Source organism: Shewanella sp. 5S214, assembly GCF_041439795.1.
Taxonomy (GTDB): domain Bacteria; phylum Pseudomonadota; class Gammaproteobacteria; order Enterobacterales; family Shewanellaceae; genus Shewanella; species Shewanella vesiculosa.
In genome coordinates, this window is record NZ_JBGOOV010000027.1 from 1 (window position 1) to 57,671 (window position 57,671).

Consider the following 57,671-nt stretch of genomic DNA (forward strand, 5'->3'; position numbering starts at 1 on the left):
AGAAATACGAGATGTGAGAAATTCGGCATTAAAAGGCTCTGGAAGACGCAAATACAATGGCGCTATTTAGTATGCCGATATGAAGGGTACTAATATGCATATGGCGCAGGGATGTTACCGCAAAATCAGCATTCAAGCCGTACAGGGCAAAAGAAGAATGCGATAACCAATTCAGGTTGCTGGTGAGGAAAATAAGCATGAAAATCGATATCGTTTCATACTCGAGCATTATGGGGGTTACATTGGGGATGTCACCCCATGATGTTGAACAGGTGTTAGGGAAGTCAACATTTTCAAGCATCAATCCCAGTAATTATTTAGTGAATGAATATTTATTATTATCCAATAGGTTAATTGTTGTTTGTTTCGATAAAATTGAATTTGGCTCAGTCATAGATGTACATGTAAATGTTTTTGATAGTGATACTTTTGTGGTCAATGATAGTGATCCTATTTCGTGTAAATTATTAGTTAATACTTTTAGTCAGTTAGATAAGAAAAAGTATGTGTGGGACGATGAAATTCTTTTCTTAGAACTTGGAATTGTTCTGGGTCAATTTGACTATGAAGATGATCAATACCCTAAGTATATTGATATATTCAACATCGGCTCACAAGATGATGTAATCGATAAGGGCATATTCAAGCCATTTGATTGTTCGTCAATATAGGAATGGAAACCTTGATACCCGATATCAAGTTGTACATTCAAGTTGCAAAGTATAGCTGCCAATATTTTTAATAAGCCGAGACATGTCTCCACTCAAACCTCAGATTATTAGATTAGTGATGGTTCGAGTGATGGCTTAGTTTAACTGGAAAGGAAACCGAAATATTGAAATTTTTGGATGATTTTTCTAATGGTTGCGGGAGATTGAACTAATGTCTGATACACATTATGTATTAATGAATGATTATGTTAGCCCATATCAATCGATTAACCCTATAGGCATTTTAGCGCTGGAGCCGGACACTGAGCTGCCAGTGCGCCCCAATAGGTTTAATTTCCCTTTCAATGTCAAAGATATTGACGGAGATGAAATATTTTGGAATTTCAACAAAATAGAGCCTTTGCTATTTGATTACCGCCAGTACCACGGGCATTTGGTTTCTTCTAAAATGATGGAACTGCTTGATGGGTTAAGACTGGCGCCACACTACAAGAAGCGCTTGAACGTTTATATGAAAGGCAAGCCAGTGCCGCATGATTATTTCTATCTGGCGTTTGACCGTGGCAGTTGGCACAAAGGGGTGCAACTGGATCCCGAACAAATTTTCTACGATGTAGAGCGTTCAACTTATCAGCTTGACAGAGATGGTGTGATACTACCATCTGGTTTTATTGCACTCACACCACTCGCCAGCCAGTACGATGTGTTTCAAATGACTAATGTATTCTATTTGTCGCGTTATATCGTGTTTACGGCCAAGGCCAAGGAGCAGCTAGAGGCGGTCGGCGTCAAGGGGGGGAAGTTTGTTCCCTTGCAGGAGGCTTTTGATGCAGCCCTTAAAGAGGGGCGCCAAAAGTTGAGTGACTTATTGCCCAAGGTGAAAAAACCAATAAAACCTTGGTTTGCCGATGTCAGCAAAAAAGATCATCAAGACTGATGGCCTCATATAAGCTACTGCAACGTTATATGGGGAGGGAGTAATTCATGTTGAGTCTTCTAATAAAAAAATATATTAGCCCAATGCTGAAGTTGTCAGGATTTAAAAAGAAGGGAATGACTTGGAATAGAGAATACTTTGGCACTGTACAGGTTATTGATATCCAATTTACCAGTTATATAAAAAATCATATTAATTTCACCATTAACGTTGGAATACTAAATTTAGATATTAGGCCAATTTTTTTTGATGCAATAAAAGATGGCTTTGTGGGAGAGGTGGAATGTTTTCCGCGTTTTCGGCTCAAGCGTTTATTGGCCGGATTTGATATGAAAAAAGTTGACGAATGGTGGGCACTGTCTTCTGAGAATGATGTGGATATTGTTGGGGCTGAAGTAGTAGTAGCTTTAACAGATAAATGCCTTGCGATGTTGGATAGTCTTTATACACTCCAAGATGTTTTGATTTTAGCAGACCAAGCATTACCGAGAATGCCTGCGGAAAAAATATCGCACGCGACTCTGCTTCTGCTCAATGGTGATATTGAGCGTGCAAAAGGTATATTGGCTGAATTTGAACACTCCGAGGTGTGGGGAGCAAGGGTTGCTAAAGTTTACAAGAGATTTTCCATTGCGGGCTGAAGGATAAGGATAGTGTTGATTCCTATAAATAATGATATTTTCTCATCAATTAAACAACATGATTTAGAAACGTTTTGTTCATCGATTGTTGGATGGGATATAAATGGAAAGAATGATGCAGGCAATGGGATATTGCATGCTGCAATAGCTTATGGTTTTGATGATGTCGCTATTTTTTTTATTGAGAATGGTGGCGACTTAAACATGCAGGATGCTAGTGGTAATACTGCTTTGCATTATTGTGCTGACTCGAAAAACATAAGGGTCGCTGAATTACTGTTAAATAATGGTGCAAAGTTAAATCTAGCAAATGCAATAGGTGATGTACCTTTGATGAATGCTGTGTTCGAATCCACCTCCGAAGATTTCTCAATGGTAGCGTTGTTTTTAAGATATACCTGTGATGTGGATAGAAAGAATAATTACGGAAGTTCCCCATTGGACTTTGCGAGAACCATTGGTATTAATGATGTGGTTAATTGTCTTGAGAAGTACGTTTATTCTGATGGTGTAGTCGTCGATAGGCCAAGTGTTAAGTACTTAGACTTAACTCTAAACGATGAAGATCTTACTGAATGGGTATGGGATAACTTAATCCCTTCATCTGGTCAGGCATCAAGCGTGCAAGGAGAGATTTTACGTGTTATTGAGAAGTTGAGATGGGAAAGCCAACAGAATGGCAATATCAATTGGGATGATTGTTTTGTGATGATGGTAGATTTTCTTGAACAGCAATTAGTCGAAGGCTCATCGTTTACTCAGGAAGTAAAGGCATCAATTCAACAAGACTTAATGAGGTTACGTACATTTGTACCTCTAAATGAAATTGAAGACGACTTTTCAGTTTCTGATTTACCGTATATTGCTGATGACTTGTACGATAGGTTAGTTGAACATTTTGTTCAATTTTGTCGTTCAAATAATGAAGTAATTCTGCATACAATAGATTCTAAACAGTTCAGATAAACCCACTTAATACATAGTGGCTAGACTAACTAAGGAGGATAGTTTTTGAAACAACTATTTTTGATATTACTATTAGGTTTCTGTGTCTATAAAGGCTGGCAGGATTTCGGCCCCAAGCCGGCGTTGGCGCCTTTGTACGACGCACCCTATGTAGCCGTCTATGGCCGCGATTCCTGTGGTCATACCCAGAGGTTGCTGCGGGAATTGCGCCGCGAGGGGCTGGTGGCGCACTATTTTAATGTGGATGACGCCGAAGTCGCGGGCAGGCTGCATGCCCGCATGGAGAGTCAAGTAATATCGACCCAGCGTTACGATTTGCCTGTGGTGGACGTCAATGCCAAGTTCAGCATACGCCCGCCACTTGCTGGGGTGCGGGCGGATTTACAAGCAACAAATTAGCCAAAATTTTGGGTTACATGTTTGATGGATTGTTAAAGGAAAGGCTTGATGGGACAGGGAATTGGGAAATAAGCTTGGCAGTATCAGTGGCAGGTTTTAAAGGCATTTAGTATGGTTTATTTGGATTCCTCAGTACCTGCACAAGGACAGCAGTTTTCAGCCTCTGATGAAAATATCTTCGTAAGAATGTTTTGAGTAACCTACTAGTAAGTGTTGCTTCAATATATTTCTAGGTAAATGCCAGTAAGCAGTCTCAATGCATAGTACGTTCTGTGCAACCTATCTCGTCAGAGATACAGGATACTATGAAAGAACGTGTATAAAATAATAAGGTTTGTCGATTAATAAATGCGTTTTACTTTCTACGGGCAAACTTTATTGTCGCTGCACATTAGATGTAATATTGAACATCCAAAACTGCTTTAGATCAATAAACCTATTATAGAGACAGCGCAGACATCATCCGTATCGATGTATGTAAGCATTATTTGCTCTTATCCTTAAGCACTTAAATTACGCTCGAAGTTAACAATGTTTACATCCGGTTTTATTTTGTAGAGTTGAGCTAAACGACCACCGGATTTAACTTTTTCATCTATTATTGCAAACATTTCTGATGCTTCAATACGGCGAATTAAGCTTTTTCGTTGAATAGTTTTTTCAATAATGGTCTCGATAACCGTTTTAAGTTGGCCGACCGTAAAATATTCTGGTAAGCAGTAAACGGGTACCATTGAATATAGCGCTTTTTGTTGGAGGCGCAGTTTCGCTTGCTCAATAATATATTGATGGTCAAAAGCAATGGATAAGTATTTTAATTGATTAACATCAATCCACTGAACGTCTTCAACCGTGTCTATATGCGATGACACATCCTGTTCAGCAATTAATGCAAAATAAACCAAGGTAACGCTGAAGCCTCTAGGATCTCTATCTTTACTTGAAAATGCTTGTAGTTGTTCAATGTACAGCGGCTCAATACTGGTTTTCTCTTTGAGCTTTCTCAATGCTGTTTGATCGGTTGTTTCATCAATATCAATATTGACAAATCCCCCTGGAAGTCCCCAAGAACCTATAAATGGTTGGTTAGCACGCTTCACCATAAGCACTTTTAATGATGCTTCTTTTACGGTAAATAGCACACTATCTACTGTAAATAATGGATTTTTGAACTGGTTAATATCATATTTTTCAGTCATTTTATTTTAAAAAAGTTCTTTATGTCTTTGCGACACATTAATGATTCACAAGACTTACGTCAATTAAAAATAAATATTGACACGATAGTGTCCCAGAGAAAAAGCCTAAGAGTGTCGAAAGGACATTAATTGGATGTTGTTATGTTTGGTTTTAAATATGTAAAAGCAGATCCATCTACACACTTGATGCTATGTAAAAAGGCAATGTTATTCAGGAAGGTGTCAGAGTCAGTTTTTTTTGCTATTGCGCCAAGCTCATCATTGGTTGCTATTCCAAGTAACAGTAAAGAACTCCCGTTTGTATTCAGGCTACAGACGGCAGATTTTCAAAAATTAAGTCTTCAGGGGCATGGGATCTACGGGCTGGTTTAAAAGCATTCTGGCAGGTGCTAGAGGCATCGCAAAGCAGCCTATACAGAATGAACTTACAGACGGTTTTCCGTGGTCAAGCCCATATCTCTATTACTCCTTTAGGGAGCCATTTCTTTCAGTTAAAACCGGTTGTAAACTCGGTTTTGGTCAAATCTCAAATCAATCTTGTTTTTCTATAGCATCAAAAATGCCTGAAAACGGAGTGATATTTTCAGATGGCATTGAGCAAGATGCAATTGAGTTCAATGCTGGCGTGGTCGCCTATATTTCAATAAGTTCACGTGTTGGTCATTTGATTAAAAAATAGTAATGTTTTTAATATCAGTTATTTGAATTAGCTGTTACTATTTTTTTCTTAAATATTAATGAATGTGTCTTATTGACACAAATTTCTTGTTTAAGATTAAAATCTTTGCTACATTCAATAGTGTCTTAGGGACACTATATTAAAAGGAGTTAACATGAATGTATTTAGTCACGATTTGTCAGGAAATAAAACGGTATTTAACTACGACACTTTTACTTTTTCAGGTGGCGAAGAGCACATCCGCTTTAATATAGAAGAGATATTAACGTCAGTAAAAATCGAAATTTTTGCTCGTTTAACTAGTTCATCTCAAATTGTAAAATTAATGGTGGCAGTCGATGCATTAAGAAGACTGTCAAATGACAGTATCCCAATTGAACTCGTCATCCCTTATTTCCCTTATGCTCGCCAAGATAGAGTATGTGTCGAAGGAGAAGCATTAGGTGCTTCTGTTATGGCAAACTTCATTAATCAGCTTAGTTTTTCTAAAGTAACAATATGGGATGCTCATAGCGATGTGTCCCCAGCGCTCCTACACCGAGTCGTCAATATACCCCAATTGTCATTGCTTATGCGTTGCGAAGAGTTATGTCAACGCTTAGCAAAGGGTGAGCTAACACTTATTTCTCCTGATGCAGGTGCCAGCAAAAAAACGATTAAGATTGCCGAAGCATTTAAGGGTGAACCTGAGGTTATTCAAGCTCAGAAAATTCGAGATCTTAAAAGTGGTGACATTATCAGCACTGAAATTTTAGGTGACGTTCAAGGTAAAAAAGTGCTGATCGCAGATGATATCTGTGATGGTGGTCGTACATTCATTGAGTTGGCAAAGGTTCTTAGAGCTAAAGGCGCCATCGAAATATCATTGTTTATTACCCACGGTATTTTTTCAAAAGGTGTCGATGTGTTTGTAGGGTTAATCGATACGATTTACACCACTGACTCGTTTAAACCAGCTGAAGAGTTTACAAAAAATAAAAATATTAATTTACAAATCATAGAGATGTAAGGAAACCCTCATGACTATTACAGCAGCAAGTATGCAAAAAGATGTTTATAAAGAATTTCATAGCCGTGCTTATCATCCAGATGTCACTGAAGTATATGCAAATTATACTTCAAGAAGCGGTAAATTAAGTAATGTTGAGAATAACGATAAAGTCGCATTTGTTGGTTTGCAGTACTTTATTAAAAGCTATTTACAGGAAGAGTGGGCTGAGTTCTTTAAAGTGGATAAAGCCTCTGCCGTTGCTAATCATAAGCGAATTATGAGTGCTATGTTAGGTTATCCGGTTAATGTTAAATATTTAGAGGACTTACACGATTTAGGTTATTTACCACTAAAAATTAAAGCTTTACCTGAAGGCACGCTAGTTCCTTATCTAGTACCACCGATCACTGTTGTCAATACCAAAGAGGGTTTTCAGTGGCTAACTAACATGATTGAAACTGTGTTGAGCTGTGAAAACTGGCCGATTCAAACGAGTGCAACAACGTCAGTTGCATATTTGAAAGTATTCAAAGAGTTCGCAGATAAAACTGGGTTGTCAATGGATTTTGTACCTTTTCAGGGGCATGACTTCAGCTTTAGAGGCATGTTTGGTAAACACGCTGCAGCAATGAGTGGTTTTGGTCATTTGGCGTCAGGTCTAGTCGGAACCGATACTATTCCCGCCGTACTATTTGCAGAAAAGTACTATGGTGCCAATGTGGATGCTGAACTAGTGGGGTGTTCAGTTGATGCCACTGAACATTCGGTGACATGCTCTTGGATTATGGAAGGTGAGATAGAGTTTTTTAGATACTTAATGAGAGAACAATCTCCTAAAGGTATATTGAGTGTCGTGTCAGACACTTGGGATTTTTGGACGTTAGTTACTGAGTATCTACCACAATTAAAACAAGAGATTATAGCTCGCGAAGGAACGTTAGTTATCCGTCCTGACTCTGGTGATCCTGTAAAAATTCTGACCGGATATAAAGTCTCTCCAGTATCTGATTATGCAGAATTGTTTAACAGTCAGAATGAGGCTGAAAAAGATGTTATTAACAATGGTTATGAAGCTTATCGTTGGAATGGAAACTATTTTGGTTTTGAAGAAGATCAAACCATTAACCTAATGGACTTTGAAGTGAAAGGGCTTATTGAGTGCCTTTGGGATATTTTTGGTGGTACCACCACAGACAAAGGTTTTAAGTTACTTGATGAGCATATTGGTGCCATTTATGGTGATGCAATTACATTACCGCGCCAACGTCAAATATTACAGCGTTTAATGGATAAAGGCTTTGCGTCTAAAGTGGTTTTAGGAATTGGTTCTTATAGTTACCAGTATGTCACCCGTGATACCCATGGTTCAGCAGTTAAAGCTACCAGTGTTGTTAAAAACGGTGAGCGAGTCGCGATATTTAAAGATCCTAAAACAGATGCTAAGAAAAAATCTGCTAAAGGATTACTTAAAATAGAGCGAGTTAATGGTGAGTTAGTATTGTTTGATAATGTTACTGAGCTCGAAGAATCTCAAGGTTTACTTGACGTTGTTTTTGAAAATGGACAGTTAGTTAAAGAAACGACTCTAGCGCAAATACGAGAAAGGATTAATAACCAGATTTCACGTTAAATTATCTATCGCGTCGTTGTTATGATTAACAGACACACTGATAAAAATAAAAAACCTATTTACTAATCAGTAAGTAGGTTTTTTGTAACTCAAGCTTGTATATGTAAATAATCATATATACACTCAGGTGTATATTTTTATTGCGTGTTAGTGAGTCAACAATGAAAAAGAAAACGGTGTTGTTTCTCTGTACTGGCAATTCGGCGCGCTCACAAATGGCTGAAGCCTTACTAAGAAGCAGGGCTGCGGATCTATTTGATGTATTTAGTGCTGGCACGCAGCCTGAAGATATTGACCAAAGGGCCATTGACGCCATAGCTCGCTTTGGCGCTGACACTCGGGGTTTAGTGTCTAAAAAGCTACAAACCTTTGCGGGTAAAGCATTTGATTACGTGATTACCCTTTGTGACAAAGCCAATAACGAATGTCGTAGTTATCCTGGCGCGGGTAAGCAACTGGCGTGGGACTTTCCTGATCCTAAAAATCGCGCAGGTGAACAAGCATTTTTGATCACCTTAAATGACATCAACAACCGCCTGACGATGTTTTTGTCAGTGGAGCAACCAACTACAGAGCCAATGTCGCTAGAGACTCAGTCTGCATTGAATGCCGCTGAATTCTCCAGTATTGATCCCCTCGTATTTTATAAATGCCTTACCGATGACATTCGCTTAAAAAGCTTAATGTTGACCCATTACCACGGTGAATTGTGTGTGTGTGAGCTAATGGCGGCGCTGAATGAAGATAGCCAACCTAAGGTGTCGCGTAATTTAGCCTTGTTAAAAAAGGCAGCGATTATTAGCGACAGAAAAAATGGTCAATGGGTGTTTTATCGCATCAATCCTAACTTACCTCTATGGGCCAAATCAGTAATAGCACAAACCACCGAAAACAACCTTGGGTTGATTATGTCGTCATTACAACGATTAGACATTATGCAAAATAGGCCTAATAAGGTGAGCTTTTGTCGCTAGTCTGATGTTGTCATTTTAAGAATACGTTGTGGTATACCTCGTTGTTTGGAGTTATTTGTATGGGAACGTTCGAACGGTTTTTATCGGTATGGGTTGGCTTAAGCATGTTGGCCGGAGTGTTGTTAGGTTTATGGCAGCCCGGGGTCTTTCAGACTATCGCTAATCTTGAAATTGCCCACGTTAACTTGGTTGTTGCGGTGTTTATTTGGGTGATGATTTATCCAATGATGGTGCAAATTGATTTTTCGGCAATGAAAGATGTAGGTAAAAACCCTAAGGGATTATTACTTACCATTGTCATTAATTGGTTAATTAAACCCTTTACCATGGCAGTATTGGGCTGGTTGTTTTTTAAGGTGCTGTTTGCCGATTTGGTCGACCCTGCATCTGCGCAAGAGTATATCGCTGGGATGATTTTATTAGGCGTTGCACCTTGTACTGCAATGGTGTTCGTGTGGTCGCAATTAACTAAAGGTGATGCGAACTACACATTAGTACAAGTGTCAGTTAATGACGTAATTATGATTTTTGCCTTTGCACCAATTACTGCATTATTACTGGGTGTAAGCGATATTCAGGTGCCATGGGAAACCTTGCTTATATCGGTATTATTGTATGTGTTGTTACCGCTATTGGCCGGTGTAACAACGCGTTACTTGCTTAATCGTCGTCATGGCTTAGCCGCTGTTAACTCATTTTTGGCCAATTTAAAACCATGGTCGATTATCGGTTTACTGGCCACAGTGGTGTTGCTGTTCGGTTTTCAAGCTGAAGTGATTGTGTCAGATCCGCAAACCATTGGCTTAATTGCCATACCACTAGTTATTCAAACGTACGGTATTTTTATTATTGGGTACATAGCAGCTAAATGGCTGAAATTAGCCCATAACATTGCCGCCCCAGCTTGTTTAATTGGTACATCTAACTTTTTCGAGCTAGCTGTCGCTGTGGCGATATCGTTGTTTGGGCTGCACTCAGGAGCCGCGTTGGCTACGGTTGTAGGGGTATTAGTTGAAGTGCCGGTGATGTTATCGCTGGTGGCCATTATCAATCGGACTCAACATTGGTTTAACCATTAATTAAGTCAGTTTGTGAATTCGGCTTTGTGAATCAATTTATGAACATATTTTGAAGTTACTTTTTGGAGTTAACCATGCAAGCTCATCCTTATGATGTTTTAGCGTTAGATAATGGCGCCAAGCTGATTTTTACCCCGTGTCCTGGTACCAAAGATGAAGCATTAGCTGCGTCAGTTGCCACATTAAAGGCGGCGGGTGCAAAAATGCTAATCACTTTGATGTTTGATGACGAAATAGTGCGTAATAAAGCGGATAATTTACCCGAAGAATGTGCCTCACAGGCCATTACTTGGGTGCAATTGCCCATTGCTGACGATGCTGCGCCAGGGCAAGAGTTTGAAACTCAGTGGTTAGCCCATAAACTCCAGATTATTGAATTGCTGAATAACCGAAACGCTATCGCAGTGCATTGTAAAGGCGGTTCGGGCCGCACGGGATTAGTCATTGGTCTGATATTAGTAAGCTTAGGCTGGCCTAAAGATAAAGTGATTAATGCAGTGCAAACTCTGCGACCCAAGGCGCTGACTCATCCGGTTCAGCGTGAATATTTTGATGCATTTAATGGTTAGCATGTAGTGACTAACCTTTAACATTACCCTTAAAAATCAGAGCAAGCTTAGGACACCATCATGACAATAAAAATAGGCATTAACGGTTTTGGCCGTATGGGACGTTTATCAATGCGTGCGGCGTATGATTGGGACGATGTTGAAATTGTGCACATTAATGATCCCGCTGGCGATGCTGCTACCCTGGCGCACTTAATGACCTTTGATTCAGTTCATGGTCGTTGGCATCATGAAGCGACACATGATGGTGGTGCCATAGTGATTAACGGTAAAGCTATTCCTTGCAGTCGTAATGTGGTCACCCAAGACACTGATTGGTCAAAATGCGATGTAGTGATTGAAGCCTCCGGCAAGATAAAAACCAAAGCCTTGCTACAAGCTTACTTAGATCAAGGGGTCAAAAGAGTTGTAGTAACCGCGCCAGTAAAAGAAGACGGTGTGCTCAATATTGTGATGGGCGTAAATGAGCATTTATACGATAAAGCGATTCATCCAATCGTAACGGCAGCTTCTTGTACCACCAATTGTTTAGCGCCTGTGGTAAAAGTGATCCACGAAAAAATAGGCATTAAACATGGCTCGATGACCACTATTCATGACATTACTAACACCCAAACGATTTTAGATGCACCGCATCAAGATTTACGCCGCGCCCGTGCGTGTGGAATCAGTTTAATTCCAACCACCACCGGCTCTGCTACTGCCATTACTCATATTTTTCCTGAATTGAAAGGCAAGTTAAATGGCCATGCGATTCGGGTGCCGCTAGCCAATGCATCGCTTACCGATTGTGTGTTTGAAGTGGCCCGTGGCACAACGGCAGAAGAAGTAAACCAGCTTTTGAAGCAAGCTGCTGATAGCGAACTTAAGGGGATTATGGGTTATGAAGAGCGCCCATTAGTGTCGGTCGATTATAAAACCGATCCACGCTCAAGTATTATCGATGCCTTATCGACCATGGTGGTTAATGATACCCAAGTTAAGCTGTATGTGTGGTACGACAATGAGTGGGGTTACGCTAATCGCACCGCTGAGCTTGCGCGCAAAGTAGGTTTGGCGGACAAGGAATAAGCTAACATGGGGCTGTTAACTTTCAGTACATTGCCATCTCACATTAAGCAATATCTAATAATCACTGGTAATTATTGGGCATTTACCTTAACCGATGGTGCACTGCGTATGCTGGTGGTGCTGTATTTTCATCAGCTAGGTTACAGCCCGTTCAATATCGCGATGTTGTTTTTGTTTTATGAGATTTTTGGCGTAGTCACTAATCTTGTAGGTGGTTGGCTAGGGGCAAGGCTTGGCTTAAATAACACCATGAACATTGGCTTAGGGTTACAAATAGTTGCGCTAGCTATGTTGGCCGTACCAGCGGACATGTTGACCATAATGTATGTCATGGTTGCGCAAGCCTTGTCGGGTATTGCTAAAGACCTCAATAAAATGAGCGCCAAGAGTGCGATTAAAATGTTGGTGCCTAGTGATGCGCAGAGCAAGTTGTATCAATGGGTGGCTATTCTTACTGGCTCTAAAAATGCGTTAAAAGGACTGGGGTTCTTTTTAGGTGGCATTTTGCTCACGCTATTTGAATTTCGCGGTGCAGTGCTGTTGATGGCAGCCTTATTAGCTTGTGTGTGGGTGATGAGTCTATTGAGCTTAAAAGCGGATTTAGGCAAAGCGAAAAATAAACCTAAATTTATCGATATTTTTTCCAAAAGTCCGGCGATTAATTTGTTGTCGGCAGCGCGAATGTTTTTGTTTGGTGCTCGAGATGTATGGTTTGTGGTGGCGTTACCAGTGTTTTTAGCGGTGACATTTGAATGGGATCATTGGTGGGTGGGCGGTTTTATGGCGAGTTGGGTGATTGGCTACGGCATCGTCCAGTCATTTGCGCCTTATGTTACTGGTAAAAAACACGGCAAAGTACCAACAGGACGCGCAGCCTTTGTATGGGCTGGCTACTTATTACTTATTCCTGCTGCTATTGCTCTTGCGTTGCACTTTAACTTTTATATCCACGTGACATTAATTGCCGGATTAATGCTATTTGGCGCTGTGTTTGCCATTAACTCGTCACTGCACAGTTATCTGATTGTTAGTTATGCAGGTCATGATGGCGTGTCACTTGATGTGGGATTTTATTACATGGCCAACGCCATGGGACGTCTTATCGGCACCGTTCTTTCGGGGTTGGTGTATCAAATATACGGTTTAGAAGCTTGTTTGTGGATATCGAGTGGCTTTATAGCGCTAGCAACATTAATATCATTTAAGCTGCCGTATACGTTGTAATGCTTGGTGTTATTCTGGCGGCGCTTATGTTGACTCCTTTTCATTGCTCCTTTCGATACTGGTTCGCTAGTATCTGAAACTCTTACCGGAAACATCGGTAAAAAGTGCCTACAAGTCTGTGGCTCTTCCATCGCTCATTTTTCGATATTAAATTAAATCCTTTATAATCATGGTTTTAATTTTTTATTTACTGTTGGCACGATGTTGGCATTAGTAAAAACATAGTCGTTGTGTAAATGGTTAATTCTCAGATGGTTAGGTATGAGGTCGATATCAAAAGGATTAGCACATCACGCACCATACTGTAAATCGTACACCAAGGAGGTTTTTATGTTGGGCTGGACATTAATGTTTTTAGTTATAGCCGTTATAGCAGGACTATTGGGTTTTACTGGTATTGCTGGAGCCGCAGCAGGGATCGCCAAAATTATTTTCTTTATCTTTATTGTATTACTGGTGATTTCATTATTATCCAGTGCGATTAGAGGTAAAGGTCCCCGAGCATAGTAGGTAACCTGAGCTCTGAAGCCGAGTTAAGGTTAGCGACAAAACGTTATTCGATTACAACCATCATCTAGGAGATGAATATGAAATTATTAAAATTACTGACAATGGCAAGTTTAATGGTGTTTTTAACGGCTGGTTTATCAGCATGTTCAGACAATAAAGCTGAGAATGCTGGTGAGAAAGTGGATGAAATGATCCAAGATGCTGGTAATGCTGTTGAAGATGCATGTGAAGATGTAAAAGAAGGCATGAAGTCAGAAGATCCAGACTGTTAAATACAGTGCAATCTGATTAACTATTTAATCCGTTCAGAGCCGTTAGGTTATTAACGTAAAGTACATTGATGTCAAAGGTCACGACTTGTTTAGACTCATATAAGTCAATGTAAAATCTTAAGAGCGTGGCGCGAAGTGATTAGATAGTTATAGTGATAAGTATTGTCTTAAGCAGCACTCATGTGCTGCTTTTTTTAAAAAAGGAGGACCACAATGCTCACCCGTATCCATATTAAATATTATTATACCCTTGGTACGTTATTGGCTGCGTGCTTATGTGTGGCGCTTCCTTATGTGTTACTTAAGCTTGTTTTTGCGTGGCTTGCATTATCTTTAGGCTTGGTGAGTTCGGCGTATTGGTTTAATAGTGCAGGTATTTTCCGTAAACGCCAAGATGGCAGTATTCCTTGGTATATAGGTTGGAGCTTTATTCCGTTTTTATTGGGTTGCCAGCTATATAACGCCTGGGCGAGAAAAAATGACAAAGTTCCTGCAATACAAAAAATTGATAAGCAGCTGTATTTAGCCTGCCGGTTGTTTTCTGGCGATATTGACCGACTAAAGCATGAGAAAATTGATGCTATTTTAGATGTTACTGCAGAATTTGACGCATTAGAGTGGACTCTGGTTGATGAAAATATTGCCTATTTAAATATTCCGGTATTGGATCACAGCGTACCTAGCGTCGCACAGTTAAATCAAGCGATTAATTGGTTACATAACCAAGTCAGTAATGGCAAAAATGTCGTAGTACATTGTGCATTAGGTCGAGGGCGTTCGGTGTTAGTGCTAGCCGCTTACTTAGTGTGCCGTGAGCAAAATCGTAATGTTAATGATGTGCTGAAATCTATCAGTAGTATTCGTCAAACCGCGCGGTTAAATAAATGGCAGTTAGCGGCCGTCGAAAAAATGCATCGCCTGAATCAAATTCATATCCATAAACGCGCTTGGTTGATTGTGAACCCAGTGTCAGGTGGCGGTAAGTGGCATGATGAAGCCGATCATATAACTCAAACCTTGAGCGATTATTTTCAGCTTGAAGTCTTATATACCACTAAAGACAAGTCTGCGGTGCAACTAACCGAACATGCCAAAAAACAGGGTGCTGATATTATTGTTGCTTGTGGTGGAGATGGCACAGTTAACGAGGTGGCATCGGTGATTGTCGACAGTGATATTTACCTAGGCATTATTCCTATGGGCACCACTAATGCACTTAGTCACACCTTGTTTGGTATCACCAGTAAGTTAGTACCGGTATCGCAAGCGCTTGATATTTTGATTCAAGGTTATTCTCAGCGCATAGATACTGCCATGTGTAATGAGCAATTGATGTTGTTGCTAGCGGGCTTGGGTTTTGAGCGGAAAATGATACAGAAAGCCGATCGCGACCGCAAAAATGAGCTCGGACAGTTGGCTTACCTTAATGGTTTATGGGAGGCGATAGATGAAAATCAGCCTTTGTCGATGAAATTACAGCTTGATAGTGGTGACATTCAAATGATTAACACCACGAGTTTAGTGATTGCTAATGCGGCGCCATTCACCAGTGTATTAGCCCAAGGAAATGGTGAACCCAATATTACCGATGGTTTGTTAGACATTACTTGGATTGAGTCCAGTGAGACATCACCACAACAATTATTGAGTATGACCGAGCTATTATTTGCCGGATTAACAGGCGAGCGTGAAGATGATCAGCAGAGTGGAATTCATCATGAGCAAGCTAAGACGATTCAGTTGAGCACGGACTCGTTGTGCAAATATGTTATTGATGGTGAGTTATTTGAGTCTGAAGATTTATGCATCAAGGTTAAACCTAAGTCATTAAATGTGTTGCTGCCTCAAGCGAGCAAACACATTTAATCACTTAGCACGCTGTTAAGGTTCGTCAGGACTCGTTTGGTCTTGGTATTTACTTAACTTGTTATAAAGGGTTTTAACGCTGATACCTAATTGTTTTGCAGTTTCATTTTTATTGCCCATAGATTCATCAAGGGCCTGATAAATTGCAGCTTTTTCTAGTTCGTCGAGGCGCATGCCCACAGGTATTTGTACGCCGTCAGTTAACGGCTCTGTTGAAGGTTCTAGCGATGACACCATGATATGGCTCGGTAAAATTTCGTTTTCTGCCAGAATATATGCACGTTCAATAGCGTGTTTCAATTCGCGGACATTACCAGGCCATTTTTGTTGTTGGATCAGGTTAAGTGCATCATCTGAAAACATTTTTGTGAGTTTTTCAGCTGTGTTTCGATATGCCAAAAAGTGCTGTGCAAGTCCACTTATGTCGTTGTTACGGTTGCGTAATGGTGGCACTTGGATGGGAAAATGCGCTAAACGAAAATATAAGTCTTCGCGAAAATGACCCGCATCAATAGCGTCGGCTAGATCGCGGTTAGTGGCTGCAATAATACGAACATTGGCTTTTTTAAGATGTTGTGAGCCCACTGAGCGATATTCATTATTTTCGAGTACGCGTAGTAATTTTACTTGGTGTTCTAACGGCATTTCGGTGACTTCATCAAGAAATAAGGTGCCGCCTTCTGCCTGCTCAAATACACCACGGTGATCTCGATGAGCACCAGTAAAAGCGCCTTTTACATGGCCAAACAGTTCGCTGTCGACCAGTTCAGGGCTTAATGCACCACAGTTAATTGCGATAAAGGGTTCGTCGACTCTATGACTAGCCAAATGAATAGTATTGGCAACGAGCTCTTTACCTGCACCGCTTTCACCAACGATGAGCACGTTGCTCTCGGTGACAGCGACTTTACGAATAGTGCGATATAACTTGTGCATCGCACGCGATGAACCAACCAATAAACCATATTGGTCTAGTTCACTCGAAAAAGGCTGTTTTTGCTTAGTCGATTGCGATTTGAAGTCTCGGGCAAAGTCTTCTAGCGTGTCGTTAATCACATCAGCATCGTAAGGCTGGCGAAAATGATAACCAGCCGTTTTTGACATTAAATGATCTAAGTTGGGGTTTGGCTTACCTTCGGTTAAGAAGATGAGCTCAATATCAGACATTATCGAACTGTCAGTTAGCTCAGCGTATTCTTGTTGGCTTAATTGTGACAGTTCAATGATAGCAACGTCTATTGAGTTACTCTTCAGTTGGTCTAACCAGGACTGGTCAACTGAGCTGGCAATCTTATTAAAGTGCTGGCTACTTGGTAAAGCAAGTAGACGAGCTTCACCTTCTTGACGGTGTAAATGGTAAAAAAGTGTTGGACGTGGCATGCCGATTCACTCCCTGTGGTATGTAGTCCAATGTTTGTCTCGGGTGTCGTGTGACAACTAAAGACAATCATTCAGTGTTGTTAGGCCATTAACGTGTAACAAAATATTATAATAACAATAATAATCAGATGGTTAATTAAATTTTGTCCATGTGCAGACGTGCTTATGTTTAGGCTTTGCTTACATAATATGTGCTGGATCTCTATAGGTTATACAACCTATAGAGCAAAGTACTAGTTAAATTATCGAATACAGGAGGATTTGCGTTGAAATCATATACTCGAGACGAACAAGTTGAGTCCGATGTGTGGCTTTTGCATGAGGCGATTGATTTATGCCAAGAGGGCGAGCAATTTTATGCCCAAGCAATACTAGGGGCCGACGATTACAATATTAAGCGGGTTTTTATCCATATGGCTGACATTAGAAAATGCATGCTAACGCGTTTAACACCATTATTTACGTTGATGCGATCCAGTCAAGCAAGGCCTATGGACAGTAAAACCTTTCACCAACAATCTTCATATAAACACTATGCTAAGGCCGAACACCTGATACAGGATAAACCACTACCGCAGGTGATTGCAGTATTGGTTGAAACTGAGCAACAAGTATTAACTCAATTAAAGTACGCCGCTAAAAAAACTAAAAATAAGCGTGTCGCAGGGCAACTTGCCGAAGGCATTGCTTGGCTACAGATGAGTTTTGATACCATGAAACGCCTTTCCGTTGCAGGTAATTAGTCTGCAGGTAATAAAAACGCCTGATAATGTTGATTATCAGGCGTTTTTTGTTGATGTTTGCTTCGTCACCTTTTAAGTCTAGTCGAGGTTAAGCCACTCTTGATTGCCATGAGGAAAAATTTACCTAGTATCGGTAAAAAAGTCCGATAACATTACTATTTAAAGTCATCATATCAATGAAAAACTCTAATTAGTTGTTATTTTACATGTGGTTATAATTGTTGGCATGATTCGAGCACTATAATCCTTGATATTAACAACGGAGGAAATCTTTATGAAAAAGACCACATTATCTGTAGTAATGAGCATCATGTTAGGTTCAATGGCATTCGGTGCAAGTGCAGCACAAGATTGGCAAGATGATGCAAAAGATGCGTGGATCGATGGTAAAGCTGAAACCACACTTTTGTTAAATACTAATTTGAATTCATTCGATATTAATACCGACGTACATGATGGCAATGTGACCCTAACAGGTAAAGTTAACAGTAGTGTTGATAAGGCACTTGCCGGAGAATTAGTGCAAAGCTTAGATGGCGTTAAAGACGTCAATAATGAATTGTCGGTAATGAAGCCTGATAGCGATAAAGACACTAATGATCTCGCTAAAAACATCACCGATTCAAAAGTCGCTACCGTAGTCAAAACGCGACTATTATTCTCAGCCGACGTATCTGGTACCGATATTGACGTTGAGGTAAAAAATAGCGTGGTAACATTAAAAGGTTCGGTATCGAGTGATGCTGAACGTGATTTAGCTTTAATGATTGCCAAAAATACTGATGACGTAAAAGATGTTGTTAATAAGTTACGTGTCACTCAGTAATCTATTGATAATCTTTAAACCAGCCTTTGGGCTGGTTTTTTTATGCCTAAAATAGGCAATAAGTCACTATATTTTGATTATTAGCAACTAAAGTTAGCCGACTGGTCTATTCTTGTTTATCCTGTCATTGAAATGGAGGCTCAATGAACAAAAGTGCAGCAAGTAGACAATCAATATGCGCCGTAGGCGAAAAGCTTTTTGCGTTACACGGTTATAGTGGCGTGGGCATTAAATTAATTCTCGACGAGGTCGGTATTCCTAAAGGGTCTTTTTACCATTACTTTGCCAGTAAAGAGGCGTTTGCGGCAGCCGTTGCCGAACATTATTTTCAATTACGTATTCAACCTATTGCTATCGATTCAAGCGTAAATTTTAAAACTAATTTATCAACAATGCTTAATGGGTATCATCAACTCATTGATGAGCTGTTTAGTGGCAGTGAGCCTCGCGGCTGTTTAATGGGTAACTTAATGGTTGAAGTCAGTAGCAAAGCGCCTTTATTGCATCAAACCTTAAACCACCTTTATGATCAATGGTTGGGCTTATTGAGTGCGCTTATCGAGCAGGGGCAGCAGCAAGGCCATATCCGTACAGACTTGCCAGCATTAACACTAGCGAGTGTTTTTTGGGCGAACTGGCAAGGAACTATGCTACGCTGCCAAATTAAAGTCGATAAAATGGCTGCTAAGCGAGCTTTAGTGCAGTGTATGCAGATGATGACTCGATAGATTCAAGTGCTGCAGCAGTGATTTTGAGCGTGTATTGTGGAAAAAATATTGCTACATAGAGCGGTTTTTTCGGTGTTTGGAGTAGGGTTAATTGGCTAAAAGATTATTACTTAGTTGTTTGGTTTTGCTGCTGTCGGCATGTGCGTCTAGTCCGCAAGTGGTTATCGCACCTAAGCCTGTGGTAGTTCCACCCATGCTTAAGCAAGAAGCGCCCAAGTGGAGCGAGTCAAGCCTGTTAAGTTTTCATAATCAATGGAAAGGTACGCCATATCGTTTAGGTGGCCTGAGCCGAAATGGCGTAGATTGTTCAGGGTTTGTGTATTTGGCCTACCTGAACATTGTCGGCGACAAACTACCTCGCACAGTGAATTCACAGGGGACTTTGGGCAAAGACGTGCCGCGCAGCCAGTTACAAACCGGCGATTTAGTTTTTTTTAAAACCACTCGGACGGTTCATCATGTCGGTATTTACATGGGCAATGATCGTTTTTTACATGCCTCGACTAAAAAAGGGGTAAAAATTTCGAGTTTGAATAATATCTATTGGAAGCCTCGTTTCTGGTTTGCAAAACGCATAGACAATCCAACGTTTGAACAAAACATGTCGATAGCCAGTTTGGTCGAACATGTTCAACAGCAAGACCATTTATAATTTGGCAGCAGTTTAACTGCTGGTGCCGTTTATTTGCTTCAACCCTAGGCCTGCATCTGAAGTATTGCTTGGGTTGTTTTCACCGCTTAGCATCGATATATTCATGTTATAAATAGCTGTTTAGGCTAAAACCACGACGTAAACGGACCCGTTATGCCAGACTCCAAGCATTGGACCTTAAAAAGTATTGCCAAAGAATTAGGTGTGTCGAATGCGACGGTATCTAATGCGTTTAATCGTCCAGATCAGTTGTCGGAAAAACGCCGCACAGACATTCTCGCTGCCTGCAACGAGCTAGGATATTTTGGACCTAATAAAGCCGCGCAATCTTTAAGGCGTGGTAAATTTGATACGGTCGCATTGGTGTTGTCGGACAGTATTGAATACATGGTATCAGATCCTGTGGCCAGTAAATTTATGAAAGGTGTTGCTGCCGTTTTCGAGCAACATAAAATTAATTTACTGTTGTTTTCTGGTAGCTCTGACAATGTGAATGGCGTCAATGATTTTGTCGATGGCTTTATTTGTTATGGTCGCCCCCGTAACCGTTTATTGGCCGAGCAATTAAAAAAAATTCGTAAAAAAGTGGTAACGGTCGACTTTAATATTCACCGTAGTGCTTCGGTGAGTATCGATAATAAAGCCGGTGCCTATGAAGTGGCTAAGTTGGCGATTCAATCTGAGCAAGATCAGGTCGCAATTCTTGGATTACGCTTGCTTGATACCCATTTAACCTGCCGCGTGTATGATATTCATTCTATGGAAATTGACACGTCTGTAGCGCATCAGCGTTTGCAAGGTTATTTGGATGCCATTGGTGATACTGGGGTTAAGCTTGGTGATGACCGCATTTGGAATATCCCTGAAAGTAATGCCGACTTTGCGACCATAGCTGCCAAAGAGGCGCTTAATTGTGTACCGCGTCCGAATGTATTTTTGTGCATGAGTGATTTAATTGCTTTGAGTTTAATGCGCGAGGCAATCCAACAAGGTTTACGCATTCCACAAGATGTTCGAGTGGTGGGTTTTGATGGTATTGACGAAGGTACTCGGGCGATCCCGCCGCTGACGACTGTGTTCCAGTATTCAGAACAAAAAGGCCGTAAAGCCGCTGAAATGTTTATTGCTGATGCCCATCATGCTGAAGTGTTAGGTTATGAATTGTCACGTGGTGGCAGTTGTTGATGTAATATTGATGACCGGACGATTTCGATACAAATATGTTGATACAAATAAGGCGCCTAATAGGCGCCTTATTTACGTTTGAGCTTAAATTACCCGTCAGATTATCTGCTATGTTTAGCCAATAAATCGGCCAGCACAATGTGGGTCGATTGTTGCGCTGCAACTATGTTGATATGGGTTTCTTTAGTGGCAAAATTTACGCTTAACTTGGCTGAACTGTCGCCATGCACCCAAGAAAGTGTTAACTGATTAGCTTGGTTTGTCATGGTGAACTCACCATTAAAGGCATCGACATTATTGCGAAGAGTGATCAGCTCACATAGCGTTTTAACAACCGGTTTTTGCATCGCGGTTTGAATGTCGCTTACCTGTAGATAAGGGCGGTTAATGTCACGACCTACCTGAGTTTGATTCAGCAATTCCATGGCATTAGGCACAGCCAATAAACCGGTGTAATACACCTGCGGAATACCTGGAGCAAAAAATTGTACGCTTCGAGCGATTAAATAATCAATGTCATTTTGGCCAAGAGCATCGTAGTAGGTGCAATTAACTTGATATAGATCGACATTGCTGGCTGCCGCGCCCGTTGCTTGTAAGCTTTCACCTTTGCTATTGCTATGGATGCGGTTAACTAGGTTATCAATTTCTGCAGCGGTTAATAAACCTGCTTTATTGCCGACAGGGCCTGCGTCGATAATACCAATACCGTCATGAGTGTCTAATACTGTGACACAGTTGCGTGGTGCAATGGATAGCCAATGGCTTAATGCACTGACATCTTGGCTAAACAGGCTGTGAAGGATCAATGGCGGTAGCGCAAAGTCGTACACCATGTCTACCCGCTTAGCGATATCGAGTTGGGTCATGTAGTGTGAGTGAATTTCGGCAAGGGTGGTCATGCCTAGGCTGTTGGCTTTTTTGGCCAACTCATCGACAAATTCAAATGACTCTTCAATCATAAAGCAGCTAGTGCCCGGCTTTTTAATCGCATAGCCAGCAGCGTCAAGACGAATAAGATCGACTTTGCTTTCATGAAAACGCGTTAGCACCTTGTTTAAATGCGCCTGACCTGCAGCGGTATGCACATTAATATCAATTTGGTTTGAGGTAAAAGTCGTCCAAAACTCGGCTTCTGTCCCGTCGGCAAGTTTATAGCTAGTGAAGCAACTCCCTGGACGTGGACGATAAATTTTAGCTTGGTTTTCTGCGCTCAACCCGTCAGGAAATACGCTCTCTTTAGTTAGAAATAAATCCCAGTAAACAGAACTTTTACCGTTGGCAAGTACGTCTTGAAACTCGGTAGACTCCGCTGACATGTGGTTAACGATTAAGTCGGCCATGATGTCGTATTGCTGGCCAATCTGCTTTACGTCATTCCAATCACCAAGACGTTCATCTACTTTTGCATGGTCTATAGGGTCAAAGCCAGCATCGCTGCCGTCGATTGGATAGTAAAAAGGTAACAGATGTACGCCACCAAAGAGATTATGAAGTTCTGTGTCGAGAACCTGTTTGAGTCCTTTTAAGTCTGAGTGCGCTATACGATCTACGTAAGTGATCAGCTGAACATTATTTTTCATTTTGGTGACTCTTAAAGTAAGTATTTAAAAAAAACTTAATCGATTAAGTTGTATATTTAACCAATATGAAACATTATTCAAGGGCTTTGTTTAAATATTGAATTCGTTTTCTGTGGGAGAAGACGAATGTGTCGCCATAAATAGACAGTGTGACCACAAAGAAAACATATAACAATAAGGTGAGAAGTATGGTTAACCATATGAAAGAGCTAGATAATTGCGGTAACTCTAGGATAAGAATACTAACGTATTTAATGTTTTTTATGTTTGCCATGACCTCTGATGCAGTGGGAGTGATTATTCCTGAGTTGATTAACACATTTGACTTATCGATGTCACAAGCGAGCGCATTTCATTACATGCCAATGCTTTTTATTGCATTAAGTGGGCTGTTTTTAGGCTTTCTGGCAGATAAGTTAGGCCGGAAAGTAACGATTTTAATTGGCTTACTGTTGTTTGCGCTGGCCAGTTTTATGTTCGCTTTAGGTGAGTCATTTTATTATTTTCTATGTTTGTTGGCACTAGTGGGTATTGCTATTGGGGTATTCAAAACTGGCGCGCTAGGGTTAATTGGTGATATTTCAACTAACTCAAAACAACATTCAAGTACCATGAATACCGTTGAAGGCTTTTTTGGTGTGGGTGCTATGGTTGGTCCGGCGATTGTCAGTTATTTATTGATAACAGGCGTGTCGTGGAAGTATCTGTATTTTGGTGCTGGGGCGTTTTGTTTAATATTATGTTGGTTAGCTTATAAGGCTGAATACCCGCAACTTAAGCGCTCATCTACTCAAAATATTAATCTCGCCAGTACGTTTAGCATGATGAAAAACCCTTATGCATTAGGCTACTCTTTAGCGATTGGGCTTTATGTTGCTACTGAAGTGGCTATTTATGTTTGGATGCCGACGTTATTACTCAACTATGAAGGCGAGTTGGCATTAATCGCAACGTATGCGTTAACTATCTTTTTCACATTGCGGGCATTGGGACGTTTTCTGGGGGGGTGGATCCTCAATCAATTCAGTTGGCAACAGGTGATGTTTTGGTTCAGTCTGGCAATTAGCTTATGTTATTTAGGCGCTATGGTGTATGGCATTTCGGCTGCGGTTATTTTATTGCCTTTATCAGGTTTGTTTATGTCTATGATGTATCCGACATTAAATTCTAAAGGGATCAGCTGTTTCCCGGTTGATCAACATGGTTCGGTTGCTGGGGTCATTTTATTCTTTACTGCACTTTCTGCTGCATTAGGTCCCTTGTTAATGGGACTGGTAGGCGACATATTTGGTCATGTTAAATACGGGTTTTATTTAGCCACCGGCTTTGCATTTATGTTGTGCGTTTTGGCGGCATACAATCTGTTTCGTGACCCCTCAGGGCATTTGTTAACCGCTGACGCTAAATAATCAACAACTACTATTATAAATATTTAATCTATTAAACATCTACTTAGATGTTTTTTTAATCCAGTTAACGATAATTGAACATAAATTGTACTTGCAATTTACTATTTAGTTGCTAACTTGTAACTTAATCGATTAAGTAAAAGGTTTAAGTTTAGCACCTTGATTAGCTATTGAGATAGTTTGGGGCTTAGTTCGATTGATGAATATATTACTGATGTTGTTATGGGGAGATAAGACAACATCAATACACTCTATGTGGGGACATAAAAATGATAAAAAGCACATCTAAGAAATTTGTATTAAGTACGCTAGCTGTGATGGTCAGTTCAAGCTTGTGGGCTGCTGACACTGACACTGTGGAAACTAAAAAAGACGCCATTGGTCTTGAGCGCATTGTGGTAACGGGTGTCGCACGTGGTACACGTGTAATGGACTCGAGCGTGTCAGTGAGCAGTGTGTCACCAGAAGATTTAGCCATTAGCTCACCTCGTTCATCAGCCGAAGCGTTCCGCATTATTCCGGGCATGAAGGTTGAATCGACTGGTGGTGAAGGTAACGCCAACATTGCGGTACGTGGTTTACCGGTTGCCTCTGGTGGAGCTAAATTCTTGCAAATTCAAGAAGATGGCTTACCTATTTTACAGTTTGGTGATATTGCATTTGGTAATGCGGATATTTTCTTACGTATTGATTCTACAACACAAACTATTGAATCAATCCGTGGTGGTTCAGCCTCAACAGCTGCCAGTAACGCACCAGGCGGTATTATTAACGTCATTAGTAAAACGGGCACCAGTGATGCAGGCAGTATTTCGTCTACTGTGGGTCTTGATTACGATACTTTGCGTACTGATTTTGAATATGGCGCAAGCATTAATGACTCAATGCGTTTTCATATTGGTGGCTTTGTGCGTACCGGTGATGGTCCGCGTGATCCTGGTTACACCGCGAACAAGGGTGGCCAAATTAAAGCTAACTTAACCAAAGAATTTGACTCTGGTTATGTGCGTTTGTATGTAAAGCACTTAAATGATAAGAGCATTGGTTATTTGCCGATGCCAATGTATTCAGATGGCAGTTCAATACCTGGATTTGATGCCCAATCTGATACGGTTCATTCGGCTAACATGTTATCAACCCTGCGCTTAGATGCTGACGGCAATATCAGCCGTGGTGATATGCGTGATGGTATGAATCCGATTGTGAATTCAGTTGGACTAGAAGCTTCATTTGATTTAGGCGATGACTGGTTAGTTGAAAACCGTTTCCGCATCTCGGATGTTAGCGGTAATTTTATGTCGTTAATGCCCGCCGAAGTGGCTAACAGCTCGAGTATTGCTGACAGTATTGGTGGCAGCGGATCATCACTGATTTATGCTAATGGTGCCAAAGCGGGTCAAGCATTTGATAGTGATTTAGCTATGCGCGTACACAGTTTTGATGTGACCATGAATGACTTTGGTTCTATCGTCAATGACATGAAATTAACCAAGACGTTTGATGATTCTAATGTCACTTTTGGTTTTTATACTGCCACGCAAAATATCAATATGACTTGGATGTGGAACTCTTATTTGATGGAAGTGCAAGGCGATAATGCGGCACTTTTAGATGTGGTCGGTGCCGATGGCACTGAGTACTCAGATAATGGTTTATACGCTTATGGCGTTCCTTACTGGGGCAATTGCTGTCAACGTAACTATGATTCAGACTACACTATTAAAGCACCGTATATTGCTGCGTCATCTAAGTTCGGCGATTTATCATTAGACGGTAGCGTGCGCTATGACTCTGGCGATGCCAGTGGTTACTATGCGGGTAATGTGCAATCACAAGTGGATATGAACCGTGATGGGGTGATTTCTCAGCCTGAGCTAAGTGTGTCGTCAATTGATAATGCTAACCCACAGTTAGTGAATTATGACTGGGGTTACCTGTCATATTCATTAGGTGCTAACTATCAAGTATCTGAAGATTTAGCCGCATTTGGTCGTATCAGTCATGGTGGTCGTGCCAATGCTGACCGTTTGTTGTTTGGTAAAGTGAATGCTGATGGTTCAGTTTCTGACGAAGACTCTGTGGATGAAGTAGACCAGTACGAAGTGGGTGTGAAGTATCGTTACGATAGCGTGTCGCTATTTGCCACGGCGTTTTACTCTGAAACAGAAGAGCAAAACTTTGAAGCCACTAGCCAAATATTCTTTGACCGTAAATATGAAGCCAAAGGGATTGAGTTAGAAGGTGCTTATTATGTTGGTGATTTCGACTTCCGCGGTAACGTAACCTGGACCGATGCTGAAATTGTTAAAGATGCCCTTAATCCAAGTGTAATTGGCAACACACCTCGTCGCCAAGCTGATTTTATTTACTCGCTAATGGGCCGTTATAACTTTGATAAAGGCTCTGTTGGGGTCAATTTGATTGGTACCACTGAGTCTTATGCTCAAGATAATAATGACCTAAGTTTTGATGGTTATACTCAAGTCAATGCGTTTGCATCTTACCAGTTAACCAATGCGTTATCAGTCGCGCTTAACGTCAATAACTTGTTTGATACTGTGGGTATTACCGAAGCTGAAGAAGGTTCGGTACCCGATAACAATATCATTCGTGCCAGAACCATTAACGGTCGTACAACCAGCGCAACGGTTAAGTACGAGTTTTAATCTTTTATTGTCATAACCTTAGTTGTAATAGTATTAGTTTTATTAGTTTTTAGAAATCCCTGTTAACAAGCCCATGCAAATGGGCTTTTTTTTGGACGTTTTATATGAGTACATTATTGAGTTTTGGTGAAGTATTAATTGATTTACTTCCGGTGGGCCATTCTGGTTTGGTTCACGAGCCTATCCCTGGTGGCGCGCCTGCCAATGTCGCTGTGGGTTACGCTAAATTAGGTGGTAAGAGTCTTTTTGCTGGTGGCATTAGTGCTGACGATCATGGCCAGTTGTTAACAAATACACTGGTAGAACAAGGTGTTGATGTTAGTTGTTTAGCATTAATACCTGATGCTGCTACTGCCACAGTGTTAGTTAGTTTGGATGCGCAGGGGGAGCGGTCGTTTAGCTTTAATCGGCAGAACACTGCTGACATGCTATACCGTGAAGCTGATTTTGATGCTATCGACTGGTCAAAAATTGATATTTTTCATCTTTGTTCTAATACCTTTACTGAAAAGGCTATTTTCAATGCCAGTCTTTATGGTGCTAAAAAAGCGCATAAGGAACAAGCATTAGTCAGTTTTGATGTTAATTTACGCTTGTCATTATGGCAAGACACTCGGTTGTTATCAGCCCGTGTGGAGCAATGCTTTCGTTATACTCACGTGCTTAAAATGAGTAAAGAGGAAGCACTGTATTTGGCTCAAGAGCGTGGAGTATCATTTGACGAATATTTAGCATTCTGTATTGGACAAGGGGTGAGGTTAATTTTGGTCACCAATGGCCCAGAGTCCATTTTATGTCACAGCGCTGAATTTTCCTTTGAGTTGCCGGTGCCTAAAATTGTCGCCACAGATACTACAGCCGCCGGAGATAGTTTTGTTGCGGGGTTCTTATATGAACTTGGCAGTGATGAAGGATATTTAGCGCCAGAGCTTTTAGTGCAAAAATTGCTTAATCGAGTGAAGGTTCAAACGGCTGCTGAGTTTGCGATTAAGTGTGGTGCGATAACGTGTGCGAAAAAAGGCGCATTTCCTGCGTTGCCCGTTTGGTCACAAGTGCAATAATGGATCAAGTGGGTGTAGAGTCGCGTTATTAGTCATAAAAAGAGGTCACCCTAAGGTGACCTCTTTTTGGTTATCATTGAATCAATAACGTGGTTAATCTTGGGTTATGCTTGATTCAGCTAATTCGGTTTTATTTTTGCCACGTTTTGCGAGCGCATAATAAAACAGTGGCGTTAAAATAAGACCAAAAATCGTTACCCCAATCATGCCAGAGAATACCGCAACACCCATTGCTTGACGCATTTCTGAACCTGGTCCGCTAGAAAACACCATAGGTACCACACCCATAATGAAGGCTATCGAGGTCATTAAAATAGGTCGTAAACGTAAGCGGCCGGCTTCAAGTATGGCCTCTAATGGTTCCATGCCATCATCTTGTAACTCTTTGGCAAACTCAACAATGAGAATCGCATTTTTGGTTGCTAGCCCCACCAGGACAATTAACCCAATCTGGGTAAAGATATTGTTATCTCCACCGTAGATAAGTACCCCTGTTAATGCCGACAATAGCGTCATTGGAATAATCAGAATAATGGCTATGGGTAAGCTTAGGCTTTCATATTGTGCCGCTAAAACCATAAACACTAACAAGATAATTAATGGATAAATATACGCGCCCGCATTACCTGCCAGGATCTGTTGGTAGGTGAGTTCAGTCCACTCGTACGTCATGCCATTAGGTAAGGTTTCAGCTAAAATCTTTTCAATGGCAGCTTGTGCTTCACCGCTACTAAAGCCAGGTGCAGCACCACCATTGAGCTCAGCAGTGGTAAAACCGTTGTAATGCATGACTCGGTCTGGACCAGATGAATTGGTGACATTAATAAATGAACCAATAGGCACCATTTCACCTTGGTTGTTACGTACTTTTAGTTGGGCGATTTGTTCAGGCGTTTGTCTAAACTGCTCATCTGCTTGTACGTTAACTTGATAAGTGCGACCAAATTGGTTGAAGTCGTTGGCGTAAACCGAACCCATGTATCCCTGCAGGGTGGAGAACAATTCGTCTAACGATACCGATTGCTGTTTGGCTTTGGTGCGATCAATGTTCACTTCAAGTTGTGGCACATTGACTTGATAACTCGAGAACACTCCAGCTAGCTCAGGCGTTGCCCATGCTTTTTGCATCACTTGCATGGTCACTTTATACAACTCTTCGTAACCGTAATTAGCACGATCTTGAATTTGTAATCTAAAGCCACCAATGGTGCCTAAGCCTTGCACTGGCGGTGGCGGGAAAATCGCAATAAATGCGCCGTTAATCGCGGCGAATTTTTGATTTAACGCCGCAGCAATAGCACCTGCCGATAATGATGGATCTGTGCGATCGGCAAAGTCATCCAGCGGGGTAAACAAAATGGCGCTGTTAGTGCTATTGGTAAAGCCATTAATGCTTAAACCTGGAAAGGCGACAGCATGGGCAACACCTGGTTGATCTAGTGCAATACGCGACATTTCTTTCACGATAGCTTCGGTGCGATCTAATGATGCTGCGTCAGGTAACTGAGCAAAGGCGATAAGATATTGTTTATCTTGCCCAGGTACATAACCTGTTGGAGTGCTTGAGAATTGTAAGCCAGTTAAGCCGACTAAACCGATATACAAAATACCAATGACAGCCCCAAAACGAATGATCTTCTTCACTAACCAGCCGTAACCGTCAGACATACGCGCAAACATGCGGTTAAACGGTTTAAATAACCAGCCGCCTAGCAGTTTATCCATACCTCGGGTCAGCAGATCTTTTTTCTCGTGATGACCTTTAAGCAATAATGCCGATAAAGCAGGGCTAAGGGTTAATGAGTTAATTGCCGAAATAAAAGTGGATATGGTAATGGTTAGCGCGAACTGCTTATAAAACTGCCCGGTTAAGCCTGACATAAACGCAGTAGGAATGAATACCGCTGCCAATACCAATGTGGTGGCAATAATTGGACCGGTAACTTCTTTCATTGCCTTTTGGGTGGCGGCAACGGGCGATAATCCGTCAGAGATATTTCGCTCAACGTTTTCAACTACCACAATTGCATCATCGACCACGATACCAATCGCCAGCACTAAGCCAAACAGTGATAAGGCATTCAATGAGAAGCCCATTAGGTGCATAAAGGCGAAGGTACCCACAAGTGATACCGGAACCGCCACTAATGGAATAATGGATGCGCGCCAGGTTTGTAAAAACAGTACTACTACTAATACAACCAGCAATAATGCTTCGACCAGTGTCTGTACCACAGCTTTAATTGAGCCACGCACGAACACGGTTGGATCGTAGACGATGTCGTAGGCTAAGCCTTCTGGGAATGACTTAGACAGTTCTGCCATTTTAGAACGAACATCATCAGATATTTGAATTGCGTTAGAGCCTGATGCTTGGAACACTGGTAATGCAGCAGCGTCTTTATTATCTAGCATTGAGCGCAGGGCATAAGTCGATGCACCTAATTCCACCCGGGCAACATCTTTTAAACGAGTGATCTGACCTTGATCGCCCACTTTAACAATAATGTCCTCGAACTCTTCAACATTGGATAAACGACCTTTGACGTTAATCAGTAATTGGAAATCACTGTCGCCACTTGGTTGTGCGCCTAAACTGCCAGCTGCTGCTTGTTGGTTTTGCTCACGAATAGCAGCAACAATATTACTCGGTGACAAGCTTAAGGCGGCCACTTTATTAGGGTCTAGCCACACGCGCATGCTGTAATCGCCGGCGCCAAACACGCGCACAGCTCCTACACCGGTAATACGGGCTAATTCATCTTTGACTTTCAATACCGCATAGTTAGACAGGTATAACATGTCATAACGGTCATCTGGTGAGGTTAAATGCACCACCATGGTTAAGCTTGGTGATGATTTTTCAGTGACTATGCCTAAGCGTTGTACTTCTTCTGGTAGCCGTGGTTTTGCTCGCTCAACACGACTTTGCACTTGAGTTTGAGCTAAATCAACATCAGTACCAATTGCAAAGGTGATGGTTAGCGTCATGCGGCCATCAGACGTGGCTTGAGAAGACATGTACAACATGTTTTCGACGCCGTTAATCTCTTGTTCTAGCGGGGATGCAACCGTTTCAGCAATGATTTTAGGGTTAGCACCTGGGTAGTTTGCCGTAACAACCACGGTAGGTGGTACCACTTCTGGGTATTCGGTAATGGGCAATTGCCATACTGCTAGTGCGCCTGAAATAAAGAACAGCAGCGACAAAACAGCGGCAAAAATTGGTCTTTTAATAAAGAATTGAGACAACATTATGTAGTTTCCTTAACCCTGACTTGCGTCATCAGCAACACGTGCTGTTAATGGCTGGTTATCGAGGAGGCGTTGTGCTTGATGTAATGCTTCTAATTTTTCGCTATCAGCCATGTCGGTTAGGTTTGGCTCAATAGTGACATTAGGGCGCACTTTCTGCAGACTGTTTACCACTATGGTGTCGTTAGGTGATAAGCCAGCAGTAATAATACGTAAGCCATGAAGTTTTTCACCTAGGCTGACACTTCGATATTCAAGGGTGTTTTTGTCATTTACCAGCAGAACAAACTTGTTATTTAAGTCGGTAAAAATGGCTTTGTCGTCAATTAAAATACTGTCGTATGACTCACTACCAGCAATGCTGATACGGGCAAATAAGCCGGGTAATAATTGATTTTCTTGGTTGGCAAAGTTAGCTCGAACCCGAATAGTACCCGTTTGCTGATCAACGGTATTATCGACAAAGTCGATCACACCTTGATGATTAAAGCTGGTTTCATTTGCCAGAGCCATAACCACAGCGTTGTTACCTAAACGTGGATTTTGACGTTTGTTCTCAAACGAGAACGCGGCATATTTTAAATACGTTTGCTCATCGATATCGAAATAAGCATACATATGCGATGTAGAGACTAAACTGGTGAGGTGCGTTTGACCCGCAGTGACATAGTTGCCTGCCGTTTCATTAGCATATGACACTCGACCAGTAATAGGTGCGGTAACCTGGGTATATTCAACGTTAAGTTGGGCACTAGTTAATGCTGCTTTAACTGACGCAACCGCTGCTGCAGTTTGATGCATGTTAGAGCGGCGAGTATCAATCAGCTCTTCTGAAACCGCTTTTTGATGAAACAGTTTATTGGCTCGCTCATAATCATTTTCAGCAAGTTGATTAGCTGATATTGCACTGGTTAATTCTGCTTTAAGACGCTCATATTCAGCAGTAAAAACCCTCGAGTCGATGGTAAATAACACATCACCTTTTTGAACCAGTGCGCCTTCTTTAAAGTTAATCGATTCAATATAGCCTGATACTCTAGGGACTAAGGTCACTTTTTCAGGAGCTTGTAAGCGTCCGGTAAATTGATCCCACTCGGTAATGCGCTCATAAAGCACGTTAGCTACGTCTACTTTAGGCGCTGCAGGTGTATTCGCCTGTTGTGCAGGTTGTTCTCCACACGCCACTAATAGCAATGCCGTTAGGCTAACTAGTAAAGTGATTTTAATTGATTTTAACGTCTTCATGGTGCGGTCCTTTGATCAATAGCATTTACGTTTTTTTAGCAGGCTGTAGGGTGCGTTATATTGGTATACGAGTTCGTTTTATACCGATAGGTATAAAATGTTCTGTACCGAACGGTAATATATAGATTAAAATAACCCTGTCAATGACTTTTGTACCGATAGGTATTAAATTATTTTGACAAGAGGTTCAATAAGCGGGAAAATAAAGTAACATCACTATTTGTAAGGTGATTTGTTGCGATGAAATAGCGTTAATCAATACTTGTTAAATTGTTATAGTTGCGACTAATCTGCATAATATTAACCCTGATGTGGCTTAATATTATGCTAAAGTATGCGGGTTGTTTGTCATAAAAGTTAGTTAAGCTTTTGATAAATAAAGCTCCGTTAATATAAGAGGTACTATTTATGACAATAACCAAAGCAGCTTGTGTTGGTCGCCCTCGTGGGTTCGATATCGACTTGGCATTAGAGCAAGCGCTTAATATTTTCTGGCGTCATGGATATGAAGGAACTTCTTTAAACGAGCTCACCGAGGCGATGGGGATCAAGAAGCCTAGCTTGTATGCCGCATTTGGTAATAAAGAGCAGCTATTTTTAAAAGCCATCGATTTATATGAAAACCGTCCAGATTCATTATTTAATACAGCTTTTAAACATCAACACATTGCTGATGTGGTTCGCGGTCTATTGCTTGGTGCTGCAGCCAAATTTACTGACTGTAGCCATCCTCAAGGTTGCGCATTAATTAACAGCACCCTGTCCTGTAGTGAAGCGAGCGAATCAATTAAGCAAGCCGTTTTAGAGCGCAAAGCACGGCATAAGCTCCAATTAGTCGCTCGATTTGAGCAAGCTAAGCAGCAAGGTGAGTTAAATGCAGATTGTCAGCCTGCAGTGTTAGCTCAATTGATTACGACCTTGTTTCAGGGGATGTCGATTCAGGCATCTGAAGGGGCAAGCATTGAAGAGTTACTGCAAATTGCCAACATGGCCGTAGATGGCATTTTGATTTTGTACATTAATCCTAAGTAACTTAGTCACTCATTCTCAAAATTAACCCGTAAATCAATTGATACTGTACTTTTTGGCAGTATCAATCTTGTTTAAACATCCATTATTCTCTAGACATCTTCTCTATTTGTTGCTTGTTATTAAGCTCCAACAGTCGCTATGGTAATACTATAAAATGTTGCTTTAACCACAACAGATAAGTTTACCGAATAAGCTGATCTATAGCTTCCAGTGTTATCGTATCCTTTTGTAATATAGATGGTTATCCAATCCGAGCAATCAAAAGGTCTGGTTAGCATTTAGCATCGACTGTGGGCTCATCGCAACTGACTTAATAGGAAGAACCCCTACTATTAATTATATGCATAACTCTTGTGAGTGTCGGTAGTTAAACCCAGTACACAGATAATCACCCTATCAATAGCCCCTAAGGTTATGCCATTGTGTTAAGAGGGCTCTGTTTATCAACTTGAGATTTTGTGAACCCACATTTATTTGGTAGATTACTCTCCTATAAATGCATTACTGATTTAACCTCATAAGGGAAAAATAACCATGAGCAAAGCTAAAATCGGCATCGTGACTGTGAGTGATCGTGCCAGCGCTGGCGTGTACGAAGATTTGTCTGGTAAAGCCATTATTGAAGTATTGAATGCGTATTTAACGTCTGAATGGGAACCTGTTTACAAGGTGATACCTGATGAGCGTGACGTTATTGAAGCGACATTGATTGATTTAGCCGATAATCAAGATTGCTGTTTAATCGTCACCACTGGTGGCACGGGCCCTGCAAAACGCGACGTAACGCCAGAGGCCACCGAAGCTGTGTGCGACAGAATGATGCCTGGTTTTGGTGAGCTAATGCGCACCGAATCATTAAAGTTTGTGCCAACAGCTATTTTGTCTCGTCAAACTGCGGGTCTTCGTGCCAACTCGTTAATTGTTAATTTACCTGGTAAACCTAAGTCAATCCGCGAATGTTTGGATGCTGTATTTCCCGCAATACCTTATTGTATCGACTTAATGGACGGACCGTTTTTAGTCTGTGACGAAGCCGTGATAAAACCGTTTAGACCGAAGTAGTTAAAAACATTCAATTTCTGCCATGTTAAAGCGTGTCGTGAGGATAAAAAAATCCTTACGATACGTTTTATAACCATTATGAGGTAAAGGTATTTATATCCTATTTGATAATAGAAAATTAGAGGCATAGGTGTAAAATATAGATCTAAATATTGAAGGACTAAATCGTGAAAGCAAGGATGTTTTATGAGTAATACTTCTGCAATACCAAGTGATCTTGCAATACATATTGTTGAGAAGCGTATGGCGGTCAATGCATTGATCCTTGTGTTATACAACATGCCAACAAAAGAAACCTTTGAACATTTTAAATTTGTTAACTCTCATCTAATCGATGGTTTTGCTAAGCCTGGTCAAATCGTTTTAATTTCTCCTTTAAATACATTTCAGTGCACAATTGAAGAACAAGAGTTTAAAAAGTATGCGTTGGATATTGATAAAAAGTTGAGAGAACTTGATGAGATTGAAAAAGAAGTTTTGGCTAAGCGGTACGACTTACTCAGTAATGTTGCTAAATATAACGGCTTATTATTAGGCGTAGCTAATAACACTTGGAACTCGCATGTTAGCTTTGTAAAGGAGAACTTGAAAAATTTAGAGCAGACGTATGTTAAGACTTATAATGCAAAAGGAAACTTGAGATCACCTGAGTTTCAGCATCGAAGAAAGATTATCTTTTCTAATTTAAATAATGCTTTAAGACGCTTTGGTCAGCCCGCGTTTGGTGAAAACTTAATGCCAGGAAATATTCGAACTCAATTAGGTTTAAGTAGCAAAAGTTTGATTAGGCGTTGGGATAAAATGGGCGGATATGCTCAAAATATTCCTGGTTTTGCTGACCATTATAAAACTATAGCGAATATGGCAAAAAACTTAAAACGAGTTGGATATGTAGGCGTTGCATTAACGGGTGTTGAGGCAACTGCAAATATCCAGCGAGCTTGTCTTGAGGGTACAGATCTTGAGTGTACTAAAGCAAAATATGTTGAGACTGGCAAAGGCGCTGGATCTATTGTTGGGGCAGCTGGTGGTGGTTTGATTGCAAGTTATGGTTTATGTTCAATTGTTTTTGGCCTTCCTAGTGGTGGGACTAGTTTACTATGGTGTGGGATCGTCGCAGGTGGTGTTGGAGGATATTTTGGGGCGAAGCATGGAAGTCATTATATAGGCGATAAAGCTGAACTTTTGTATGAGGTGATAGAGAAATAATGTCAATAATAGATCTTATAGGACTTCTATTAGGCGGCAGCTTCGTATTTTTAGGTTTATTTGTTTTGTTGCCTATGTTGTTATATATATACAATAAACCTATTAAGTCAGTTGAAGGGATATTAGAAAATGGGCGTGAATACTTCTCATTAAATATCTTTTTAACAGGACATGGAACGCTTCATTATGCGAGTGTTTTTATGTTTGATTGGTATGCAAAAAGGTATGGTTTATTTCATTTAAAAGATAGTGTACCAACTAAAACGACACGTATTTTTAAAGTTTATTATATCATTTTTATGATTGATATACTCTGCTTTGTTACTATGGTTATTTTAGACTATATATATCCAAATATAAAATAGTTCTATGGTGGGAGTTTAATGTTTAGATTTAATATGCTCTGAATCTGGTAGTCAACCAGGGTTTTTAATATATAGTTTTGGAAATTCTCATTTTCTATATAAATATTACTTAAAATCGTATAAAAACTTAGAGGGAGCGGGGTATTCATTGAATCTTTTATAGTGGATTTTGAGTAATATATTACGCCATCATATTTATCCTCATTGGCATACTAAGGTTATAAATTACTTGAATTAAGGCATAAAATGTCTCTAAACGTACAATGGATATTCACGTTTTTTATCGTTTCATGTCTACTTGCATATGTTGTTATTGCTAGTATGCTGCCAGACCTTCACGTTAATCAACTATTAATGTCACCGTGATTATCCAGGATTTACTGAAATATATTAATTGATTAAAGGTTTTATTTATCAATTTTTTATTTACTTCAAATAAATGCTCTTAGTTAATCAGAATAGCCGACAACCCTCCAAGTGTAGTTAGGTATCTGCACTTTAGCGCAAGCACTACAACTTTTTAAATTGCTGCTTAAGCTCAAAATCGCTGTCAGTTACCAGTTTTTCTAACACTTGTATCCGTTCGATTAATGCTTGGTTTTGGGCTTTTATATCGGCGACACCATCGGCGTCAGCTTTTTGTTTATGCTTTAAATAATGTTTAAACATTTCGGATGCCGTGGTGCCGACAATCACAATAAATACTAACGCTATGATCGCAATATCGTTGTCCATAATATGCTCCTTGTTAATGCTCTTTGCTATATCAATTCTTGTGAATTAGTTTTGAATCAATTGGTTGTAAATCTACCAGCCTTACTCTAAACCGTTAAGGCTGGCGTCACACCGTTATCAATTAACGCTGATAACAGTAGTTATAAGCCAAAGACCACTTTTTCACTCTTAAGTGACTTCTCTAAGCCAGCGGCTAATCCTATGGCTATTACTAATGTGGCCACAGACGACACGATTAATTGCATCATTGGAATTTCACGGCCCTTAATAAAGTCCATTAAGGCTTGTTGCTGGCCCGACACAGGTAGCCACTGCAATACGTCTGGAGCTATGTTGTAACTAGCGGCCATAGAAAGTGCCAAGGGGACAAATAACACCATGGTTAAGTATGATTGTGCCTCTTTGAAGGTTTTAGCCATAAACGACACATGCAGTTGCAAGGTTGCAGCCATTAACGCGACGGGAATACCAACTAAGAACATTAAGCCCATAAAATCTTGAGTGATATTGACGGTAAAGCCAATTTCTTGCCACGGAACAAAAGGGTAAGCCACTTTAGATACCAGTAAAATCAAGATTAACCCTAGTAAAGCAAAACAGGTTACGGCAATAATTTTACCTATCACTAACTGGCGGGTACTCATGGGATGGCTAAGCAATAACGCTAATGAATTACGTTCGCGCTCACCAGCGCTGGTGTCGATAGCGAGGTTCATACCAGAGATAAACACTGAATACATCATGGTGAAAATGGCAATGCCCAAAATCATTCCACCTTTAGAGTCCGGTGTGGCTTGATCTTCAATATTTATTTTGAGTGGCTGGGTAATGCGTGGATTAATTCCACGGGCAATTAAACGTATGCTGCCCATTTCAGCGCTATATGTTTGCAGCTGACGTTCAAGTCGACGAATCGACTTTTGTAGCTTCTCATCTGAATTATCAGCAATCAATAATACTTCTGCCGGTTTGGCTTTAGCCATGTTAGCGGCATAATCATCGCTAATGGTTAAGATGATTTTTTTAGCTTGTTCATCTTCACTATGGTTTATGCCGTTATTACTTAAGTAGCGCACTAAATCTGGCGCCTTGTCGGCATTGTGGATGTTGATGTTTAAATCTTCAGGGCTAGATAACTGGCCAATTAACACCATAAACATGGCGCACATGATCAACGGTGTACCGATGGCATAGTAAAGACCAGCCATTACCGATCGTTTGTCGCGTGCGGCGTCGACGAGTTCTTTACGCACCATTGCGAGTATCATTTTCATTATGCTGCAATCCCTTCGTCTGTTCCGATAAGTTCGATAAATGCATCTTCAAGCGAGTCTTTACCTGTTTGCTGACACAGTTCATCTGGGCTACCAATGGCAACAACTTTGCCGTTAGCCATTACGATGACGCGATCACACAAGGCGGCGACTTCTTGCATTACATGGCTTGAAAACAGCACGCAATGACCTTCAGCTTTGAGTTGCAATAAAATATCGCGCAGTAAGCGAGTGCTCATGACATCGAGTCCGCGAGTGGGCTCATCTAAAATGATGTTACTTGGCTTGTGCACTATGGCTTGTGCTAAGGCCGTTTTCATTCGTTGGCCTTGGGAAAAACCTTTGCAACGACGGTCGCTAATGTCTTCAAGCTTCAATTGTGCAATCACATCGGCGGTGGCTTGCTTGGCTTGTTTACGCGACATGCCACTGAGCTCGGCAAAGAAGCTAATATATTCACGCGGCGTAAGGCGCTCATACAAACCAAAAGGATCGGGGAATAAACCTAGCTGCTTTTTAGCACCAATAGGATCGATAGCGACATCAATATCATTGACGGTCGCGGTTCCTGAGTCAGGCTTAAGTAAGCCAAATAAGGTGCGTAAACAGGTGGTTTTACCGGCACCATTTGGGCCAAGTAATCCAGTGATTTGACCATTTTCAGCGCTAAAACTTAAATCATCTAACGCCTGCACATCGCCAATCTTTTTGGTTAAGTTTGCAACAGTAATCATGATTATTCCTTATCTGCAGCAGTATTCGCTGGCGCTGTTGTTTCTATGTCTGTCGGCGTTTTGACAACTGGCAATGCTTCTACAGTATTCGCGTTGAGGTAAAAACTGCGACGCACATCTTTTTGCAAACATTCGCCATTGATGTCTTTTACAGAGCCTTGTTCAACTAACTGGGCGACTAGGTCATTGCCACAGCTTTGTCCTGCTACACCATGGGTAGCATAAGGCGCAATAAAATGTTTTGAATGGGTGAGTTTCTCTTGCGCTAGCGCGCCCCAGTTAGGTGGCGTAGCCGGGTCTAGCTCGCCAGATAATAGTAGGGTCGGTATGTCACTGTGGATTGGTTCGCTGAAATTCTCACTCTCAGATGGCATTGGCCAAGCTTGGCAAGTTTTTTCTAGCCCCTCTAGCATGTTGCCACTGATGTAGGAGTCTTTAGCATCTTTGCGCATTTGTGAAGTAATGCGATGAATGTCTTCGCCGCACACCACAGAGGCATGCATACCGATAGCAATACCTGTACTGTCAGCGGTTAAGGTGTAAATACCTAATATGGGTTGATAATTACCTTGTGCAGCTTGGTGAATCGCATGGGGGATCAGTGCACGTATGTTTGGCATGTACATCGCCATGCGGATTGCGCCGCTAAACTTACCGCGTGTGAGTAAAAAGTCACTGAGTTCGTCGGTAAGCGGATCACGTACTTGCTGACTAATGGGGGCTTTCGCGAGTAGCATATCGACTTTATTGAACTCGTCAGCTAATTCAGGAAATTGCTGTTGGCAAGCAGGAGTACTTTTACAGTCGCGCCATAATACATTTAAGCCACGTTCTATTGAGCTGCCAATGGCGACAACACTTTGTTGCATGGGCACCACGCCATCTAATGTCACTGTCAATAGTGCTTCTGGATAGTGGCGCATATAAAGCTGTGCCATGCGTGTACCATAAGAAATGCCGTATAAATGCAGTTTTTGATAACCTAAAAATTTGCGTACCGCTTCAAAGTCTTTTAATGCTGAGTTGCTACCGTATTGTGTGATGTCGGCATCAATGTGGGCGAGGCATTTTTCGGTCATGGCAATCACATCGATATCGTCATCATTCATGTTGAGTAATTCAGTGGTGTCATCGTCACAAGATAGAATATTCGATTGGCCCGTGCCGCGTTGATCGATGAGTAAAATGTCGCGTTGCTGACGAACCTTTGACAACATACGATTAAAACCAGCTGCATTTTCAATCGCTGATTGGCCAGGACCACCTGCGATGGCCAGTAGGGCTTCACCAGGATGAGTGTTTTTAATCGCTGGTAAAATAGCAAAATGAATGTCGATTCTCTTGCCATCAGTGAGCTTAGGATTTTCTAACACGCTGATTTTACCGCATTGAAGCTGCTCGTCTAAACCGTCTAAGTAACAAGCACTGGTTTTAGCAGCCGCTGCGAGATTAACCTCTGGTGTGTCGGCATAGCTATAATTGGCGAGTAAAATACTTATAGCAGCAATAAACCAGCGGCTCGTAAGCGTTAGCGAATGGCATAAACCAGGGCGGTTAATTCGCTCTGCTAAGGCTGTGTTGACAAACTTCCTGTTGATCATCGGAACGTTTCCTTTTTGCATTTCATGACGATTATGATACCTTAGCATCTAGTGTATGAGTGTATCAATGTATTAATACAGTTCCTAAAGGCTAATGTTAGAATTATTAAATGTCAACCCCAGCAGTGGTGAACCCATTTATCGACAGTTACACGATCAAATCGTGCGCTTAATTGTTGGCGGACAATTGCACCCAGAAGATGTGCTGCCTTCGGTACGTCAACTTGCTGAGCATTTAGCTGTAAACCCAATGACAGTGTCGCGGGCTATGCAGCAACTTGTCGACCAAGGTTGGGTTGAACGTCGTCGTGGCCAGCCATCACGTGTGGCAGCAAGAACGTCAGCCAATAGTGCTTCTGGTAGTAGTTTACTGGCACCGCAATTATCTGAGTTAGTTGAGCAAGCGCGCCAGTTAGGAGTCGATTATGACCAATTACAGCGTTTGCTGGCGCAATATTGGGATAAAGAATAGCAGCAACACAGTTCATTCATTTTATCGTTAAGGATATTATCTAGGAAGTCGACAATGGAATCCGAACAACAACCCATTTTACGTTTTAATCATGTGAGCAAAACTTTTGCCGCCAAAGATAAATCGGCAGCAGGACATACAGTATTATCCGATCTATCGATAACACTTTATCCTGGGATGGTGGTCGGATTATTAGGCCAAAATGGTGCCGGTAAGTCGACACTAATGCGCTGTGCGTTAGGTATTATTGATATTGATCAAGGGGATATTTTAACCTTAGGCGAAACGCCTGCCGCGTTATCTATTCAGGCAAAAGAACGTATTGGTTATGTACCACAGCAGCCTTTTGGTTATGAAGGTTTTACCATAGATAAAGCATTAGAACTGCATCGAAGCTTCTACCCAAACTGGGATATGACGCTTGAACAAGATTGGTTAGAGCGGTTCGATTTAGATGTCACCCAAGCGGTGCAAAAACTCTCGGTTGGGCAGCGTCAATCATTGGCCTTGATCATGGCCATGGCGTATCGCCCAAGTTTGTTATTACTCGATGAGCCCGTCGCCAGCCTTGACCCTATCGCCAGACGCAAGTTTATGAGCGACTTATTTGATCTCGCGCTTGATTCGGGTTCTGCTGTATTATTTTCATCGCATATCACCTCTGACTTAGAACGCGTTGCCAGTCATGTTGCCCTGATTAAAAAAGGTCAACTAGTGCTGTTTAAAGAGATTGATGCCCTGCGAGAAGAGGTTAAATTACTCAGCATAAATGACGGTACCACCTTACCATCAAGCTACAAAATTTTGAGTCAAAGCGGGCTAAATATGCTGGTGGACACACAAGGCGACTCGGCCGTCATCACGGGAGTGCAGAGTGTCAAGGCCGTTAATTTAGAACAGTTATTTATGGAGCTGCATCGATGAGTTTGCAGCCGTTTAACCGTGGCAATAGCTTATGGCGTAAACCTTATCGTGGCATGCTGCGTTTATGGTTATATGACTTAGGCAGTGTCAGTTTTATTGCCACTGCAGGATTAGGCTTAGTGTTAGGACTGCTGTGCTTTATCAGCGGTAAAACTGAAATTGTCAGCCTGGTTTTTTCAATGGCTACTGTGTCTACAGCAGCAGCAATCGCGTGGCAGCTAAATCGGTTATCAGCAACCGAGTTGACCGGTCTAATACCTGGTTATCAACAGCATGTACTCATACAAGCAGCGAGCATCGCGGCGGGCATGTTATTGATACAGCTATTAATCTGTATTAGTTTTTCTGCTTATGATGTCATCCCCAAATTACTCCTCGCCATTGTGGTCGGTTTACTGTTTGTGTGGGCTTGTTTATGGCGCAGTAACAGTTTTCATTTATCATTTTTGTTATTCATAGCGGTACCCTTATTAGATCGATTAGTACTCACCATACCGACGTGGATAATGCTGATTATGGTTGCGATACTGTCTTATCATGTTATTGACTTGTGTCGGCGCTTACGCTGGAACAGAGAATCGCGTGTGGTGTACCTCAACGCCGTGCAAATGGGCTGGATGTGGTTGCCAAGCATAAAAGGTTTTACTTGGATTACCCGCTTTGAACGTTTTTTCCACCCGATGAATTTTTTCATTGGTCCTGTGCTGGCGGTGATGATGTTGTGCTTGCCAATTATCGCTCTTGGATTGATGTTGTTATCGTGGTTGTTTGAGATTAATTTGCCAACATTATTTTTATTGGCACAATTTTCGGTGCTCAGTTGCTCTATCGTTCATTGGAGCCGAATTCAACGTTGGCGCGCGGCAGAAACCTTGTTTTTACTACCTTGTTATAGTGGCCTGAACGGATTGCGTGGTGCATTTTACCGAAGCCAATATCGTTTTATTGTGGTTTTGGTGATGATGGTCAGTGCGCTAGGGCTAGTAAAATGGCTTATTGATCCACAAATAACTCTGCCGTTTGTGGCTCATTTAGGATTAAGTACCTTTTGGGGCAGTGCCATTATGCTCGGTGCTGGCTCGGCTTGTCGTAACAGCTATCAAGCGACTGCGGCAATGCTGATTGTATTGATACACTCCATTCTGGTGTCACTGAGCTTTGCCGCCTTAAGGGACGGCGACAGCTTGACGATGTGGCTGCTTATTGATATTCCGCTAGTGGTCATCGGTATACTTGCACTAGTGTGGGGTAAGAGTCAGTTATGGAAAAATGGCATTAGTGCAGCTTAACAGCAGGTCTAATTTTAGTCCGAACGTGACTTTAAGCTCAAAAATAGAGCAAAAGCTCTTATGGTTTGTGGCCGCTTAATGTAGAATGCGAAAAGCGGAACACCTGTAAGCTAAAAAGGCCACAGCCATATGTCATTAGATCAATACCACGTAGTCCAACTTCTGCAGCAACAAGGTCAGTCACTAGGTCATAATATCGCCCTTGAAGGCTTTGATATGCCGGCCCCTTGGCACACTGTCTCTTGGAGTGCATTCAATACAATCACCGACTCAGTCGCACAGTTGTTAATTGAATTTGGCTTACAAGTACAAGACAAGGTGGTTATTTTAGCCCAAAACTGCCCACAGTGGACTTGTGCTGATATTGGCGCCCTAAAAGCGCGCAATGTGGTCGTGCCTGTGTATCCCACCAGTACTATCGATCAAGCGGTGTTTATTGTTAATGATGCTCAAGCTAAATTAATTTTTGCCGGTAACCAACAGCAATACGACATGGCATGTACCATTGCTACTCAAGCAGACTGCGTAGAGCATATTGTGGTGTTTGATGCGAATGTGACCCTGAATGCCGATAATCATGTGTATTTTGATCAGGTATTAGCGGCGCAATTTAATCCGCTGATTAACGCAGAACTCAATACCAGGCTTTCCAATAGCAACCTAGATGACTTATTAACGCTGATTTATACCTCTGGCACCACAGGTAACCCTAAAGGTGTGATGCTGGACTACCGTAATTTTGCCTCAATGATCAATCAACATGACAGTAAGTTACCTTTTACAGCGGGTGATGTGTCGTTGGCATTTTTACCTCTGAGCCATGTATTTGAACGCGGTTGGAGCATGTATGTATTGTGTCGCGGCGGCCATAATGTCTATCTAAATGACACGAATCGAATTAAAGAAGCCCTCGTTGCGGTAAAACCTCATACCTTATGTGTTGTGCCGCGATTTTTAGAGAAAATATACAGCGCAGTACACGATAAAGTCGGCCAAGCCTCTAAACCAAGGCAAGCCCTGTTTGCCTGGGCGATGAGAGTAGGCAAACGTCAATTTGACGTTAGCCAAGGCCGTGCTGCAGGAAGTTTGTGGTTAAGTGCACAGTGGCAGCTGGCTAACAAGCTGGTTTTCAGTAAGCTACAGCAAGTATTGGGTGGCAGGTTAAAGTTTATGCCTGTTGGCGGTGCAGCTCTCGATGTTAATGTTGGCAGCTTTTTTCACAGCATTGATGTGCCGGTATTGTGTGGTTATGGCATGACAGAGACCTGCGCCACAGTAACTTGTAACACCTTAGATAATCGCGTATCGGGATCGAACGGCAAGCCACTCGATGCCATGCAAATTAAGCTAGGCAAAGACGACGAAATTTTGGTACGTGGCGACACCGTGATGCGTGGTTATTACAATCGACCACAAGATACTGCTGAAGCCTTTGAAGACGGTTGGTTAAAAACCGGTGATGCAGGGCGTATTGATGAGCAAGGTAACTTATATATTACCGATCGTATTAAAGAATTAATGAAAACTTCAAACGGTAAATACATAGCACCGCAGCGAGTTGAAGGTAAGGTGGCTTGTTGCCCATTTATCGAACAAGTCGCCATTGTTGCCGATGCACGCAATTATGTATCAGCCCTAATCGTGCCAGCATTTGAAGCATTAAATACTTGGGCTAAAGCGCAAGGTATTCATGTTGAAAACCCAATTGATTTGTTACGTCACTCACAAGTGGTGGCTCATTTCGAGCAGCGATTAATCGAGTTGCAACATGAGCTAGCTGGGTTTGAAAAAATCAAAAAATTCACCTTATTGCATGAAGCATTTTCAATGGAGTCTGGACTCATTACGCCGACATTAAAGCTACGTCGTAAAATGATTTACAGTAAATATCACAGTGAAATTAATGCCATGTATGGCAAGTAATTAACCATCAATCTTTATACCAAAGGACGCATTAGCGTCCTTTTTCGTAATACTTAGTGATAATTGCCAGTATTTCCAGTAGCGGTACAATGCCATTCTTAAAATGAGGCAACATAGAGGGAACTATGGAAATTATCACGGTAAATGGAAAGCCTGTTTTTAGGTCTAGCACTCAGTCTTTTTATGGCAATCAATTTAGCCAGAAAGTGTTGGCTAGTGGTATTTTTGCAGAGATGAGTGGTACATGATCAACAATTCGCAGAGTGAAGATGTTTCTGTTGGGATATTTCCGCCCTTGTTGTCATTTATAACCTTTTTAATTGCTTCTGTGTTGATGACTATATCATTTGGAGTAGCGGCATCTGTTACATTGAATTTTTATTTTGACCCTTCAGCAGAAGTGATTTTAGGTGTGCTAGCCGTTTTATCGATCAGTTTTTGCTTGGTGAATTACCAAGTAATTCTAGGTTCATTTTTTGCCGTTAAAGTGCTGAGAGTTGCTCAATATTCTCTTTTGGTTTTGCTGGTTCCTGTTGTGATAATAGAAGATTTTTCCGTTGGAGTATTCCTTGTTAAATTGGTTTCAGCTGTTATAACAATTAGCTCAATTTTTATTTTAGACAGCACACAATATCAAATTTTTGTTCAACATCGATTAAATAGTGTTGAAGACTATAAATCTGTTCTTGCGGAGATAGCTGCAGAAGAAGGCTCTAAAAATTAAAGCAGCTCTTCGTTGATTAAACTCACTTGTGGCTCTGTCGTTTGGGTCAGTATACGAACGGCAATAATAGTGAGTCCATTCATGTGATGGAGTCAGTATTTACGCGATAGGAAAATATGTCGAATAGTTGTTTGGCTTCGGAGTGACAAGATTTTCGCCGAGATTTGATGGCATTTTGTCTGTTTAGTTGATTTTGACCATCATAGATGAGTACGATATTCATCTAAAAGTCAATTTTTTCAAAGTGTTAAATTTGGTTCCTCGCATTATCTATAAATACTTTCGTATTCAGGAGTTTTTTGATGACCTCGAGTGAGATGTGTCGTTAGAATGGGCTAATGACATTTGTTCACCGAACAAAACGTCAATGGACTCAAAATAATAATAAAGGATTCTTTGTGACAGACACTCAATTTAGCATGACCCTCAAACCGCGCTTTTGTGAAACCGACGCATTAGGACACATTAACAACACGGTTATTCCTGTGTGGTTTGAAGCGGCTCGTGAGCCCATTTTTGAAATCGTAAATCCAGGCCAAGATTTAACTAAGTGGAACATGATCATTGCTGGTTTTACAGTCGCCTTTACCGCGCCAACGTATTATGGCGCAGAAGTTGTGGTTAAAACGCATATTAGCCGTTTAGGCAATAGCAGCTTCGATATATTACAAAGCTGTTGGCAGCAAGGTAAAAAAACCGCTGAAGCGACCACTACTATGGTGCATTATAATTACCAAACTGAAAAAAGTGAGCCACTCGCTGAGTGTGTCCGTCAGCAATTGGCAGCGTTAACGGGTCCGGTTTAAGGTGTTAATGAGCCATAATAGCTTTAGGTAACATAAGGGCTTAACGTATAAATTTGACCACATAGCTGCAGCTGGTATTGATGTTAAAATTTTCCGTTTTAGCCCACGCCAGCCCAGTACGAACTAATTTTTCGGCAATACCTTGGCCGCGTAAAGCGAGTGGGACAAAGGTGCGTTGGAAATCGATACTTTGACCATCTAAGTGGTATTCGAGCACGGCTTCAGCCCCTTGAGTGACGACCACAAAACGATGTCGATCGACTTGATGTTGCACTGTTACAGCTTCTTGGTTGCTCATGGCTTGTTCTCTATTGTTATTGATTGCTGCATTGTTTAAACAAAATTAATCTTTTTATTCATGCGGTTATAAAAGATCGTTATTCATGCAGCTTCAATGCGGCAAGTAATTCTGGAGTTAATTTGGCTTTTTGGTTTGTTTTGAAGTTAAACATCACCACTTTTGCCCAGCCGATAGTCGTAACAGCTTGCTGTGCTTTACTGAACACTGTGTAATGCATCACAAAGCGGTCTTGAGTAATGTCACTTATTTTTACGCCAACAATGATAGCGTCAGGAAAGGTCAGTGGGCGCTTAAAGCGAGCATTGGTTTCGCTCAATACTGGACCTACTCCAGTGGTTTTTATATCGCTTAGTAGGTTAATTTGATTAAAGAAATCGAGACGCGCGGTTTCAAAGTACTTAAAATATACTGAGTTATTAACGTGTTGTAGAGCATCCATTTCACCCCATGCGACTTGAATGTCTGTGCTGATAGAATGTTGAGCTAAAAAGTCATTCATGGCGGTTCTCTGTTGTGGATTAATAAATTAAACGCTTGTTTAAATTCAACTGTTAATCTAACAGTCTGGACGATGAACAACAAGGGACAGTGGCTATTACAGTAAGTATATCCAGTGAACTTATAAGGATTTCACCTTGCGAAAAGAGACTTATCTAACAACATCGAGTTTATGGATATCGTCATGTTGGGCAGTGTTTACTGCACGATTTGCTAAGCTGCAAACTCAACTGAGTGCGCCGCAAAAGCTCTACCTCGTCGCGATAGTGTTGTTGTTTTGTACTGACTCCGTTGTGTGGGTGGCGATTATCAGCGTCATGGCGATGTCGATTGAGTTCTGGCATTTATTTGAACGCATGTGGCACAGTCTGGCTGGTAAAGCGGTGTTGTTATTGTTCTACGCCATCGTAGCTAATTTTGCCTTGGCAAGCTCAAGTTCAGTGGTTAACGATGTGGTTGGTGTGGCTGCTAGTAGTTTTAATTATACTCATAACTTTGCCATATTATTGTATATCCCAGCATGGAGTGTGGTGATGAGCTGTATAGTATTGTTAGTGCTGCAGCTTATTTTCCCGCTGATGTTTGCCGTGTCTTTTTTACTCCGTCCTTTTGGTGTAACCAATTTTCGCTTGATTAGTCATCAACATTTTCATCGTACTACTTTTTGGGTGCGGGTGATTTTAGCTGCTGTTGTGCTGTATCACCTTGCCATGCTGATGGACCTGGGTGGGCAGATTGAGAAAGCCTTAGATGATCCACAAGTTGTGCAATTAGTTGAAGCCAAAACAGAAGATGAAATAATCGCAGATGATGGCACCCCTTTAGTTGTAAAACAACAAGGTGAGCAGCAAGAGGTTGCAGAGCCTCCGTTGATTAAAAGTGCTGATGAATTGGTGCATGCTCAAGAACGTGACGTGATCGATGAGATTGCGAAGCGGCCATATAACCATTTACGCAGCCAGTATTTTACCAGTGTGCGCAAAGCCATTGCCTTGTTTGCTTTTCAGTTAGAGGCTAATGCTAAATCGCGCTGCCAAAAGCTGCCACTGTCGCATGTAGTTGAACTTAATGATTATGAAATACTTGAGATAACGCCAGATATCAATGCTGTGTATGGTTATCATTTTGAAGTTAAAAAATGCATCTCACCGGCATTTCCTAGCAGCTGATAAGTTGCACATATAAAAAAACGACCCAAGAGGCCGTTTTTTATATGTGCTGCTAAAGTCTTAATCGAAGGTTAGCTCACTAAAGCTAGTTACTTTTTTACACTTAGCTTGACGTTGATCGGCAAAACGGATCATTTGGCAAGTCGTCATCCCCGCTGCTTCTGCAGCAACAAGTTCTTCTGCTACGTCTGACACAAATAAAATCTGCTTTGGCTTCAAGCTGATGGTATTGCAAATATTGCAGTAGGCTTGTTTGTCTAATTTATTGCCTGTTCGGGTATCAAAGTGACCATTGAACGAACCGGTTAAATCGCCTGCTTCGGTGTGGCTGAATAACAGTTTTTGTGCTTCGACAGAGCCAGAAGAGAAGCTGTAAATACGAATGCCTTTCTCTTTAATGCGCTCAATGCTCTCGATAAAGTCTGGATAAATATGGCCAGTAAACTCAACGCGGTTATAACCCTGTTTCCAGATTAATCCCTGCAGGGTTTTCAGTGGCGTAAGTTTGCGATCTTCGTCGATCCATTGCTGTAAAATCTCGATGACTCGCTCAAGTGACGCATCGGGTTCTAGGGCGATATCTTTAACATCGCTAATACAATAATCAACGACTACGTTATGTTGGTTTTGCTCAAGAAAATCAGCCATAGCCTTTCTTGAGTAAGGAAATAACACATCCTGAATAAAGTTAAGATCGGTAGTGGTACCGGCGGTATCAACGATAATAGCTCTAATGCTCATAAGACTTGTTACTCCAAAACAATAATTAACTTAATGATGATCCTATGCTTTATTGGGGATTAAGGCTAGTGCTATTCATCACTTTGCCCCTGTATTCGCTGATTTTGAGTGCAAGGTGTGAGCTAAGTTTAGATAACGCTAAATTGCCTTGAGTGATGCGGTCTGGTAGCTTCAGGTATAACTTTATGCTCGAGTTTTACAAGGAAGGCACCATGCTTACAACAGGGACAAAACGTTATTTCAAATGGCCGCTCATTTGGATTAACCGTATAACGAGATACACGCTATTACTGAGTTTTTTCTCCATAGGCGCGGTGTCTGCCACTGAGGTATTGCCGCAACTTAACACTGAAACCCTGAGTGTCAGTTCCACTCTATTTAGTGACCCAGCTGACTTTGTGGTGACCTTGCCAAACGGTTATACCAAGCAAACCGATAAGCGTTATGTGGTGTTATTTGACTTACATCCACGTAGCCATTTGTATTTGTCGGGAATGCACGATTGGATGAGCCATAATGGCGGATGGCCGTGGTTAGAGACTATCATTGTCACCGCGCCAGATGGTCATCAAGGGCTAGGCAAGTTGAAAAAGCAGGCCATTGAACAACGAGGCGACCAAGCTTTACTGGATTTTTTTGAGCAAGACTTATTGCCAGCGATAGATAAACGTTATCGTACCAATGGCTTTCGTATTTTTAATGGTTTTACTGGCAATGCGGGTTTAGTGCTATATAGCCTCATCAATCGTCCTAGTCTGTTTAATGCGTATATTGCTGCCAGTCCGGTACTTTCTAAAGAGTTTGCTTATGTGTTAAGCGATGCGCCCAAAAAGCTGCAAAGCATGAAAAACCAGGCGCGATTTTTATTCGTGAGCACCAGCGACAGCGACTTTGAGCAAAGGCAGCTCGACTCGTTTGCGACGCTTGAAAATATTATTCAGACCCATGCCAATAGCAAATTGAATTATCAAATAAAGCGCTTTGATGGCAGCTATTATATGACTCAACCTATTTTGGCGACGGCATTGGGTATTGAGATGATATTTAATGATGTGCATACCGTATTAGCGGCAGACTCTGAGGTGTCACAACAAGGTACTAAGGCGATTCTAGCCTATTACAAGCACCTTTCAGATGACGTTTATGGCTTTGATGTACCTGCGATTGATTCACTGCTAGCGTTGGCTGATAGTTTACCTCCAGAGCAAGCCATTAGTGTATATCAAGACACGATTAACGCTTACCCAAAAGCTGACTCCGCTTATCATTCGTTAGCCAGTGTTTATGCCGCAGCAGGTGACATTGACCAAGCAATCGCTTTTGAAAAACAAGCGCTCGCCAATACTGATCATCCGTTTTATCAAAGTAAATACACTCAGCAATTAGCTGAATATCAAGCGCAGTAAAATTAACTCTAGTGAGTTTATTACAGTAAAATACGGGACGAGATTTCGCCCCGTATTTTTAATTGCGTTATTGTTTACACTGCAGTTTCAAGCCACTGATTAATTTTCTGTTCCATTAAATCCAACGGTAATGCACCATTTTCTAAAAGACGATCATGAAACACTTTAATATCGAATTTATCACCTAAAACTTGTTTGGCTTTTTCGCGAAGTTCGATAATTTTTAGCTCACCTAGTTTATAACCCAGTGCTTGCCCCGGCCATACTGTGTAACGTTCAATCTCAGCTGTCGCTTCAGATTGATGAATACCTTCAGTCGCTACCGCGTAATCAATGGCTTTTTCACGGCTCCAGCCTTTGGCGTGCATGCCCGTATCAACCACTAAACGTACTGCACGATGTAGCTCAGATTGTAAGCGACCAATATTATCAATTGGGTCATTAGCATAAATACCCATTTCGGCAGCTAGGCGTTCAGCGTACAAGGCCCAGCCTTCACCAGCCGCATTGGAGTAAAATACGGTACTCAACAGGGGCAATTCATCAGACAAGCCAATAATGGTTTGTAAATGATGACCTGGATTGGTTTCGTGGTAGGTCAAGGTTTGTAATGAATATGATGGCAGTGATGCTGTATCATACAAGCTGATCCAGAACGTGCCTTTGCGTGAACCATCTTGCGATGGGGCATCATAAAATGCACCGCTAGTTGAAGCCGCACGACTATCTGGTACCGCTTCAATGGCGACATCTTGATCAGGTAAACGGCCAAACCAGTCTGGTAATTTGGCATCAACTAAGGCTAAGTCGGCATCAATATCGGCCATTAGTTGTTGCTTACCTTCTGGCGTATTTGGGTAAAGATATTGTGGGTCGTTGAGCAATACTTGCATGCGCTCACCTACAGTACCGTCAACATAACCCACCTCTTTAAGTAGTCCGTCCATTTCGAGAGTAATCCGTGCCACTTCGGCCAAACCGAGTTGATGAATGTCATCGGCGGTTTTAGTTGAGTTACCTAAATGTTGGATAAGTGTCTGATATAGCTTAGCCCCTTGAGGCAAACGACCAATGCCAGCTTCATGGGTTGCTTTTGGACGCACGGCTTCTAACGTATTGATTAGTTGGCGAGTTGCGGCATAGTATTTAGTTTCAACCAGTTCAGCGGCAGAGCTGATTAACGCATCACTACCCGCAACCTTTGCAGTATTAAGTTTAGCGCCAAAACTGGTGACTAAAGGATGCATGTTAGCCGGGCTGCTGATTTGTGCCTGTAACCCTCGTAAGGTGTTATCAATAACAAAATCGGGTGGAATGACGCCTATATCGGCATCATGGTTAAGCTTATCGACAAGCGTGCCCATTGCTGCAGGGTACATGCTTAAACGGTTTAAATAGGCGTTCGCTTCATCGGTATTGGTTACGGCAAATTTGTCTTCCATATAACCCGGAAATTCAATTTGTAAACCCGATAGGTGGTTGACGGAGTAGGGTAAAAACCACACACCATATTCGCCTAATACCGTGCCATAATTCACTGTTTGAGCCGGCAGCAATGCGCCTTTTACTTCCGATTTTATCGCGCTCAAGCTTATTTTCTCTGAATCGCTAAGGCTTGAGGTATCAATACTATTCAGTTGACTCAGTATTGCCTTAAGGCCTTTTCGACGGTGAGTTTCACCAGATGGGCTGTAGTCGGTGAGTTTAGACATCACTTTGGCGTTGATACTGGCATCGCTCACGCCATAGTAAGTGGCAATTTCTGGTCTAAGTAAAAAGTAATCTCTCGTGATCGACTCTACTTGTTGTTTAAGGCTTAGCTTGGTCGCTGACTTACCTGTTTGGTCGCTGGCTGTTTTTGAGTTGTTATTAGCTGTACTGGGATCAGAGCAAGCGGTGGCAAGCAGACTTATAATAATGGCAGGGATAATTTTTTTCATTGATTACTCATTACGTTAATAGTGGCATTCAAGTACGAATATGAGCATATCCTAACAGTTATGAGGCTTAAGCTGTTGCAGTTTTATGTGCGACCTATTGAAAAATAACGCTGTCAGTTTGACGATGAGGTATAAATATGGTCTAACATTATTGAACATTGACATGAAATGGAGAAGGATATGTTAGGTGAAAGCCATGCGTTATTAGTTGATTTTCCTGAGTATCAAGACAAGATTTTGATGTTAACCGCCACTGATACTGAGTTTGCAGAAGATGCAAAGCAGTACCATAATTTAGATACTGAAATTCGTAAGCTGGAGTTGCGCAACTCTCCAACAAGTGATGACTTTATGCATCAAGCCAAGCTTGACCGAACCGTGCTCAAAGACAAGCTTTACCTGCAGTTTACGCAAGCTTAATTCGTTTATTCGGCATTTTTGGCTATGTCACCATTTAGGTTGTGATGACATGGTCAATTCTTGCTGCAATCTCTGTAATTCTTATTTGTTTTTATTATCTTTGATTTATGGCCTGCGGCCACTAAGGTCGTGGCGCTTCGCCCACACCAGACCAAGAGGAAACCAACGGCTGTTCCCTCTTGGAACTCCCAGCCGCCACATCAAAATTATCTGAAAAGCGATAATTTCGCGACGTGGTTGAATCCAGCTTTTAACTTCGTTTGTAACCGGCTTCGGCCTTATTCGAAAATGCTAACGCTTCCGATGGGGCGTCCCTTCCCCTCGAAAGCTAGCTGGCCATCCTTGGCCTGCTCACGCTATTTTCTTCAACGGCCTCAATGTTATTGAATCCTGATGGTTTTAGATCAGCGAAATGAGGCCAAATTACTCGCAAGGACAACAGAAATCACAAAGTACTACTTAAAAAGGTGTAATTATAACAATTGATTAGCTATATATTTGTACAAAAAATAACTACCGTATATAAGATAATTCCGATAGCATCTTATTTTAAGTAAGAGTTACCGAAGAATATGGACTCGGCATCGACCAAATTTGATAAGCTGTTTGTGCTTTCAAAGTTTAAGCACTAAGGCGTCATGTAACATAAAGGTAGATATGGCAGCGTTTAATAAAAACAAAATCCCATTGTCTGCACATTATGCAATGATGTCGAAGCAGAATAAGAAACTAACCGATAAAAATCGATACTGTTTACTTGGTGAGACAAACTGTCGAGGTAAAGCAATTAAATCACACTCGGTACAAGAGGCATCTTTACGAAAAATATCAGATAGTAGTTCGCATATTTATCACTTTGCTTCTCCTGACTTTTCTGAAACACAAGAGATTTATAATAAAGGCGTTTATTTTCCCGAGAAAATTAGCGTATCAAATGCGACAGTGTTTAATGGTTTTTGTATAAAACATGATACCGAGTTGTTTCGTTGTATAGAAAAAGAAAAAATAGAGCCAAGTGTAAAGCAGTTAAATGCTTTACACCTTAGAGCTGCTTCGAGAGCTTTCCAGGGAAATAGAGGGCTGAAAGAAGCAATAAGAAACATTAGAAATTATGACTACCCTGAACAGCATAATCCTCAAAAAGAGTTGGCTCATATAGCAGATCAAGATCAACATCTAGAATATGTACTTCTTCAAATGCTTTCAGAAAATAATGAGCTGATGAACAATTTGTCTGGGGCAAGTTCTAACATGGATAAATATCTCTTCTTACGATTGAAATGTATTCCTGATTTAATGTGCTCAACACTTCTAGCTCCTTTGTTTGGCTTCAAGGGCGAGTCGCTTATGAATAAGGAAATACCTAAAGATATTAAACATCTTTGTGTAACTATTTCATCCGATGAAGTTGGTGGTTATATTGCGTTACAGTGGTCAAGCCTAGATTACATATCATGCTCCTTTATTAAATCGTTCACAGAGTGTCGTCATGATTTGAATCGTTTAGTAGCCTACCTAATGATATTTACTGATGTTGTTTTTTCACCTAGTTGGTGGGATGCACTAAGCAAAGAAAAACAAGAGACTATAATGCATTTTGCTATAGCCCCTCATTTCACCCAATTACTTAGAGATATTTATGTATCTTTAAAGATTTACAATAACTTCATAAAAAATGAAACTCCACTAGTATGTTGGGAAATCGTTCAGCACAAGTCAAATGCATAAAATACTAATTAGCTGGGCTAATAACCGCAGGCTATTTTCTTAATTTATTAAGATGTTATCTATAGATTTACTAATGGTTTTAACTACTCTCATCTAGAAGGTTTGCAAGCTTTCGTCCAAAAAACGTTAGACCTATTCTACTTATTTTACCTACCAATAAACCATGCTCAATTCAGCTTACTCTTTTGCAAATACCTGATGGCCGTTGACCCAGGTGGCGATGACGTTATTTTGCCAAATCTGTTGTGGGTCAATTTTAAAATAATCATCTTCGACTAAGATAAAGTCAGCTTTTTTACCGGGTTCTAATGAACCTAATAATTGCTCTTGGTGGCCCGCGTAGGCGGCGTCGATGGTGAAGCTTTTGAGTGCTTCGATGCGTGATAGTTTTTCGCTAGAGAGCCAGCCGTCGAGTGGCTGATTAACATGATCTTGGCGGGTAACTGATGCATGTAATCCAAAAAATGGGTTAGGTGACTCGATGGGAAAGTCTGAACCGTTGGCGATAACGGCATTGGCATTTAACAGTTTTCGCCATGCATAAGCGCCGGCTAGACGGGCTTTACCTAAACGATTTTCGGCCATGTTTTTATCGCTGGTAGCGTGTGTTGCTTGAATTGAGGCGATAACCCCAAGTTGGGCAAAGCGCGGTATATCGGCTAAATCGAGAATTTGTGCGTGTTCAATGCGGTGGCGTAATGCTTTAGAGTCTGTGGCTGCAATCGCGGTTTGGTATTTATCGAGTACGACTTGATTGGCATTATCGCCAATGGCGTGGGTGTTGACCTGAAATCCCGCTTTCATCGACTGTAAAATTAGTTTGCCTAATTGCTCGTCTGAGTAAAGCATTAAGCCTTTATGGCCAGGTTGATCTGAGTATTCTTTGATTAACGCAGCGCCGCGACTGCCCAGTGCGCCATCGGCTGATATTTTAACGCTGTCGACTTTAAACATATCGTCAGCCGTGGTGATGAATCCTTGTTTTAATATGGTGTCAAAGCGTGGGTCTTCTACCGACAGCATGCCATTGACTCGAATGCTCATGGCTTTTTTATCGGCTAATTGCTGGTAGGCTTTGATGTTAGCAATGCTAATGCCAGCATCGTGAACGCTGGTGAGTCCGTAAGAGGCAAGGCTGTTCATTGCTAGCGTTAAAGTGGATTCAAGTTGTTGCTGGTTAAGGTCTGGAATGATGTTAAACACTAAGTTCATTGCATTGTCGATAAGTACGCCAGTTGGATTACCTTGAGCATCTTTAACAATTTCCCCGCCTTCTGGCGCGACTGTGTTGGCGGAAATACCGGCTAGCGCTAGGGCTTTGCTATTCACCCAAATAGCATGGCCATCTACCCGACCAAATGACACTGGGTTAGCGCTAAAGGCTTTATCTAGGCTTTCTTTGCTGGGAAATTGCTTACTGTCCCATAATTCTTGGTTCCAACCGCGACCCATCAACCAGCCATCGGTGGGATTTTTTTTACTGAATGCTTGAGCTCGCGCAACAGCATCTTGCTCGCTACTGGTATTGGTCAAATCAGCGGTGAGCAGACTCAAGCCGTAATTCAGTACATGACCATGGGCGTCGATTAATCCAGGCAGTAGCGTTTTACCTTGTCCATCAATTAAGGTGATATCAGTCGCCGTGGGTAAGGTTTGATTTTGGTTAAATAACTGATCAATTTTATCATCGGTAAATTGAATCGCATTAAAGGTTTGCAGTTTGCCGTCAACGAGAGTGTAGCCATTAACGTGATGCACCAGTGTGGTTTGCGCCATGCTGTTAGCGCTAAAACCTGCAAAACCCAATGCTATCGATAGCGCTAAATACCCTTTTTTCATCTTGTTATCCCTTGTCATACGACCATTTAATCAGTACCCATTAAATGTTAATTAATCGTTAATGGCAAGAGGCGTAATGGGATGTCGATTAGCGTTTTATGTGTTTAACTCCTTTGTCTAAGGATTTGTAAATTAGCTTAACGGCCAATTCTGATGAGACGTTAAGCTGTTGTCATGGCGGATGACTAAATCACAGTAACTGACTGGTTACTGCACGATTAATGCGGTAGGGCAATTACCTGACCTTTTTTGACCACGGTTTTGCACGGATTAACCCCGTATGCGTAAGCCAATTGTGCTGGTGTGGTGATGTCCCACAAACAAAAATCGGCTTGTTTACCGATGCTAATACTGCCGACATTATTATCGATACCCAGCGCTTTTGCAGCATTAATGGTCACACCTTGTAAGGCTTCTTCTGGGGTTAATCTAAATAGCGTACAGGCCATATTGAGCATTAATAAGGTTGAGCAAATAGGCGATGACCCCGGATTAAAATCGCTGGCAATCACCATAGGTACCTTGTATTGGCGCAGTAATTCAATTGGCGGTAATTGGGTTTCGCGTAAAAAGTAAAATGCCCCTGGTAACAAGGTTGCGCAGGTACCGCTTTCACTAATGGCTTTAACGCCAGCTTCGTCTAAAAACTCAATATGATCGACTGATTTAGCCCCAAGCTTGGCGGCTAAGGCGCTACCGCCCATGTTGGTTAATTGCTCGGCATGCAGTTTTATCTGTAATCCTGCTTGTTTAGCTGCGGTTAATACTCGCTCCGTTTGCTCAAGACTAAAGGCGATATTTTCACAAAAGACATCCACAGCATCAGCAAGGTTTTCAGCGATTACCGCGGGGAGCATGTCATTGATGACGAGGTCGATGTACGCATCGGCATTATCTTTATATTCTGGCGGGATAGCATGGGCGCCTAAAAAGGTGGTGCAGACGTCAATATGATGATGCTCGCCGAGTTCACGCGCTACGCGAAGTAATTTAAGTTCGGTTTCGGTGTTCAAGCCATAGCCTGATTTAATTTCAACTGTGGTGACGCCTTCTCTGGCTAGGGCGTTT

At 41.5% G+C, this 57,671-nt stretch carries 53 protein-coding genes (1 of these 53 running past the window's edge); 38 read left to right on the forward strand and 15 right to left on the reverse strand.

From position 1 onward, the window contains the following. Positions 1 to 197 precede the first annotated feature (197 nt). From ACED29_RS16435 to ACED29_RS16455, 5 genes are all read left to right on the forward strand, one after another. Entirely contained in the window at positions 198 to 671 is a 474-nt protein-coding gene (locus tag ACED29_RS16435) for a hypothetical protein (RefSeq protein WP_371698110.1), read from the forward strand. Positions 672 to 882: 211 nt separating this feature from the next. Beyond that, entirely contained in the window at positions 883 to 1,608 is a 726-nt protein-coding gene (locus tag ACED29_RS16440; protein WP_371698111.1) for an Imm43 family immunity protein, read from the forward strand. Positions 1,609 to 1,655: 47 nt separating this feature from the next. Continuing rightward, positions 1,656 to 2,249: a DUF4304 domain-containing protein gene (locus ACED29_RS16445; protein WP_371698112.1), complete on the forward strand. Its 594-nt coding sequence runs from the start codon at positions 1,656 to 1,658 to the stop codon at positions 2,247 to 2,249. Positions 2,250 to 2,261: 12 nt separating this feature from the next. Beyond that, complete coding sequence (locus tag ACED29_RS16450; RefSeq protein WP_371698113.1) at positions 2,262 to 3,215, forward strand: ankyrin repeat domain-containing protein; 954 nt, start codon at positions 2,262 to 2,264, stop codon at positions 3,213 to 3,215. A gap of 45 nt (positions 3,216 to 3,260) precedes the next feature. Beyond that, the gene (locus ACED29_RS16455) at positions 3,261 to 3,614 is read left to right on the forward strand and encodes a hypothetical protein (protein WP_371698114.1); all 354 of its coding nucleotides are present in this window, start codon (positions 3,261 to 3,263) and stop codon (positions 3,612 to 3,614) included. Between the two features lie 500 nt (positions 3,615 to 4,114). Here the strand turns inward: ACED29_RS16455 and ACED29_RS16460 are convergent, their stop codons facing one another. Continuing rightward, positions 4,115 to 4,813: an NUDIX domain-containing protein gene (locus ACED29_RS16460; protein WP_371698115.1), complete on the reverse strand. Its 699-nt coding sequence runs from the start codon at positions 4,811 to 4,813 to the stop codon at positions 4,115 to 4,117. 349 nt (positions 4,814 to 5,162) lie between these two features. On the opposite strand from ACED29_RS16460, the gene ACED29_RS16465 reads away from it, so the two are divergent. The 11 genes from ACED29_RS16465 to ACED29_RS16515 all read left to right on the forward strand — a co-directional run bounded on the left by ACED29_RS16465 (position 5,163) and on the right by ACED29_RS16515 (position 15,678). Further along, positions 5,163 to 5,492, forward strand: coding sequence for a hypothetical protein (locus ACED29_RS16465; RefSeq protein WP_371698116.1), 330 nt, complete (start codon positions 5,163 to 5,165; stop codon positions 5,490 to 5,492). Positions 5,493 to 5,646: 154 nt separating this feature from the next. Further along, the gene (gene prs, locus ACED29_RS16470) at positions 5,647 to 6,501 is read left to right on the forward strand and encodes a ribose-phosphate diphosphokinase (protein WP_371698117.1); all 855 of its coding nucleotides are present in this window, start codon (positions 5,647 to 5,649) and stop codon (positions 6,499 to 6,501) included. 10 nt (positions 6,502 to 6,511) lie between these two features. Then, entirely contained in the window at positions 6,512 to 8,113 is a 1,602-nt protein-coding gene (locus tag ACED29_RS16475) for a nicotinate phosphoribosyltransferase (protein ID WP_371698118.1), read from the forward strand. 161 nt (positions 8,114 to 8,274) lie between these two features. After that, complete coding sequence (locus ACED29_RS16480; RefSeq protein ID WP_371698119.1) at positions 8,275 to 9,087, forward strand: metalloregulator ArsR/SmtB family transcription factor; 813 nt, start codon at positions 8,275 to 8,277, stop codon at positions 9,085 to 9,087. 59 nt (positions 9,088 to 9,146) lie between these two features. Next, positions 9,147 to 10,166, forward strand: a complete 1,020-nt coding sequence (gene arsB / locus ACED29_RS16485) for an ACR3 family arsenite efflux transporter (protein ID WP_371698120.1) — start codon at positions 9,147 to 9,149, stop codon at positions 10,164 to 10,166. Positions 10,167 to 10,240: 74 nt separating this feature from the next. Further along, positions 10,241 to 10,735 carry a tyrosine-protein phosphatase gene (locus ACED29_RS16490; RefSeq protein WP_371698121.1) on the forward strand — a complete coding sequence of 165 codons (495 nt, stop codon included), beginning with the start codon at positions 10,241 to 10,243 and terminating at the stop codon, positions 10,733 to 10,735. 60 nt (positions 10,736 to 10,795) lie between these two features. Then, positions 10,796 to 11,806, forward strand: coding sequence for an ArsJ-associated glyceraldehyde-3-phosphate dehydrogenase (locus ACED29_RS16495; RefSeq protein ID WP_347690582.1), 1,011 nt, complete (start codon positions 10,796 to 10,798; stop codon positions 11,804 to 11,806). A 6-nt stretch (positions 11,807 to 11,812) separates the two neighbouring features. Beyond that, entirely contained in the window at positions 11,813 to 13,030 is a 1,218-nt protein-coding gene (gene arsJ / locus ACED29_RS16500) for an organoarsenical effux MFS transporter ArsJ (RefSeq protein WP_182723136.1), read from the forward strand. A gap of 330 nt (positions 13,031 to 13,360) precedes the next feature. Next, positions 13,361 to 13,537, forward strand: coding sequence for a DUF1328 family protein (locus tag ACED29_RS16505; protein WP_124016635.1), 177 nt, complete (start codon positions 13,361 to 13,363; stop codon positions 13,535 to 13,537). Between the two features lie 80 nt (positions 13,538 to 13,617). Then, positions 13,618 to 13,812: a hypothetical protein gene (locus ACED29_RS16510; protein WP_124016636.1), complete on the forward strand. Its 195-nt coding sequence runs from the start codon at positions 13,618 to 13,620 to the stop codon at positions 13,810 to 13,812. 213 nt (positions 13,813 to 14,025) lie between these two features. Beyond that, on the forward strand, positions 14,026 to 15,678 hold the full coding sequence (locus ACED29_RS16515; protein WP_124016637.1) for a diacylglycerol kinase family protein: 1,653 nt from the start codon (positions 14,026 to 14,028) through the stop codon (positions 15,676 to 15,678). A 15-nt stretch (positions 15,679 to 15,693) separates the two neighbouring features. Here ACED29_RS16515 and ACED29_RS16520 read toward each other — a convergent pair whose 3' ends face one another. Beyond that, positions 15,694 to 17,058 (reverse strand): sigma-54-dependent Fis family transcriptional regulator, encoded by a 1,365-nt coding sequence (locus ACED29_RS16520; protein WP_124016638.1) that lies wholly within the window; start codon positions 17,056 to 17,058, stop codon positions 15,694 to 15,696. A gap of 266 nt (positions 17,059 to 17,324) precedes the next feature. Here ACED29_RS16520 and ACED29_RS16525 point away from each other — a divergent pair, with 266 nt between their 5' ends. The 5 genes from ACED29_RS16525 (at position 17,325) to ACED29_RS16545 (ending at position 21,192) form a co-directional block, all read left to right on the forward strand. Further along, positions 17,325 to 17,801 (forward strand): hypothetical protein, encoded by a 477-nt coding sequence (locus tag ACED29_RS16525; RefSeq protein WP_371698122.1) that lies wholly within the window; start codon positions 17,325 to 17,327, stop codon positions 17,799 to 17,801. Between the two features lie 274 nt (positions 17,802 to 18,075). Continuing rightward, positions 18,076 to 18,627: a BON domain-containing protein gene (locus ACED29_RS16530; RefSeq protein ID WP_371698123.1), complete on the forward strand. Its 552-nt coding sequence runs from the start codon at positions 18,076 to 18,078 to the stop codon at positions 18,625 to 18,627. Positions 18,628 to 18,770: 143 nt separating this feature from the next. Beyond that, complete coding sequence (locus ACED29_RS16535) at positions 18,771 to 19,355, forward strand: TetR/AcrR family transcriptional regulator (RefSeq protein WP_371698124.1); 585 nt, start codon at positions 18,771 to 18,773, stop codon at positions 19,353 to 19,355. A gap of 91 nt (positions 19,356 to 19,446) precedes the next feature. Next, positions 19,447 to 20,007, forward strand: a complete 561-nt coding sequence (locus ACED29_RS16540) for a C40 family peptidase (RefSeq protein WP_371698125.1) — start codon at positions 19,447 to 19,449, stop codon at positions 20,005 to 20,007. A 153-nt stretch (positions 20,008 to 20,160) separates the two neighbouring features. Then, positions 20,161 to 21,192 (forward strand): LacI family DNA-binding transcriptional regulator, encoded by a 1,032-nt coding sequence (locus ACED29_RS16545; RefSeq protein ID WP_124016643.1) that lies wholly within the window; start codon positions 20,161 to 20,163, stop codon positions 21,190 to 21,192. A 101-nt stretch (positions 21,193 to 21,293) separates the two neighbouring features. On the opposite strand, the gene gtfA is transcribed toward ACED29_RS16545, so the two are convergent. Then, the gene (gene gtfA / locus ACED29_RS16550; RefSeq protein ID WP_371698126.1) at positions 21,294 to 22,775 is read right to left on the reverse strand and encodes a sucrose phosphorylase; all 1,482 of its coding nucleotides are present in this window, start codon (positions 22,773 to 22,775) and stop codon (positions 21,294 to 21,296) included. A gap of 188 nt (positions 22,776 to 22,963) precedes the next feature. Here gtfA and ACED29_RS16555 point away from each other — a divergent pair, with 188 nt between their 5' ends. The 3 genes from ACED29_RS16555 (at position 22,964) to ACED29_RS16565 (ending at position 27,911) form a co-directional block, all read left to right on the forward strand. After that, positions 22,964 to 24,184: a sugar MFS transporter gene (locus ACED29_RS16555; protein WP_182723139.1), complete on the forward strand. Its 1,221-nt coding sequence runs from the start codon at positions 22,964 to 22,966 to the stop codon at positions 24,182 to 24,184. 269 nt (positions 24,185 to 24,453) lie between these two features. Next, positions 24,454 to 26,850: a TonB-dependent receptor domain-containing protein gene (locus ACED29_RS16560; RefSeq protein ID WP_124016646.1), complete on the forward strand. Its 2,397-nt coding sequence runs from the start codon at positions 24,454 to 24,456 to the stop codon at positions 26,848 to 26,850. Between the two features lie 104 nt (positions 26,851 to 26,954). After that, positions 26,955 to 27,911: a carbohydrate kinase gene (locus ACED29_RS16565; protein WP_371698127.1), complete on the forward strand. Its 957-nt coding sequence runs from the start codon at positions 26,955 to 26,957 to the stop codon at positions 27,909 to 27,911. A gap of 93 nt (positions 27,912 to 28,004) precedes the next feature. On the opposite strand, the gene ACED29_RS16570 is transcribed toward ACED29_RS16565, so the two are convergent. Both ACED29_RS16570 and ACED29_RS16575 read right to left on the reverse strand, forming a co-directional pair. Continuing rightward, the gene (locus tag ACED29_RS16570) at positions 28,005 to 31,169 is read right to left on the reverse strand and encodes an efflux RND transporter permease subunit (RefSeq protein WP_371698144.1); all 3,165 of its coding nucleotides are present in this window, start codon (positions 31,167 to 31,169) and stop codon (positions 28,005 to 28,007) included. Between the two features lie 9 nt (positions 31,170 to 31,178). After that, positions 31,179 to 32,411 carry an efflux RND transporter periplasmic adaptor subunit gene (locus ACED29_RS16575; RefSeq protein WP_371698128.1) on the reverse strand — a complete coding sequence of 411 codons (1,233 nt, stop codon included), beginning with the start codon at positions 32,409 to 32,411 and terminating at the stop codon, positions 31,179 to 31,181. A gap of 408 nt (positions 32,412 to 32,819) precedes the next feature. Here ACED29_RS16575 and ACED29_RS16580 point away from each other — a divergent pair, with 408 nt between their 5' ends. From ACED29_RS16580 to ACED29_RS16595, 4 genes are all read left to right on the forward strand, one after another. After that, positions 32,820 to 33,443: a TetR/AcrR family transcriptional regulator gene (locus ACED29_RS16580; RefSeq protein WP_124016650.1), complete on the forward strand. Its 624-nt coding sequence runs from the start codon at positions 32,820 to 32,822 to the stop codon at positions 33,441 to 33,443. 534 nt (positions 33,444 to 33,977) lie between these two features. Next, entirely contained in the window at positions 33,978 to 34,505 is a 528-nt protein-coding gene (mog, locus tag ACED29_RS16585; protein ID WP_371698129.1) for a molybdopterin adenylyltransferase, read from the forward strand. A 186-nt stretch (positions 34,506 to 34,691) separates the two neighbouring features. Beyond that, positions 34,692 to 35,714 (forward strand): hypothetical protein, encoded by a 1,023-nt coding sequence (locus ACED29_RS16590; RefSeq protein ID WP_371698130.1) that lies wholly within the window; start codon positions 34,692 to 34,694, stop codon positions 35,712 to 35,714. Then, positions 35,714 to 36,079, forward strand: coding sequence for a hypothetical protein (locus tag ACED29_RS16595; protein ID WP_371698131.1), 366 nt, complete (start codon positions 35,714 to 35,716; stop codon positions 36,077 to 36,079). Before ACED29_RS16590 ends, ACED29_RS16595 begins: the two co-directional genes overlap by 1 nt. 510 nt (positions 36,080 to 36,589) lie before the next feature. Here ACED29_RS16595 and ACED29_RS16600 read toward each other — a convergent pair. From ACED29_RS16600 to ACED29_RS16615, 4 genes are all read right to left on the reverse strand, one after another. Next, positions 36,590 to 36,814: a hypothetical protein gene (locus ACED29_RS16600; protein WP_124016654.1), complete on the reverse strand. Its 225-nt coding sequence runs from the start codon at positions 36,812 to 36,814 to the stop codon at positions 36,590 to 36,592. Between the two features lie 140 nt (positions 36,815 to 36,954). Next, on the reverse strand, positions 36,955 to 38,088 hold the full coding sequence (locus ACED29_RS16605) for an ABC transporter permease (protein WP_371698132.1): 1,134 nt from the start codon (positions 38,086 to 38,088) through the stop codon (positions 36,955 to 36,957). Next, the gene (locus tag ACED29_RS16610; protein WP_124016656.1) at positions 38,088 to 38,822 is read right to left on the reverse strand and encodes an ATP-binding cassette domain-containing protein; all 735 of its coding nucleotides are present in this window, start codon (positions 38,820 to 38,822) and stop codon (positions 38,088 to 38,090) included. The genes ACED29_RS16605 and ACED29_RS16610 overlap by 1 nt, the downstream gene beginning before the upstream one ends. A gap of 2 nt (positions 38,823 to 38,824) precedes the next feature. Then, on the reverse strand, positions 38,825 to 40,423 hold the full coding sequence (locus ACED29_RS16615; protein WP_347690590.1) for an alpha/beta fold hydrolase: 1,599 nt from the start codon (positions 40,421 to 40,423) through the stop codon (positions 38,825 to 38,827). Positions 40,424 to 40,517: 94 nt separating this feature from the next. Here ACED29_RS16615 and ACED29_RS16620 point away from each other — a divergent pair, with 94 nt between their 5' ends. The 6 genes from ACED29_RS16620 (at position 40,518) to ACED29_RS16645 (ending at position 46,561) form a co-directional block, all read left to right on the forward strand. Continuing rightward, positions 40,518 to 40,895: a GntR family transcriptional regulator gene (locus tag ACED29_RS16620; RefSeq protein ID WP_124016658.1), complete on the forward strand. Its 378-nt coding sequence runs from the start codon at positions 40,518 to 40,520 to the stop codon at positions 40,893 to 40,895. Between the two features lie 54 nt (positions 40,896 to 40,949). Beyond that, positions 40,950 to 41,819 (forward strand): ABC transporter ATP-binding protein, encoded by an 870-nt coding sequence (locus ACED29_RS16625; protein WP_371698133.1) that lies wholly within the window; start codon positions 40,950 to 40,952, stop codon positions 41,817 to 41,819. After that, the gene (locus tag ACED29_RS16630) at positions 41,816 to 43,108 is read left to right on the forward strand and encodes an ABC transporter permease (protein WP_371698134.1); all 1,293 of its coding nucleotides are present in this window, start codon (positions 41,816 to 41,818) and stop codon (positions 43,106 to 43,108) included. The genes ACED29_RS16625 and ACED29_RS16630 overlap by 4 nt, the downstream gene beginning before the upstream one ends. Positions 43,109 to 43,237: 129 nt before the next feature. Beyond that, complete coding sequence (locus ACED29_RS16635; RefSeq protein ID WP_371698135.1) at positions 43,238 to 45,031, forward strand: long-chain fatty acid--CoA ligase; 1,794 nt, start codon at positions 43,238 to 43,240, stop codon at positions 45,029 to 45,031. A gap of 244 nt (positions 45,032 to 45,275) precedes the next feature. Continuing rightward, positions 45,276 to 45,755, forward strand: coding sequence for a hypothetical protein (locus tag ACED29_RS16640; RefSeq protein WP_182723148.1), 480 nt, complete (start codon positions 45,276 to 45,278; stop codon positions 45,753 to 45,755). Between the two features lie 419 nt (positions 45,756 to 46,174). Further along, the gene (locus ACED29_RS16645) at positions 46,175 to 46,561 is read left to right on the forward strand and encodes an acyl-CoA thioesterase (RefSeq protein ID WP_371698145.1); all 387 of its coding nucleotides are present in this window, start codon (positions 46,175 to 46,177) and stop codon (positions 46,559 to 46,561) included. A gap of 40 nt (positions 46,562 to 46,601) precedes the next feature. On the opposite strand, the gene ACED29_RS16650 is transcribed toward ACED29_RS16645, so the two are convergent. Further along, positions 46,602 to 46,859, reverse strand: a complete 258-nt coding sequence (locus tag ACED29_RS16650; protein WP_371698136.1) for a GNAT family N-acetyltransferase — start codon at positions 46,857 to 46,859, stop codon at positions 46,602 to 46,604. Positions 46,860 to 46,938: 79 nt separating this feature from the next. Continuing rightward, positions 46,939 to 47,361: a thioesterase family protein gene (locus tag ACED29_RS16655; RefSeq protein WP_347690597.1), complete on the reverse strand. Its 423-nt coding sequence runs from the start codon at positions 47,359 to 47,361 to the stop codon at positions 46,939 to 46,941. Positions 47,362 to 47,497: 136 nt separating this feature from the next. Here ACED29_RS16655 and ACED29_RS16660 point away from each other — a divergent pair, with 136 nt between their 5' ends. Continuing rightward, entirely contained in the window at positions 47,498 to 48,529 is a 1,032-nt protein-coding gene (locus ACED29_RS16660) for a hypothetical protein (protein ID WP_371698137.1), read from the forward strand. A gap of 60 nt (positions 48,530 to 48,589) precedes the next feature. Here ACED29_RS16660 and mtnC read toward each other — a convergent pair whose 3' ends face one another. Continuing rightward, entirely contained in the window at positions 48,590 to 49,270 is a 681-nt protein-coding gene (gene mtnC, locus ACED29_RS16665; protein WP_182723151.1) for an acireductone synthase, read from the reverse strand. A gap of 212 nt (positions 49,271 to 49,482) precedes the next feature. On the opposite strand from mtnC, the gene ACED29_RS16670 reads away from it, so the two are divergent. Next, entirely contained in the window at positions 49,483 to 50,676 is a 1,194-nt protein-coding gene (locus tag ACED29_RS16670) for an alpha/beta hydrolase-fold protein (protein WP_371698138.1), read from the forward strand. Positions 50,677 to 50,750: 74 nt separating this feature from the next. Here the strand turns inward: ACED29_RS16670 and ACED29_RS16675 are convergent, their stop codons facing one another. Further along, the gene (locus tag ACED29_RS16675) at positions 50,751 to 52,616 is read right to left on the reverse strand and encodes a DUF885 family protein (protein ID WP_371698139.1); all 1,866 of its coding nucleotides are present in this window, start codon (positions 52,614 to 52,616) and stop codon (positions 50,751 to 50,753) included. A 180-nt stretch (positions 52,617 to 52,796) separates the two neighbouring features. Here ACED29_RS16675 and ACED29_RS16680 point away from each other — a divergent pair, with 180 nt between their 5' ends. Together ACED29_RS16680 and ACED29_RS16685 are read left to right on the forward strand one after the other, a co-directional pair. After that, the gene (locus ACED29_RS16680; RefSeq protein ID WP_182698208.1) at positions 52,797 to 53,036 is read left to right on the forward strand and encodes a YdcH family protein; all 240 of its coding nucleotides are present in this window, start codon (positions 52,797 to 52,799) and stop codon (positions 53,034 to 53,036) included. A gap of 657 nt (positions 53,037 to 53,693) precedes the next feature. Continuing rightward, positions 53,694 to 54,764, forward strand: a complete 1,071-nt coding sequence (locus tag ACED29_RS16685) for a hypothetical protein (RefSeq protein ID WP_371698140.1) — start codon at positions 53,694 to 53,696, stop codon at positions 54,762 to 54,764. A 177-nt stretch (positions 54,765 to 54,941) separates the two neighbouring features. Here ACED29_RS16685 and ACED29_RS16690 read toward each other — a convergent pair whose 3' ends face one another. Both ACED29_RS16690 and hutI read right to left on the reverse strand, forming a co-directional pair. Then, on the reverse strand, positions 54,942 to 56,603 hold the full coding sequence (locus ACED29_RS16690; RefSeq protein ID WP_371698141.1) for an amidohydrolase: 1,662 nt from the start codon (positions 56,601 to 56,603) through the stop codon (positions 54,942 to 54,944). A gap of 218 nt (positions 56,604 to 56,821) precedes the next feature. Beyond that, positions 56,822 to 57,671 carry the 3' portion of an imidazolonepropionase gene (gene hutI, locus ACED29_RS16695; protein WP_182742490.1) on the reverse strand. 383 nt of this gene lie beyond the right edge of the window, so only the last 850 of its 1,233 coding nucleotides appear in the window; the start codon falls outside the window, past its right edge; its stop codon occupies positions 56,822 to 56,824.

Excerpts from the sequence above, each read along its gene's own strand:
- ACED29_RS16680 (WP_182698208.1), top strand. The coding sequence starts at position 52,797 with ATGTTAGGTGAAAGCCATGCGTTATTAGTTGATTTTCCTGAGTATCAA.
- arsB (WP_371698120.1), top strand. The coding sequence starts at position 9,147 with ATGGGAACGTTCGAACGGTTTTTATCGGTATGGGTTGGCTTAAGCATG.
- ACED29_RS16445 (WP_371698112.1), top strand. The coding sequence starts at position 1,656 with ATGTTGAGTCTTCTAATAAAAAAATATATTAGCCCAATGCTGAAGTTG.
- ACED29_RS16655 (WP_347690597.1), bottom strand. The coding sequence starts at position 47,361 with ATGAATGACTTTTTAGCTCAACATTCTATCAGCACAGACATTCAAGTC.
- ACED29_RS16545 (WP_124016643.1), top strand. The coding sequence starts at position 20,161 with ATGCCAGACTCCAAGCATTGGACCTTAAAAAGTATTGCCAAAGAATTA.
- ACED29_RS16560 (WP_124016646.1), top strand. The coding sequence starts at position 24,454 with ATGATAAAAAGCACATCTAAGAAATTTGTATTAAGTACGCTAGCTGTG.
- ACED29_RS16520 (WP_124016638.1), bottom strand. The coding sequence starts at position 17,058 with ATGCCACGTCCAACACTTTTTTACCATTTACACCGTCAAGAAGGTGAA.
- ACED29_RS16595 (WP_371698131.1), top strand. The coding sequence starts at position 35,714 with ATGTCAATAATAGATCTTATAGGACTTCTATTAGGCGGCAGCTTCGTA.
- ACED29_RS16465 (WP_371698116.1), top strand. The coding sequence starts at position 5,163 with ATGGGATCTACGGGCTGGTTTAAAAGCATTCTGGCAGGTGCTAGAGGC.
- ACED29_RS16510 (WP_124016636.1), top strand. The coding sequence starts at position 13,618 with ATGAAATTATTAAAATTACTGACAATGGCAAGTTTAATGGTGTTTTTA.
- ACED29_RS16480 (WP_371698119.1), top strand. The coding sequence starts at position 8,275 with ATGAAAAAGAAAACGGTGTTGTTTCTCTGTACTGGCAATTCGGCGCGC.
- ACED29_RS16685 (WP_371698140.1), top strand. The coding sequence starts at position 53,694 with ATGGCAGCGTTTAATAAAAACAAAATCCCATTGTCTGCACATTATGCA.
- ACED29_RS16575 (WP_371698128.1), bottom strand. The coding sequence starts at position 32,411 with ATGAAGACGTTAAAATCAATTAAAATCACTTTACTAGTTAGCCTAACG.
- ACED29_RS16475 (WP_371698118.1), top strand. The coding sequence starts at position 6,512 with ATGACTATTACAGCAGCAAGTATGCAAAAAGATGTTTATAAAGAATTT.
- ACED29_RS16435 (WP_371698110.1), top strand. The coding sequence starts at position 198 with ATGAAAATCGATATCGTTTCATACTCGAGCATTATGGGGGTTACATTG.
- ACED29_RS16505 (WP_124016635.1), top strand. The coding sequence starts at position 13,361 with ATGTTGGGCTGGACATTAATGTTTTTAGTTATAGCCGTTATAGCAGGA.
- ACED29_RS16670 (WP_371698138.1), top strand. The coding sequence starts at position 49,483 with ATGCTTACAACAGGGACAAAACGTTATTTCAAATGGCCGCTCATTTGG.
- ACED29_RS16555 (WP_182723139.1), top strand. The coding sequence starts at position 22,964 with ATGGTTAACCATATGAAAGAGCTAGATAATTGCGGTAACTCTAGGATA.
- ACED29_RS16515 (WP_124016637.1), top strand. The coding sequence starts at position 14,026 with ATGCTCACCCGTATCCATATTAAATATTATTATACCCTTGGTACGTTA.
- ACED29_RS16620 (WP_124016658.1), top strand. The coding sequence starts at position 40,518 with ATGTTAGAATTATTAAATGTCAACCCCAGCAGTGGTGAACCCATTTAT.
- ACED29_RS16440 (WP_371698111.1), top strand. The coding sequence starts at position 883 with ATGTCTGATACACATTATGTATTAATGAATGATTATGTTAGCCCATAT.
- ACED29_RS16460 (WP_371698115.1), bottom strand. The coding sequence starts at position 4,813 with ATGACTGAAAAATATGATATTAACCAGTTCAAAAATCCATTATTTACA.
- ACED29_RS16650 (WP_371698136.1), bottom strand. The coding sequence starts at position 46,859 with ATGAGCAACCAAGAAGCTGTAACAGTGCAACATCAAGTCGATCGACAT.
- ACED29_RS16530 (WP_371698123.1), top strand. The coding sequence starts at position 18,076 with ATGAAAAAGACCACATTATCTGTAGTAATGAGCATCATGTTAGGTTCA.
- ACED29_RS16640 (WP_182723148.1), top strand. The coding sequence starts at position 45,276 with ATGATCAACAATTCGCAGAGTGAAGATGTTTCTGTTGGGATATTTCCG.
- gtfA (WP_371698126.1), bottom strand. The coding sequence starts at position 22,775 with ATGAAAAATAATGTTCAGCTGATCACTTACGTAGATCGTATAGCGCAC.
- ACED29_RS16625 (WP_371698133.1), top strand. The coding sequence starts at position 40,950 with ATGGAATCCGAACAACAACCCATTTTACGTTTTAATCATGTGAGCAAA.
- ACED29_RS16605 (WP_371698132.1), bottom strand. The coding sequence starts at position 38,088 with ATGAAAATGATACTCGCAATGGTGCGTAAAGAACTCGTCGACGCCGCA.
- ACED29_RS16690 (WP_371698141.1), bottom strand. The coding sequence starts at position 56,603 with ATGAAAAAAGGGTATTTAGCGCTATCGATAGCATTGGGTTTTGCAGGT.
- ACED29_RS16535 (WP_371698124.1), top strand. The coding sequence starts at position 18,771 with ATGAACAAAAGTGCAGCAAGTAGACAATCAATATGCGCCGTAGGCGAA.
- ACED29_RS16675 (WP_371698139.1), bottom strand. The coding sequence starts at position 52,616 with ATGAAAAAAATTATCCCTGCCATTATTATAAGTCTGCTTGCCACCGCT.
- ACED29_RS16490 (WP_371698121.1), top strand. The coding sequence starts at position 10,241 with ATGCAAGCTCATCCTTATGATGTTTTAGCGTTAGATAATGGCGCCAAG.
- ACED29_RS16590 (WP_371698130.1), top strand. The coding sequence starts at position 34,692 with ATGAGTAATACTTCTGCAATACCAAGTGATCTTGCAATACATATTGTT.
- mtnC (WP_182723151.1), bottom strand. The coding sequence starts at position 49,270 with ATGAGCATTAGAGCTATTATCGTTGATACCGCCGGTACCACTACCGAT.
- ACED29_RS16565 (WP_371698127.1), top strand. The coding sequence starts at position 26,955 with ATGAGTACATTATTGAGTTTTGGTGAAGTATTAATTGATTTACTTCCG.
- mog (WP_371698129.1), top strand. The coding sequence starts at position 33,978 with ATGAGCAAAGCTAAAATCGGCATCGTGACTGTGAGTGATCGTGCCAGC.
- ACED29_RS16600 (WP_124016654.1), bottom strand. The coding sequence starts at position 36,814 with ATGGACAACGATATTGCGATCATAGCGTTAGTATTTATTGTGATTGTC.
- ACED29_RS16635 (WP_371698135.1), top strand. The coding sequence starts at position 43,238 with ATGTCATTAGATCAATACCACGTAGTCCAACTTCTGCAGCAACAAGGT.
- ACED29_RS16495 (WP_347690582.1), top strand. The coding sequence starts at position 10,796 with ATGACAATAAAAATAGGCATTAACGGTTTTGGCCGTATGGGACGTTTA.
- arsJ (WP_182723136.1), top strand. The coding sequence starts at position 11,813 with ATGGGGCTGTTAACTTTCAGTACATTGCCATCTCACATTAAGCAATAT.
- ACED29_RS16645 (WP_371698145.1), top strand. The coding sequence starts at position 46,175 with ATGACCCTCAAACCGCGCTTTTGTGAAACCGACGCATTAGGACACATT.
- prs (WP_371698117.1), top strand. The coding sequence starts at position 5,647 with ATGAATGTATTTAGTCACGATTTGTCAGGAAATAAAACGGTATTTAAC.
- ACED29_RS16630 (WP_371698134.1), top strand. The coding sequence starts at position 41,816 with ATGAGTTTGCAGCCGTTTAACCGTGGCAATAGCTTATGGCGTAAACCT.
- ACED29_RS16580 (WP_124016650.1), top strand. The coding sequence starts at position 32,820 with ATGACAATAACCAAAGCAGCTTGTGTTGGTCGCCCTCGTGGGTTCGAT.
- ACED29_RS16610 (WP_124016656.1), bottom strand. The coding sequence starts at position 38,822 with ATGATTACTGTTGCAAACTTAACCAAAAAGATTGGCGATGTGCAGGCG.
- ACED29_RS16615 (WP_347690590.1), bottom strand. The coding sequence starts at position 40,423 with ATGATCAACAGGAAGTTTGTCAACACAGCCTTAGCAGAGCGAATTAAC.